The sequence below is a fragment of the Ornithinimicrobium sp. genome, assembly GCF_030537745.1.
Lineage (GTDB): Bacteria > Actinomycetota > Actinomycetes > Actinomycetales > Dermatophilaceae > Ornithinicoccus.
The window spans coordinates 27,345-83,397 of the sequence record NZ_JAUNVI010000001.1 but is presented as its reverse complement, the minus strand read 5'-3'; the positions used below and the strand labels follow the sequence as shown (position 1 = coordinate 83,397).

Sequence of the window (56,053 nt, the reverse complement as noted above, 5' to 3'; positions counted from 1 at the left end):
GTGCCGAGACACAGCGATTCGCGCTACCGTCAGGGCATGACCGCAGACCCGCGCGCCGCCCTGTCCGACCTCGTCGCCGCCCTTGAGCGTCACCTGGAGACTGCTGCGGGGAGCAGGGACGACGACGACCCCCATGTGGCCCAGGCCTACGACCGCATCGCCGAGACGTTCACCGTCTACGCCGACGCACTCGTGGAGGCCTACGACGAGGAGATCCCGTTGGACGTCTATGACGACTCCGACGACGACGACGTTGAGGATGACTCCGATGCCGTAGATGAAGATGACGACGACGAAGTCGACGATGATGACGTCGATGACGGCGAGGCCCGCAGCTATCTAGGCCTCGGCGATGATGAGTTCGACGTCGAGCCGCGGCCGCGGGGCTGACCCTTGCGCCTGGGATTGAGCAGCGGCTTCTTCGGACAGGGTCGGGACGAGGAGAACCTCGCGCTCGTCAGACGGGCCGACCAACTCGGTGTCGACATCGTCTGGGCCTCGGAGGCCTACGGTCCTGACGTCGTGAGCGTGCTGGGCTGGATGGGCGCCCAGACCGAACGCATCGGCCTCGGCGCGGGCGTCATGCAGATCCCCGCCCGCAGCCCAGCCGCGACCGCGATGGCCGCCGCGAGCCTCGACAGCCTGTCCGGCGGGCGCTTCCGGCTCGGACTCGGCGTCAGCGGTCCGCAGGTTTCCGAAGGCTGGCATGGAGTCGGTTTCGCTAAACCCCTTGGACGCACCAGGGAGTATGTCGACATCGTCCGGATGGCGTTGGCGCACCGCCCGGTCAGCTATCACGGCGAGCACTTCACCCTCCCGCTCCCTGACGGGGCTGGCAAACCACTTCGACTTGCCCACGCCCACCGACGCCAGATCCCGCTCTACCTCGCGGCCGTCGGGCCCAAGAACATGGAGCTGGCCGGAGAGATCGCCGACGGTTGGCTGGGCGTCTTCGTGGCGCCTGACTTTTTCGTGGAGCAGCGCGAGCAGCTGGAGGCGGGCTTCGCCAAGCGCGACCAGCCCCCGGCCCACTTCGATACCTGCGCCACCGTCGCGCTCGCCACCGGCGATGACCTCGATGCCTGCGCCCGCACGGTCAGCCCGTATCCGGCGCTGTACGTCGGCGGCATGGGCAGCCGCAAGCAGAATTTCTATCACCAACTCGCTGTCCGCATGGGCTACCAGGCAGAGGCCGACCGGGTCCAGGATCTCTACCTGGAGAAGAAGTGGGGCGAGGCAGCCGCCGCGCTGCCACCGCAGTTCATCGACGACACCTCGCTCCTGGGGGACGTCGATAGGATCACCGCGCGGATGCAGAGGTACGCCGACGTCGGCATCACCACGGTCACCGTCGCGCCGTGGGGCAAGGACCTGGACGCCCGCCTGGAGGCGCTCGAGATCGCTGTCGCCGCCCACTCCCGCCTCATCGACAGCGACGACGACGTCGGCTCCGGTGACACGGATCGCACCGCAGCCGACTACACACCCGAGCACTGATGGCCATCTGCCTCCTGGTCCGCCACGGCCGCACCACGTCCAATGCGACGGGTGTGCTGGCTGGCTGGACCCTTGGCGTCGGCCTGGACGAGTTCGGCCAGGAGCAAGCCGCTGGTCTCGGCGCCCGGCTCGCCACCAGCACCCTCGCCGCTGTGGTCGCCAGCCCGCTCCAGCGGTGCCAGGAGACGGCAACCAGCCTGCTGCACGGCATACCGGAGGGATCCCGGCCCGAGCTGTGCACCGACGACCGTCTGGGGGAGGCGCGCTATGGGGCGTGGACCGGCCAGCCGCTGCGCGAGCTCGCCAAGGACCCGCTCTGGCGTGCCGTGCAAGACCGTCCCTCGACGGTCACCTTCCCCGCTCATCCGGACCACGAGCACGAGGGAATGGCACAGATGCAGGCGCGCGCCGTCGAGGCGATCCTGGAGTGGGACGCCCGCGTCGAGTCGGAGCACGGGGCCGGTGGAGTATGGGTGGCGGTGAGCCACGGCGACGTCATTAAGGCGATCCTCGCCGAAGCGTTGGCGACGCCCCTGGACGAATTTCAGCGGATCGTCGTGGATCCGGCCTCGGTGAGCATCGTGCACCGGACGCAGCGGCGGCCGTTCGTCCTGCGGACGAACGACACCGGCAGCGACCCGATCGACCTGTCGGTCCTGTCCGCAGCTCTGCAGGCCGGTGGGGCTGACGGTGATGCCGACGTGGGTGGCGGCGCGGGCGACGGGGCATCTCGGTCGTAGGCTGAAGCCATGCCAGACCATGTCTACGACCCGCCCGAGCGCTTCGTCGCCGGCAGTGTGGGGCCTCCCGGTCAGCGCACCTTCTTCCTGCAGGCCACCGACGGAGCGCGCCGCACGACGACGGTCTCGTTGGAGAAGGAACAGGTCCGGCTCTTGGGGGCCTCCCTCGTCGAACTCGTCGAGGAGGTGGCCGCGGTGGCCGGCTCGGAGGAGGCAGCCGCGACCTATGTCGACAACGCGCCGCTGGACGCCCCCTTCGACGATGACTTCCGCGTGCAGCGCCTGTCGCTGAGCTGGGATGCGGTCCGCGAACGCGTGGTCGTCGAGGCCTTTGACCGACCAGAGGTCGACGAGTTGCTCGACCTCGACCCCGAAGGTGACTACCCCTGGACCGGCTTGCCGCCGCAATCGATCCGGGTCGCGATCGAGCCGGCGCGCGCCCGCGCCTTCGCCGAGCGCTGCACCGCCTCGCTGGTCGGCGGCCGTCCCTCCTGTCCCTTCTGTGGTCAGGCACTGGACCCTTCTGGACACATCTGCCCGCGGGCCAACGGCTATCGCCGCTGAGCATCGCTCTGTCGTGAATCCGCAGCCGCAGGACCCAGAGCGGGTTCGGGACGAAGACCTGCTTTGCCGCACTTCCCTCGAAGTCATCGGCGTGCTGCGGGAGGCCTCCAACGTCACGGTCCTCGTCGACCTGGTCGAGCCGGACGGAGCCCCGACCGGCCGAAAGGCGGTCTACAAACCGATCCGCGGTGAGCGCCCTCTCGTCGACTTCCCGACCGGCACGCTGGCTGCCAGGGAGGTATCCGCCTACCTGGTCAGTGAGCTGGGCGGGTGGAGGCTGGTGCCACCCACGGTGCTGCGCGACGGGCCGCTCGGGCCGGGGTCGGTGCAACTGTGGATGGAGGTCGAGGACAGCCCGCTGCCTGGCGCCGGGCTGATCGACGTGTTGCGGCCCGAAGAGGTGGCCTCGGGGTGGAAGCGGGTCGTCGACGCCCAGGACGAGACCGGTGCGGCGCTCGTCGTGGTGCACGCCGACGACGCACGGTTGCGCTCCATGGCGGTGCTGGACGCTGTCCTGGACAACGCCGATCGCAAGGCCGCCCACCTCGGCATCACCGGCGAACGGCTGTGGGGCTTCGACCACGGGCTGTGCCTGCACACCGAGCCGAAGTTGCGGACCGTGCTGTGGGGTTGGGCCGGTGAACCGCTGCGGCAGGAAGATCTGGACAGCGTGCGCGCAGTCCGCGACGCCGTCACCGACGGGTCCAGCGGGCTGGAGGCGTTGCTCGCGCCGGGGGAGATCGCGGCGCTGTCCACCCGGCTGGAGGCCTTACGCGCCAGCCAGCAGATGCCGTTGCTGCCGCCGGACCGCTATCCCTTGCCGTGGCCGCTGTGGTGATGTCAGAAAAGCGGACCGAGCCAGATAGCCTTAGGTCGTGAAATCGTGGTCGTCGCCGTCTGTGCCCCAACTGTCCGGATCCGGTGAACCACTGCGGGTGCACGACTCCGCGTCCGGGACCGTGCGCACCGTCCAGCCGCAAAGTCCTGCCCGACTCTACGTGTGTGGCATTACGCCGTATGACGCGACGCACCTAGGGCATGCCGCTACCTACCTGACGTTCGACCTTCTCCAGCGGGTGTGGCTGGACGGGCACCTCGATGTCGTCTACGTGCAAAATGTCACCGACGTGGATGAACCATTGCTCGAACGGGCCGCCCGCGACGGCGTGCACTGGGAGGACCTGGCTGCCCGGGAGATCGACCTTTTTCGGCAGGACATGGAGGCCTTGCGCATCCTGGCGCCGGCCCACTATGTCGGCGCGGTCGAGGGCATCCCGGAGGACGTCGACTCGATCCGCAGCCTGCTGGCCAACGGGGCGGCATACCGGATCCCGGTGAGCGCGGCCGAGGGTGCGGTGCAGGCGCAGGCTCAGGACGTCTATCTCGACCTCTCGGGCCAGCCCACCTTTGGTGAAGTGTCGCACCTCTCGCGTGCGCAGATGCTGGAGGTCTTCGGCGAGCGTGGGGGAGACCCCGACCGGCAAGGCAAGCGGGACGCGCTGGATCCCTTGCTGTGGCGGGCCGCTCGCGAGGATGAGCCCAGCTGGCCGGGAGAGTCTCTGGGCGCCGGCCGTCCGGGCTGGCACATCGAGTGCTCGACGATCGCCCTGACCTACCTGGGGATGCGCTTCGACGTGCAAGGTGGTGGGACGGACCTGATCTTCCCGCACCACGAGATGAGCGCCGTCCAGGCGACCGCGTTGACCGGCGAGCAGCCGTTCGCGCGTGCCTACGTGCACCAGGCGATGGTTGGCTATCAGGGCGAGAAGATGAGCAAGTCCAAGGGCAACCTGGTGCTGGTGTCTGCATTGCTTCGGGACGGCGTGGATCCGATGGTGATCCGCCTGGCGCTCCTGGCGCATCACTACCGCACGCCCTGGGAGTGGACCGATCAGGACCTTGTGGCCGCGGCGCAGCGTTGGTCGGCCTGGCTGGTTGCCGCGAGCCAGGCCGACGAGACCGAGGAGGTCAGCGACCTGGAGACGCGCACGGTGCAGCAGATCCGGGCACGTCTGGCCGACGACCTCGACGCCCCCGGCGCAGTCGCGGCGGTCGATGCCTGGGCAGCGGCCGCGACTGCGGGCTTGCCTGTCTCCCGCGCGGTCCCCAGCGCCGTCGATGCACTCCTGGGCCTGGACCTTTTGTCCTGACCCGGGACCTCGACACGTCAGGTGTCCAGCGCGGTCTCGATCATCCGGTGGCCCTGAGTTTCGACGCTGTTGTCGCGCACCTGGTGAGCCCACACCGCAGTGCCGATCGCCCCCCGGAAGCGCGTGCGGTGCCCGGCTTCGGGTGCCCGCGGGTCAGCCCGGTAGCCATCCCAGGACGGATGAGCAGGGGCTCTGCCAGACTGACAGCCCCACATCTCGAGCAGAGGAACACAACGATGAATTCCGAAGAGATCATCCTGGGCGAGTTGCCCGCCGGTATCGTACGCGCCGATGAAGCGCTCGGAGGTCGCGTTTGGAATGTTCTGGGTCACACGTACACCACCAAGATCGAGAGCGCGTCAACGTATTCTTGGCTCTCGCTCGACCCTGCCGGCACCGGGGTCCCGCCGCATGTGCACCCCACGCAGGACGAGTTCATCTACGTCTTCGAGGGGGTCTACACGCTCTACCTCGATGGGCAGTGGACCACGGCAGGACCAGGCGATCTCGTGCAGATGCCGCGCAATCTGCCCCACGCCTATTACAACAAGCAGGATTCGGTCGCCAAGTCGCTGTTCTGGGTGACTCCGGGCGGCAAGTTGGCCAACCTCTTCAGCCTGCTGCACAACGTCACCGATCCCGTCGAGGTCGTTCGGCTGTCGTCCCTGAACGGGGTGGACTTCCTGCCCGAAGGCGCAGTCGACGGGGCGTGACGGCGTGGGTTGAGGCATGCTGCTGATCCCGATCAGCCGTCTTGGCTGATCGGGTCCGCACTGGGGACGATCTCGTGGAGGCTGCCGCTTCGTGCTGATCGTCGGTGCAAAGCGAGCCAGTCGTGCAGGTGGGCGTCGTCCCGGTTGATGTCCAGCGTGACCTGCGGAGCGTTCGGAGTGCCGCCTACCCAGGCCCTGGCCACGGCCAGGAAGCCTTGGGCGTTCAGTCGGTCGAGCACCCTCAGCAGCCGGGACGACTGGGCACGGGAGAGCTGCCCGACGACCTCGCCGTCCAGTTCCACCTCCACCAACCGTGTCTGCGACCGTGGCTTTTTCTCGACCACGGTCCGGAGCGTGACCAGGACCGGGGTCTGCTTGGACCGTGTGACGAATGCCTGGAGCGCCTCCCGGCTGGCCTCCTCGCCGATGACCTGGACCCGGCGTCCGAGCGGGACGATCGCGTAGGGCTCAGTCGGAGCGGAGTTCCGGGGAAGGAGCTCTCCAGGTTTAGGCAGGTCGAGATGAATCCGCAGCTTGACCCTCTTGTCCTGGGGCGTGACGCGCACGGTCGCGGTGGACTCGACATACCCGCCCTGCTCCGTGGCCTCGGTCACCTCCTCGAAGTAGGCCCGCGCCCGTTTTCGGTCGAGGTAGCCAAGATGGGTCCCGTCGACGAAGACGGCGATCGCCTTTTTGTCCTTGGGCCGGGCTGGGTCACGGACGAGAGCGGCCAGACCCGAGTAGACCTTTGAGCCATCCGCGTGCTCGCTGACGCCAGCCCTGCGCAGCACCTCGCTGACCGCCTCGAGGTCGGCAGCATCCCATCGGATCTGGAAATGCCGCTCGAGTCGGCCCCAGGGCTCCAGCGGCCGTCCCAGCGGCGGGGGCACGCTGCGACGCTGCGGGAGGAGGTCCCTTGACTGGCTCTGCGCATCATCATCGTCGGTGAAGGGATTGGTGATCACCGCCCAGGCGCGCTTCCACCAGGGTCGATCGTCCTTGCGGCGGCTTCCTCGCGTGCCCTCCGAGCCGTGTGCGGGGTTGAGCACCGGCGGCCCCGACACTCCTTCCATCGCTACCGGCCAGAGCTGGTCCGCCGAGAGCTCCGCGAGGGTCCTGACCAGCTTCAGGCCGGGGCGAGGCTCGATCGGCACGATGTGCGGTACGCCGATGGTCGGCACGCCCGCCGCTACTGCCGAGGCCACACCAGTGGGTGAGTCCTCGATCGCCACGCAGCGCCGCGGATCGGCACGCAGCCTCGAGGTCGCGGTCAGGTAGGGCTCAGGGTGCGGCTTGCCCCGGGCCACCTGATCCCCGGTGATGACGTGCGCAAAGGTGCCCTCGGGCAACGCCGCGATCAGCACCCGCGCGAGGACGTCATACGACATCGTCACCAACGCGCAGGGAACTCCGCGAGAGCGCAGGTCAGCCAGCAGCTCACGCGCTCCGGGGCGCCAGGGAAGGCGTTCCTTCATCAGGCTCTCCACCCGCCCCTGGATGAGATCCACTACGGCCGCAGCGGTGCCAGTGACGGGGGTCTGGTCGATGATGGTCTGTGCGGACACGAGCAGTGGATTGCCGACGAGCGCAAGCGCCTGCTCGTGGCTCCAGGTGCCGCCCGCCTCCTCCACCAGCGCACGCTCGGCGGCCATCCAGTAGGGCTCGGTGTCGATGATCGTGCCGTCCATGTCCCACAGCACTGCTGCCGGCAGGGAGGAACGGCGGGCGACAGGCACAGAGGAAGACACCGCTCCATCGTAGGAGGCACGTAGGCTGGCCGTGACCGGTCGTCACCCCGTCGAGGAGGCCCCGCTATATGTTGGAGTTCGCCGACATGCCGCAACTGAACGACCCTGTCGTCATCGCGGCCTTCGAGGGCTGGAACGACGCGGGTGAGTGTGCCTCGGGGGTCATTGAGCACTTGCGGACCGTCTGGCAGGCGCAGCTCGTGGCGACGGTGGACCCAGAGGAGTACTACGACCTGCAGGTCAACCGGCCCAGAGTCATCTCGGTCCAGGGCGAACGCTCCCTGCGATGGCCTTCGACCCGTGTCTATCTCGCGCATAACAGTCCCCTGGGGCGTGATGTCCTGCTGGTCCAGGGCATCGAGCCGTCCGTGCGGTGGCGGACCTTCAGCGGGGAGATCCTCGACTTCTGCTTCGCGCGGGGAGCCACCCAGCTCATCACCCTTGGTGGCCTGCTCGCGGACGTGCCGCACACTCGACCCATGCCGGTCAGCGTGACGACCGAGGATGAGGCTCTGCTCACGAAGGGCCTGGCCGAGAAGAGCACCTACGAAGGACCGACCGGCATCGTCGGGGTCATCGGTGAGCTGGCGCAACGGCGGGGCCTGCCGACCCTGTCGGTGTGGGCGGCCGTGCCTCACTATGCCGGTGGTCCGCCGTCGCCGAAGGCGTCCCTGGCGCTGTTGGGTTGCCTGGAAGAGTTGTTGTCCTGCGTCATCGATGACACGGACGTCATCGAGGCTGCCCGGGCCTGGGAGCGGGGAGTGGACGAGCTGGCCTCTTCGGATGAGGAAGTGGCGGAGTATGTCGCTTCGCTGGAGGAAGCGCAGGATACGGCTGAGCTGCCAGAGGCCAGCGGGGACGCGATCGCTCGGGAGTTTGAGCGCTATCTCCGCAAGCGTGGCGAGGACGGGTCGGCGCGCGGTTGACCCGTGCGGTGGCAGGGGCGACCGTCCGGTCAGTCGGCGTCGATGACGGGATCGGTGTAGCTGGCGCGGCGGGGATCGAGGGCGCGCTCGGTGGCATCCGGAGGCAGTGGCGGAGGCGTGCCACCCCAGGCGGGGCATACGTCTTTGAACGAGCACCAGCTGCACGCATACCCACGACTGGGCCGCCAGTCGCCGGTGGTGGCGGCAAGCTCGATGGCCTTCCACAGCGCCACGATCTTGCGCTCGGTCGCTAGCAGCTCGTGCTCGGTCGGGTCGATCCACAAGACCTGGCCGTCACGCAGATAGACCAGCTGCAACCGTGAAGGCAGCACGCCGCGCAGCCGCCAGAGCGCGAGCCCGTAGAACTTGAGCTGAAACAGTGCCCGCCCTTCGAAAGTTTCCGAGGGAGCTCGTCCAGTCTTGTAGTCCACCACCCGCAGCCGGCCGTCCGGTGCTTCGTCCAAGCGATCCACGATGCCGCGGATGGTGAGCTCGCCGACCTGGGCCTCGAGATAGAGCTCTCGCTCGGCGGGCTCAAGCAGCGTCGGATCCTCCAGCCCGAACCAACGGTCGATGAGGCCGGCAGCCTCGGCATACCACTGCTCCGGTGTGCGTGGTTGCACCGCCTCCGCGGTGATCAGCGCCGCGAGCTCGGGCTCCTCCTCGATCATCCGGGCCCACTCCCCAGGCACCAAGTCGGTCGCTGCCTCCAGCGTGCGCTCCTCGGCAGGCAGATCAAAGATGCGCTCCAGCACGGCATGCACCAGGGTGCCGCGCGCAGCGGGCGCGCTGGGCACTTCGGGCAGGCGGTCGATGACCCGGAAGCGGTAGAGCAACGGGCACTGCATGAAGTCAGCCGCCCTCGATGGTGACAGTGCAGGCGCCATGTCGAGCACTGTACGTACCCCTGCCGACAGAGCCGATCGTCAGGTTGCCCGTCCACGTCCAGGATCGTGGGTGGCGTCGCCTAGATTGAGCCCATGGCGACAGCGACCGCAGGGCATGGCTGGAGGATCGGCTCGCTGTCTGGCATCCCGATCTACCTCGGGCGCAGCTGGGTGCTGGTGGCCGGTGTGATCGTGGTCCTCTTTGGCCCAACCGTGCAGAACCTCATGCCCGGCCTGGGGATCGGCGCGTATGCCGTGGCGCTGGCATTCGCGGTGCTGCTCCTGATGTCAGTGCTCGCCCACGAGGCCGCTCACGGCCTGGTCGCCCAGCGGGTCGGCTTCACCGTGTCCCGGATCGTCGCGGACTTCTGGGGCGGCCACACCGCGCATGACGGCGCCGGCGGCACGCCCGGCACCAGCGCAGCGGTGGCGGTGGTCGGGCCGCTGGCCAACGGTGTCCTGGCGGTGATCGGCTGGGGTCTGCTGCAGACCGGCGACTGGCGCGGGGTGCCCTTCCTGCTGGTCTATGCGTTCACCGCGGCCAACGCCTTCGTGGCCATCTTCAACCTCGTGCCGGGGCTGCCGCTGGACGGAGGCTTCCTGCTCGAGTCGCTGGTTTGGAAGTTCACCGGCAACCGCCATCGTGGGACCTTGGCCGCCGGATGGGCCGGGCGCATCGTCGTCCTGCTGCTCCTGGTCTGGGTCATGCGACCCGTCGTGCTCCAGGGCCAGCGCGTCGACCTCTCTTCTTTCCTGTGGGTCGCCCTCATCGGCGGCTTCCTCTGGCAGGGCGCCTCCCGCGCGGTCCGGGCAGGACGGCTGGGGCTCACCACCTCCCGCCAGCAGCTGCGTGACGTGGCCCGAGAGATCGGGGTCGTGGACACTGACACGCTGCTGTCCGGCATCGCCTGGGACTCCCGCCCGCTGTGGATCGTCCTCGATCACGCTGGTGCGCCGGAGGGGATCGTCGACCCGGCCTCCCTCCACTCCGTGCCCGCGCACGCCTGGTCCTCCACGTCAGCCTCGTCGGTCGCCGTGCGGCTCGCACCGGGGTGGGCCACCACCCTGCCTCCCGAGGCCTCGGTCGACCAGGGGCTGGAGGTCATGCGAAGGACCGGCTCGGGGATCATCGGCCTCCTCGACGTGGACGGCCGACCCTGGGGAGCCTTGCTCATCGACGACGTGACCACGCGCCGGGGCACACCCACCCGCTCGTAGACTGGTGCGGTGACTGACGTTCTGCCTGCCCCCGTGCCGACCCCCACCTCCGGGGCCGACCTGCGACGAGGGCCGTTCCGCGTCGGTGACCGCGTGCAGCTGACCGACCCGAAGGGTCGCCTGCACACCGTGACGCTGGAGCCTGGCAAGACTTTCCACACGCACCGAGGTCATCTGCAGCACGACGATCTCATCGGCGCCCCCGACGGGACGGTCGTCCAGCACACCTCCGGCGTGGAGTATCTCGCGCTCCGTCCGCTGCTGTCCGACTACGTGCTCTCGATGCCGCGAGGGGCCCAGGTGATCTATCCCAAGGACGCCGGACAGATAGTGACCTATGCCGACATCTTCCCCGGCGCCACCGTCGTGGAGGCTGGCGTGGGGTCGGGTGCGTTGTCGCTTTCGCTGCTGCGCGCCGTCGGTGACCAGGGCCGGCTCTACAGTTTCGAGCGCCGCGAGGACTTCGCGCAGATCGCGCAAGCCAACGCCCGAGCCTTCTTCGGCCAAGACCACCCGGCGTGGACGGTGACCGTCGGCGACCTTGTCGACGTGCTGCCGCAGACCTTGGCGCCCGGCACGGTCGACCGGGTCGTCCTGGACATGCTCGCCCCCTGGGAGTGCCTCGACGTGGTGTATGACGTGCTCGCACCCGGCGGCGTTCTCATCTGTTACGTAGCCACCGCCACCCAGCTCTCACGGGTCGCCGAGACTGCGCGCACCCAGAGTCGCTGGACCGAGCCCAGGGCCTGGGAGTCGTTGGTCCGCGACTGGCACCTCGAGGGACTGTCGGTGCGGCCGGAGCACCGGATGCACGGGCACACCGGCTTCCTGATCACCATGCGCCGACTCGCTGACGGGGTCGCGCCCCCACAGGTCGCCCGCCGGCCCGCCAAAGGCGCCTACGGCGAGGACTATGTGCCTCACGACGAGGGGGAGTGGAGCGCGGAGGACCTGGGCGAGCGGCCCGTCTCTGACAAGCGTCTGCGCCGCACCGTCCGGGACGCCGAGGCGACCGCAGAGGCACGCCGACCGGCACCTGGCGTTGCCCCGCCCGACGATCCCGACGAGCAGCAGCACGTCATACCCTCGACATTGGAGACCCAGTGAGCACGCCGGCCACCCCTTCCCGCGAGCGCCACCTCGAGGAGCAGGTGCGCACGCTCACCGGCCGCCTCACCGAGCTCAAAGCGCACAACGACCAGCTCGCCACGACCCTGACGTCGGCGCGTGGGCAGATCAACGGGCTGCGCGAGGATTTGGACGCCATGGCCAGTCCTCCACTCACCCACGGCTACGTGGTCGGACTGACCGGGGACGGCACCGTCGACGTGTCCGTAGGCGGGCGGCGTCTGCGCACCCATGTGTCCTCCGAGGTGCCGACCGACGATCTGCGGCCGGGCCGGGACGTGCTCCTGAACGAGGCGCAGTCGGTGGTCGCGGTCTCCGGCTACGAGCGCTCCGGCGAGATCGTGACCTGCAAGGAGGTTCTGGGAGCCGACCGTGTCGTGGTGATCGTGCGCGGCGAGGACGAGCGGGTATGCCGTCGCGCCGGTTCCTTGCGCGACGAACGGGTGCGGCTGGGGGACGCCCTGCTCATGGACGCCCGGAGCGGGTTCGTGCTGGAAAAGATCCCGCGCCCTGAAGTGGCCGAGCTGGTGCTGGAGGAGATCCCGGACATCTCCTACGACGACATCGGCGGGCTCTCCGGGCAGATCGAGCAGATCCGTGACGCGGTGGAGATGCCCTTCTTGCACCAGGACCTCTACCTGTCCCACCAGCTTCGTCCGCCCAAGGGTGTGCTGCTCTACGGGCCGCCCGGCTGCGGCAAGACCCTGATCGCCAAGGCGGTCGCGGCGTCCCTGGCCAGACAGACGGCGCAGTTGCGCGGCGAGGAGCCGACGCCGAGCTACTTCCTCAACATCAAGGGGCCGGAGCTGCTCAACAAGTACGTCGGGGAGACCGAGCGGCACATCCGGCTGATCTTCCAGCGCGCGCGGGAGAAGTCGGCCGAGGGCAGTCCCGTAGTCGTCTTCTTCGACGAGATGGAGTCGCTCTTTCGCACCCGCGGCTCGGGGGTGTCCTCCGACGTCGAAACCACGATCGTGCCGCAGTTGCTGGCCGAGATCGACGGGGTCGAGCGGCTGGACAACGTCATCGTCATCGGTGCCTCCAACCGTGAGGACATGATCGACCCGGCCATCCTGCGGCCGGGCCGGCTCGACGTCAAGATCAAGATCGAGCGGCCGGACGCCGCGGGGGCGCGAGACATCTTCACCAAGTACCTCACCACCGAGGTGCCGCTTCATACCTCCGCCGTCGAGGCCCACGGCGGGGATCGTGAGGCCACCGTCTCTGCCTTCATCGATGCGACCGTAGGCCAGATGTATGCCCTGTCACCGAAGAACGCCTTCCTGGAGGTGACCTACGCCGGCGGTGACAAGGAGGTCCTCTACTTCAAGGACTTCTCCTCTGGCGCGATGATCCACAACATCGTGGACCGGGCCAAGAAGCTGGCTATCAAGGACCTGTTGCTTAACGGTGAGGAGGGGCTGCGCCAGGGGCACCTGGACCAGGCCTACCGCGACGAGTTCAAGGAGAACGAAGACCTGCCCAACACCACCAACCCCGACGACTGGGCTCGCGTGTCGGGCCGCAAGGGGGAGCGGATCACCTACATCCGCACCCTGGTCGGCGACGCCTCCGGCACGCACCCGGGCCGGTCCGTCGAGCAGGGTGTGCAGGGGCACTACCAGTAGGTCGAGCCCGTCGCCCGGTCCCCAACGTGCACGAGCCACTCAGCCGAGTGCGTTGTGCGCCGGTGGTGCGCTGCGGACGTGCACGAGCCACTCAGGAGAGTGGGCTGTATCCGGGAAAGTGACGACGCCACTCCTCGGTGCGCGCAGGGACACGCACGCCCGCCCTCCGCAGGGCAGCGGTGATCCGGTCGAGGGTCTGGCCGGGAACCTTGAAGATGTCCTTAGCGAGCAGCGTCAGGATGCGCCAGTCCGCCTCGTCGAACTCCTCTCGGCGGGTGACGTCCGACTCCCACTGAGCCTGTGACTCCGCATGCTGACGGCCGTCGTACTCGATCGCCAGGCGGTGCTTGCGGTAGGCGAGGTCCAGCCGCCGTCTCACCTGCCCGAATTGGTCGTAGAAGCACACGTTCACCTCCGGCTCGGGCAGTCCCGCCAGCACCACGAGCATCCGTGAACGGGTTTCCATCGCCGAATCCACACCAGCGCGCACCAACGCTGCTGCCCTTCCCGCGCGCCGCCGCGCGCTCCCGGGCGCCCGCAGACTGGCCTCGACCAGCCGCCCGGGAGTGGTCCGCTTCTTCCTGACGAGTGAGTCGCCGAGGACCACCAGGTCGACGAGCGTCAGGTGGCTCGCCAGGTCGACGAAGGTGTCCTCAGGCGTGGTGACCGGAAGGCCGCGGAACGTGGTGGGTGTCTGGGACGAGAGATGCACGACCACCTCCGCGCGGCGGGACCGGTGGACGTTGCCGGTCACGCTCGCGTGCAGGACGTCGACGTCGGGGACGATCGCCCCATAGAGCCGAGCAGCCTGGAAGTGCGACAAGAACGCCCTCGGTCCAGCCAGCAGGAGCGCGGTCCTCCCGTCCACGACCGCGTCCTTGGGGGCGTCGGCAGCGATGTAGACGCCACGCACGAGCCGCCGGTATGACGCGGAGCCCAGTTGGCTGCGCGAGATGCCGGCTTCGATGCCCTGGCGGTAGCCGAACGGCTCGTCGACCCTGATCCCCACCTGAGGAAGGCTGCTTGATTCGTGCAGGACGGCGCCGAAGTTGTCCACAGGGAGGTGCACGGGTCACTCAGGTGAGTGACTTGTGCCAGCCAGGAGGGGTATGACGTGCACGGGGCACTCAGGTGAGTGACTTGTGCTGGCGTGCGGCGAAGGCGGCGGCGACGGCACGCCAGCCGACCAGACCCGCCACCAGGACGCCGCTGGCGACCAGCACGAAGGCCAGTGCCGTGCCTTCCCCCGTGGCCAGGCGCAGAAGCATCCCGACCACGATGGTCGACATCGCGATCAGGACCCCGTCCAGCCACCACACGTGCCGGTCCTGACGCAGCACCGCAACCCATCCGACAAGCACGCCGATCAGGAAGGGCCAAGCGGTCTCGAGCACCCCGAGGACGCTGTCCGACAAACTGTGCGAAGCCCGTCCGGCGGCCGCGAAGACGAGGACGACGAACAGGTCGAGATAGTAGGCATGCTTGTTCACGTCAGCATCCTGCCATGAGGGCCTTAGACTGGTGAACATGCGTTCACCCGAGTCTGCCGCGGAACGGCGGACGCCGTCGACCACCCTCATCATCCTCGTCCTCGCCCTCTGCGGCACTCTCGTCTCGCTCCAGCAAACCCTGGTCCTGCCCCTGCTCCCAGACTTCCCGGAGATCCTGAACACCACGAGCGACAACGCCTCGTGGCTGGTGACGATCACGCTATTGACCGCGGCCGTCGGCACTCCCATCGTCAGCCGGCTCGCGGACATGTTCGGCAAGCGGCTGATGCTCATCGTCTGCATGTGGGCGGTGATCGTCGGTTCGGTCGTCGCCGCCCTGTCGACCAGCCTGGCCATCGTCGTCTTAGGTCGCGGGCTGGCGGGCTTCGGGGCCTGCCTGGTGCCCGTGGGGATCAGCATCATGCGCGACCACCTGCCGGCGGACAAGGTGGGCTCTGGAGTGGCATTGATGTCGGCGACGCTGGGCATCGGGGGAGCGGTCGGCATGCCGTTGGCCGGAGTGATCTACGACCGGCTCGACTGGCACGCGCTCTTCTACGTCAGCGGCAGCTTTGCAGTCGTGATGCTGATCGCCGTCCACGTCGTCGTGCCGGAGTCGACCGTCAAGACGCGCGGCCGGTTCGACTATCTCGGCGCCGTGATGCTCTCGATCGCGCTCACTTCCTTCCTGCTGGCGGTGAGCAAGGCGGGGACGTGGGGCTGGGGCTCTCCCAAGACCCTGAGCCTGCTGGTCTTCGCGGCCCTGGTGCTTGCGGCCTGGGTGCCGTGGGAGTTGCGCACGGGGCAGCCGCTCGTGGACATCCGCACCTCGATGCGCCGCACGGTCCTGCTCACCAATGCGGCTTCGGTCCTGGTCGGTTTTGCGATGTTCGCCAACTTCCTCACCGCCGCCCAGCAGGTGCAGATGCCCACCGACACTGGCTATGGCTTCGGTCTCTCGGTGACCGCGACCGGCCTGGTGATGCTGCCCAGCGGCGTGCTCATGGTGGCGATGTCTCCGGTGTCCGCGGCGCTGATCAGCCGCTGGGGACCCCGAGCGGCGCTCATCGGTGGCGCGCTCGTCATGGCGGTCGGCTTCGTCGGGCGTTCCCTGTTGCACGGCTCGGTGGTCGAGGTGATGGTCACCTCGGGCATCGCGTCCTTGGGCACTGCCCTCGCCTTCGCCGCCATGCCGACCCTGATCATGAGGGCCGTCCCCATTACCGAGACCGCGTCAGCCAACGGGCTCAACACGCTGCTCCGCTCGATCGGCACTTCGTCGGCCTCCGCCATGGTCGCGGCCGTCTTCGCTGCCACCATGACCGCGACCGCGACCGGCGTGCTCGCCCCGACGCTCGCCGCCTACCAGCTCGTCTTCTGGGCTGGGGCCGGAGCTGCACTCGGTGGCGCGCTGATCGCGAGCTTCATCCGTCGTCCTGTCCGCCAGGGCGTCGGCATGCAACCTGCCGGCTCCAGCGGCACCCCTGCGCCGACAGGGGAACGGACGCACGTCAAGGCTCACGGCGAGTTGCCCGAGGTCCTCGTCCGTGGCCGCGTCACGGGCCCGGAGGGAAGGCGGCTCAAGCAGGCGGTCGCCACGGTGCTGCACCCCGACGGCCGCCACGTCGACTGGGGCCGCACGGACAATGACGGCCGGTTCGCGCTGGCGCTGCCGGAGGCGGGGCGTTATCTGCTCGTGGTCTCCGCCGAGGGGTGGGCGCCGCAGTCCAGCCTGTGCACCCTCGAGGCGGGGGAGACCGAGCCGATCACGATGCACCGTCGACTGCTCCTGACCGGCCACATCACCGACGACGGCGAGCCGCTGGGCTCGGTGATGCTCTCCCTCATCAGGCATTCCGGGGAGTATGTCGCGACCGCGACCGCCGACCCGTTCGGTGCCTACGAGATCGGCCTGCCGCCGGCCGGTCGCTATGTCCTGACGGTGGTGGACCATCCCACCGGTCGCACTCGCTCGCGGGCGCTGACCGTGCTCACTGCCTCGACCTCGCTCGATATCGACATCGTCACCGGACCCCCCCGCCGGGTCGAGCGCGTCGCCAGCGGAGTTGGCGCGGAGACGCAGCGGTGACGGGACAGGCGGCCGGTTCCCACGACCGCGTGCTGCAGGTCGCCCGACGACTTTTCGGGGAGTGCGGGTATGCCGCGGTGACGATCCGGGAAGTCGCCGCCCAGGCCGGAGTGTCCCCGGCGATGGTGATGAAGATCGCGGGGTCCAAGGAGCAGCTCTATGGCTTGGCCACCCCCGCCGAGCCCGCGCCGCTGCTGGCAGACACCCCGATCGAGGGGCTGGGCGAGCTCCTGGTCAGACGAATGCTGGAGCGGCGTGACCAGGACGCAGCCGAGCCATGGCTGCGCGCGATGTACCTGCGCGCCGACGCACCGGACCAAGAGGTCGCGCTGGCAGAGTTCCGGGAGCGCTTCCTTGGCCGGTTTCCCCACGAGGGCGAGGATGCCCGCCATACCGACCAGCTCGCCTGCCTGATGCTGGGGCTGGCCGCGGGGGTGCGATCGTTCCGGTTGTTGGGAGCCGATCGGGCCTCGCAGGAGGCAGTGGTCAGGGAGTATGGCGAGCTCGTCCAACGGGTGCTCGACCGGCTCACGGGGCAGACGCCGCAGCACCCGTTGCCACAGGGTGACGGCAGAGGTGAGGGCACGGGGGAGGCTCGTAGGGTGGGGTCATGAGCGTGCGTCGGATCATGGGCATCGAGACTGAGCTGGGCATCACGAGCACCCAGGTGGATGCCCACGGTCAGCCGATGAGCCCGATGGTGCTTTCCGGCCAGGTGGTCCGGGCGTATGCCGCGGGCGCGGGCGCAGGAGCGGCGCTCCAGCGGGGCGCCGGCTGGGACTACGCCGACGAGACGCCGCTGCGGGACGCGCGTGGGTATGACGTCGCGCGGGCACTGGCCGACATCTCCCAGCTCACCGACGTCGAGGATCCGACGATCGCCAACTCGGTGCTCTCCAACGGGGCACGTTTCTACGTCGACCACGCCCACCCTGAGTACTCCTCACCCGAAGTCACCTCACCGCTGGAGGCGGTGCGCTATGACCGCGCTGGCGAGCTCGTCGGCCAATTGGCGACGCGGACGCTGGCTCAGGACGGGCTGTCGGTGAGCCTTTACAAGAACAACGTCGACGGCAAGGGCGCGTCCTACGGCACGCACGAAAACTACCTGGTGCCCCGGACAGTGCCTTTCGACCGGTTGGCCGCCCTGCTGATCCCCTTCCTCGTGGCCCGACCCGTCATCGCCGGCGCGGGACGGGTCGGGATCGGGCAGGCCAGCGAGCGACCGGGCTTCCAGCTGAGCCAGCGGGCGGACTATCTCGAGGCAGAGGTCGGGCTCGAGACGACCCTGCGTCGCCCGATCGTCAACACCCGCGACGAGCCGCACGCGACGCCGCACCTGCACCGCCGGCTGCACGTCATCGTCGGGGACGCGACCATGGCCGACGTCACGACCTACCTGGCAGTCGGGTCTCTCTCCGCGGCGCTGCGGGTGATCCAGACCCATCCCGAACTGCTCGAGGGGCTACGGCTGGCGCGCCCCGTCGCGGCCGCACAGACGATCTCCCACGACCCGACCCTGAAGGCCACGGTGCCGCTGGTCGACGGACGGTCCCTGACGGGGATCGACCTGCTCGAGCTGCACCTCGAGGCGGCCGAGCAGGCGCGCGCGTCCGGGCACGAGCTGTGGCCCCCCGACACGGAGACGGCCGATGTCCTCGTGCGCTGGCGCAGCGTCCTGGACGGCTTACGCGCTGACCCCCGCTCGTGTGCGGCACAGGTGGAGTGGGTCGCCAAGCTCTCCCTGCTGCAACGCTTCCGCGACCGCGCGGGCGTCGGCTGGGACGACGCGCGGGTGGCCGCGATGGACATCCAGTGGCATGACCTGGACCCCGCACGGGGGCTGGCGCAGAAGTTGCGTGCCGCGGGCCAGCTCGAGCGTCTGGTCCCTGACGAAGCCATCGCCAGCGCCATGACCGACCCGCCGGAGGACACCCGCGCCTGGTTCCGAGGTGAGGTCGTGCGCCGCTTCGGCGACGATGTCCGCGCGGCCTCCTGGGACTCGGTCGTCGTCCTCGACGAGCGCAACCGGCTGCGCCGGGTGCAACTGCCCGAGCCAACCGACGCCACGCGGGCCCAGACCGCCGCGCTGCTGGCACGGCATACCCGCACCGCCTCGCTGCTGACTGAGCTAGCCAGCGACGACGTCTGAGAGGATCGATCCATGGCAGAACAGCAGCACGTCCAGCGGCGCCGCGATGACGGCCCCGAGCCCGAGGCGCCGACGCCACCGCCACCCGCACCGGCTGTCCAGGACACCCAGCGCGACGCCGCCCTCGACTCGCTCCTGGACGAGATCGACGGAGTCCTGGAGCGCAATGCGACCGACTTCGTGCACGGCTTCGTGCAGAAGGGCGGACAGTAGTCCGTGGACCGTCGGGTCATGGGGATCGAGACCGAGTTCGGGGTCAACGCGACCTTCCGAGGCACGTCTCGACTCTCTCCGGAGGAGGTCGCGCGCTATCTCTTCCGCAAGGTTGTCGCCTGGGGGCGGTCGAGCAACGTCTTTCTCGGCAACGGCTCTCGGCTCTACCTCGATGTCGGCTCACACCCGGAGTACGCCACCGCCGAGTGCACGGACCTGCTGGACCTCCTGGCTCAGGACAAGGCAGGTGAGTTGATCGTCCAGGACCTCGCCGACGACGCGGAGACGCGGCTCGCCGAGGAGGGCATGGACGCGACCGTCTACGTCCTGAAGAACAATGTCGATTCCCGCGGCAACTCCTACGGATCGCACGAGAACTACCTGATCCGCCGCGACGGTCGCCTCGACCGAGTGACCGACACGCTCGTGCCCTTGCTGGTGACGCGCCAACTGATCTCCGGAGCCGGCCGGCTGCACGTGGTGGGGGAACGGGCCACCTACCTCGTCTCCCAGCGTGCCGACCACATGTGGGAGGACCTGTCCTCCTCCACCACCCGCTCCCGACCGATCATCAATACCCGCGACGAGCCGCACGCGGACCCAGAGCGCTATCGCCGCCTGCACGTCATCGTCGGCGACTCCACGATGAGCCAGTCGACCACCCTCATGCGCGTCGGGACGACCGATCTGGTGCTGCGGATGCTGGAGGCGGGCCGGATCATGCCCGACTTCGAGCTGGCCACGCCGATCCCCTCGATCCGTGAGATCAGCCGTGACCGGACCGGGCGGACTCCGCTGCCGCTGAAGGCAGGCGGCACCATCACGGCCTTGGAGATGCAACGCGAGCTCCTGGGCATGGCCAAGACCTATGCGCAGGGCTCGGGCCTGGCGCAGGTCTGGCCCTACTCCTACGTGCTGGAGCTGTGGGAGCGCACCCTGGATGCGATCGAGGGCGACCAGCTGCACCTGGTCGACACCGAGATCGAATGGGTGATGAAGAAGAAACTGCTCGACTCGTATGCTGCCAAGCACGACCTCGCGCCGCACGATGACCGGTTGCAGCAGCTGGACCTGGCCTGGCACGACGTCCATCCCACCCGTGGGTTGATGTCGATCCTGCAGCGCTCGGGGGCGGCCAAGATCCTCGTCGACGAAGCCCAGATCCGGCACGCGATGGTGACACCGCCAGCAACCCGAGCCAAGCTGCGGGGCGACTTCATCCGGGCGGCGCAGGAGCACCGACGGGACTTCACCTGCGACTGGGTGCACCTCAAGCTCAATGACGTGGCCCAGCGCACCGTGGTGTGCAAGGACCCCTTCGCCAGCGTGGACTCCCGCGTCGACGACCTGATCGAGCACATCCGCTCCACCGGCACGACGGACCCGTCGCACCTCGTGCGGGGCGTCTGAGGCTGCCTCGACGTCGACCACGCTCGCCTCCCACCGAACGCCCAGGTTCGGTTGGTTACGCTGTATCGGTTTGACCCTTCCCCTCCACGTAAGGATTGCGCGCGTGCGCTCACCCCGACTTCGGCTGGTCGCCCTGGCCGCCGCCCCACTGCTCCTGCTCGCCGGCTGCTCAGGCGACGGCGACGCCGCCGCGCAGAGCGACGACGCTGCGGTGACCTCGTCCGTGCCCGATTCCGACCCGGCGGCCCTTGGTCTGAAGGTCACGGACAGCAAGCCTGCGATCACTCTGGACGGTGCACCCTTCGCCGAGGGCCAACTGCCTTTCCGGGTCTCGAAGACCCACGCCGAGACGGTGAAGAAGGGCGACGGCAAGGAGATCGCCCCCGGCGCGGAGGTTGCCGCCCGCTACCTTGCGGTCAACGGCACCACGGGCGAGCAGATCCTGTCGACCTTTGACGCGGACGAGACGGTGACCCTGGAGCTGGGCAACGAGAATCTCTTCCCGGCCTTCCTGGAGGAGCTGCCGGGCCGCAAGGCGGGGGAAACCTTGCTCCTGGCGGTGCCCGCCAAGGACGCCTTCGGCGAGCCGGGCCGGGCTGACCTGGGCGTCGGGCCTCAGGACACCTTGGTCTTCTACCTCGAGCTGGTCTCCAGCTCCAAGCCGCTGACGGAGGCGACCGGCGAGGCCGTAGCCCCCAAGAAGGGGCTGCCGACAGTCGTCGCCGACGGCAAGTCCGCCGCGAAGATCACCATCCCCAAGGACGCCAAGGCACCGACCAAGCTCATCGTCCAGCCGCTGATCAAGGGCGAGGGCCCGAAGGTCAAGGCGGGTCAGACGATCCGCGCGCACTACACCGGCGTGAAGTGGTCGGACGGCTCGATCTTCGACGATTCCTACCAGCGCGGCGAGCCGGCCGACTTCCCCATCGGTGTGGGCCAGGTCATCACGGGCTGGGACGAGGGTCTGGTCGGCCAGACCGTCGGCTCCCGAGTGCTGCTGGTGATCCCTGCCGCTGAAGCGTATGGCGAGAAGCCGGCTGAGGACGCCGGTTCGACGGCCGCCCCGCAGGGCAACCCGCTGCTCGGCGAGGACCTCGTCTTCGTCGTGGACATCCTGGCCGCCTACTGACTCAGTAGCGCGAATCACTCGAGCCCCGCACCACGTCATTGAAGACCCGCACGCCACCGCGCACCACGCCATACCAAGGAGAGAGTCATGAGCCAGTCCCCGTTCGGTGAGGTCAACAAGGCCAAGCCCGAGATCGAGTTCCCCGGCGACACGCCGCCCAGCGAGCTCGTCATGGAGGATCTCGAGGTCGGCACGGGCCCCGAGGCGACCGCCGGCGCCACGGTGTCGACCCACTACGTCGGCGTCGCCTGGTCGAGTGGCGAGCAGTTCGACGCGTCCTGGGACCGTGGTCAGCCGCTGACCTTCACGGTAGGTGTCGGGCAAGTCATCCAGGGCTGGGACCAGGGGCTGCTCGGCATGAAGGTGGGAGGCCGTCGCAAGATCGTCATCCCGCCGCACCTCGGCTATGGCGACCGGGGCGCTGGTGCCGCCATCAAGGGTGGCGAGACCCTGATCTTCGTCGTCGACCTGGTCGACGTGCGCTGACCCACCACGCACCACGCACCACGACGTCCCCGTCGAGCCCAGCTCGGCGGGGACGCTCTGCGCCCGGACCCGGTGACCTAGGCTCGCGGGGTGATCCAGTGGCGCGAGGGAGTGGTGTCGGCGAGGCGGCCCGGCTGGGACGGCGTCGTCGAGCTGGATGTCGAGGTCGCGGACCTGGGCCAGGTGCGCGCGCTGGCCTATCCGGGCGTGGTCGGGACCCCTGTCCCTGGCGATCGCGTCCTGCTCAACACGACGGCTCTGGAGCGCGCGCTGGGGACCGGCGGCTATGCCCTGGTCGTGGCCATCCCCGACCGGCCGCAGGCCTGGCCACGCGTCGAGCTGGGCGCGCCCGGTCACCTGGTCAAGGCTCGCTACGCGCCGCTGCAGACCATGGTCCTGGGTGTCGACGACCCCGAGGGCGAGCATTATGCCGAGCTGGCGGACGCGGACAACCTCTTCGGGCTGCCCGTGGTCGCGGCCGATCTGCACTCGGCCCTGCCGGCAATCGTCGTGGGCGTCCAGGACACCTGGCCCGCCGCCCGAATCGCGTATGTGATGACCGACGGGGGAGCGCTGCCGGCAGCCTTCTCCCGGACCTGCGCCCAGCTGCGCGCCTCGGGCAGCCTCACCTGCGTGATCACCGCCGGCCAGTCCTATGGCGGAGACCTGGAGGCCGTGACAGTGCACAGCGCGCTGCTCGCGGCCCAGCACGTCGTCGGCGCAGACCTCGTGGTCGTGAGCCAGGGCCCGGGCAACCTCGGCACCGGCACGAGGTGGGGGTTCTCGGGAGTCTCAGCGGGGGAGGCGCTCAACGCGGCTGCCGTGCTGGGCGGTGTCCCGATCGCCTCGTTGCGGGTCTCCGAGGCCGACCAGAGACGCCGGCACCGGGGACTGTCGCACCACAGCGTCACGGCCTACGGTCGCGTCCTGGCCCACGGTGCCCAGATCCCTGTCCCGATCGGTCAGACCGGCAACGAGTCCACCGACGACTGTCTGGTCGCCGTCGCAACGCAGGTGAACGCGCTGATCGGGTCGGCCCATCACCTGCAGCGTGTCGACGTCGAGGTCGACGGTCTGCTCGAGGCACTGAGCAGCTCTGCGGTCCGGCTGACGACGATGGGCCGAAGCCTGGATCAGGACGCCGCATCCTTCGTCGCAGCCGCGGCGGCCGGTCGGCACGCGGCCCGGCTCGCGGGGCAAGCGCGACGCGATGATCGCACAGGTGTCTAGTAGCGTGGGGGGCATGGCTCCTTCCGCATCTGCTCCCAAGGGCCCGACCCCCGCAGCGGCCAAGACGGAGCGGCTGCTCAACCTCGTCATCGCGCTGCTCTCGACGCGTCAGCCCCTGTCCAAGGCCCGCATCCGCGCGGTGGTGCCCGACTATCTGGCCGGCAACGACGAAGCCTTCGAGCGGATGTTTGAGCGCGACAAGGACGAGCTTCGGGGCCTGGGCATCCCGCTGCGGACCGAGCCGATCGACCCCTTCTTCGACGACGAGCAGGGCTACCGGATCGACCAGCGGGAGTATGCGCTGCCTCAGCTCGACTTCGAGCCTGACGAAATCGCGGTCCTGGGCCTGGCGAGCCGGGCCTGGTCGCAAGCCAGCCTCGCCGGACCAGCCGCCCAGGCGCTGCGCAAGCTCGACGCGGCGGGCCTGGTCCGGGACGAAGCATCGGTCTCGGGGATCGAGCCGTTGCTGCATACCACCGAGCCCGCCTTCGAGCCGGTCCGTGACGCCGTGCTCTCCCGCACCCTGCTGGGCTTCGACTACCGCGGTGGCGGGGGAGCAGGTCTGACCACCCGTCGGGTGCAGCCGTGGGGGCTGACCAACTGGCACGGCCGGTGGTATCTCACCGCGCACGACCTCGACCGGGACGCCCCGCGCGTCTTCCGGCTGGACCGGATCGTCGGCAAGCCGACCAGTGGCCACTCTGATGCTTTCCAGGTGCCCGCCGACCACGACGCGATCGCGATGATCCGCCGGAGCTATGGCGAGGACGCCGGCACGACGACGACCGTGCGGGTCCAGGTCCGAGAGGGCGCAGCCTCCTCCGTGCGACGCCGCGCCACCATCATCGACGGCGCCTCCCAGGACGGCTGGGACACGCTCGACCTGGAGGTCACCCGGATCCGCAGCACCGTCCAGGAGCTGTGTGCCGCGGGACCAGACGTGCGCGTGGTCGACCCTCCGGAGGTCCGGGACGCGGTCGTCGCCGCACTCCGATCCGTTGTCGAGGCGCACGGAGGCGGGCGCTGATGGTGACCTACGAGAGCGCGACGTCCCGGCTAGGGCGGTTGCTGACCATGGTGCCGTGGCTGCTCAACCGGCAAGGGATCGACCTGGCCAGTGCTGCGCAGGAGCTCGGGGTCAGCCAGGAGCAGGTCATCGACGACCTTCAGCTCCTCTTCGTCTGCGGGCTGCCCGGTCACTATCCTGACGACCTCATCGAGGCGTCCTGGGAGGGCGGCCGGGTCTTCGTCTCCAACGCCGACACCATCGCCCGACCCCTCCGCCTAGGCCGCGACGAGGCACTCGCGCTCATCGTCGCCCTGCGTGCTCTCGCCGACACCCCCGGCTTGGCGCAGCACGAGGCGATCGACCGTGCCCTCGCCAAGCTGGAGGCCGCCGCGGGTGACGCGGCCGCCACTGCGGCGCAGGTCCGCGTCGACCTCGAGCAGCCGATTGCGCCGGAGTTTGCCACCCGGATCCGGCAAGGACTCACCGAGCACCGTCGACTGCACCTGCGCTACACCGTTGCCAGTCGCGACGAGACGACGGAGCGCGACGTCGACCCGGTCCGCGCGGTCAGCGTCGATGGGCGCTGGTATCTGGAAGCGTGGTGCCATCGCGCGCAAGGTGTGCGGCTCTTCCGCTTCGATCGGATCGAGGACGTGACCGTGCTGGAGGAGGACGGCACCCCACCAGTCGACCTACCGCCCCGCGACCTCGGCGCTGGCGTCTATCGCGCCGCACCTGAAGATCTCACGGTTACCCTCCACCTCGACCCTGCCGCCGCGTGGATCGCCGAGAACCTGCCGACGGAGCAGGTCGACGCCGGCGAGGACGGCTCGCTGGAGGTGATCCTGCGGGTGGCCGACCCCGGGTGGCTTCAGCGCCTGGTCTGGCGCCAGGGCGGGCAGGTGCGCGTGCTCGCCCCTGCGGGCCTAGTCGAGTCGGTAGCGTCGGGAGCGGCGGCGGCGTTGCTCGGGCACACCCAGGCGGCCCGGTTAGACTGAGGTGACGGCTGCGCTTCTTGGTGCGTCCGTGACTTGAGAGAAGGAAATCCGCATGCGCCTCCAGGCCTGGCACGTCATCGTCCTCATCGTCGCCTTCATCCTGCTCTTCGGGTGGAAGAACCTGCCTAACGCTGCCCGCAGCCTGGGTGAGTCGATGCGGGTCTTCAAGACCGAGGTGGACCAGATGAAGGACGACAGCGCCGCCCGCAAGGACCACGACGTTGCCGCGCCGTCGCCGTCCGAGCGCCACGGCGCAGTCGACGACCAACGCCACGACAGCTCCAGCGAGAAGCGCACTGGCAACCGTTATCGCGACACGGCCGACGATGAGTATCGCAAGCTGTCGGACCGACGTGGCGACGACGTGGATCCCCGCGCCTGACCGGCACGCGGATCTAGCGACCCCGAACTGCGTCATACCCTCACGTGCCACGCCTGCGCCGAGCCAAGGACCCCGAAGGGCGCATGCCCCTCGGGGCGCACTTTCGCGAACTGCGCAACCGGGTGCTGATCGCCACCGTGGCGATCACCGTCGCGGCCATCGTCGGCTGGTATCTCTACGACCCGGTCATCGCCTTTCTCACCGCCCCTATCGAGGCGGTTAAGAACGAGCGCGGCGACGACCTTGTCTCGCTCAACTTCAACAGCATCACCGGCCCCTTCGCGATGCGGCTCAAGGTCGCGGTGTTCGTCGGCATCCTCATGGCGAGCCCCGTCTGGTTGTGGCAGGCCTGGGGATTTCTGCTGCCTGGCCTGTTGCCTAAAGAGCGGAAGATCGCGCTGGTCTACTTCTTCATCAGCATCCCGCTGTTCTTCCTCGGTGCCGCGATGGCCGCTTACACCTTCCCTCGCCTGGTGGGGATTCTCCTGTCTTTCACGCCGAAGGGCCTGGCCAACATCCAGACGGCCAACGACTATTTTTCGACCGCGCTCTTCTTCTGCCTGGCCTTCGGGCTCGCTTTTTTGCTGCCCGTGCTCCTCGTGGCGCTCAACCAGATCGGCATCCTCCCGGCGCACCTCATGCGCAAGTCGTGGCGGATCACGCTGTTCGGCATCCTCATCTTCTCGGCGTTCATGACACCCGACCCGTCGGCCGTCTCCATGCTCGCGATGGCGGCGCCGGTCTTCGCCCTCTTCTGGTGCGCTGTCGCCGTCGCATTCTTCATGGAGAGACTGCGGCGCAAACGTGGAGTCGACCCCCGCAACCGCTACGCCCGCCTCTCGCCCGACGAGGCGACTCCACTGTCATGAGGTATGCCGTCGCGCACGGGCGACGATCCGGGCGGGGGCGCGCCGCCGAGCTGGGGCAGGAGGCGGTCCGTCGGCTGCGCGCCGCCGGTCACGACGTCGTCGAGGTGACCGCGGACAGCCTGGACCACGCCCGGAGCGCCTGTGGGCAGCTGGTGGCCGAAGGGCTCGACGTGCTCGTGGTCGCCGGTGGTGACGGGGGCGTGAGCCTGGCCACCGACCTGTGTGCCGGCACCAGCACCGCGGTCGCCATCTTGCCGTCCGGGACCGGCAACGACAACGCTCGCTCCTTGCGCATCCCGCTCGGGCCCGAGGGTGCGCTGGAGACCTTGCTGGCCGATCATCGCCGGACCGTGGACACCCTCTACCTACCTGACCTTGATCGCCATGTCCTTGGCTCCGTACCCGCCGCTCTGGACGCGCGGATCTCGGTGCGGGCCAGTGGATCAGCCAGGCACCTGGGCTCCTTCTCCTACACCATGGCTGCGTTGATCGAGATCGCGCTGCTGCGACGCCAGCCGCCCCTGCACTACACCCTGACCGTCGACGGCTGCACCGAGGAGCTCGACGCTCTCGTCGTCGCCCCGGTCAACATGCCGGTCTTCGGAGGTGGCCTGCGGATCGCGCCGCAGGCCGACCCCTCAGACGGCTGGCTCGACCTGGTCGTCATCCGTCCGGTCACCCCGCTCCAGGCCCTGGGGCTGTTACGACAGGTGAGGGCGGCTCGCCATACCTCCCACAGTGCGGTGCGCATCACGCCCGCCCACGAGGTCCGCATCGCCGGGCCGGCGGACATCGTGGCGCAGGCCGACGGGGAGGAAGTCGGACCGCTGCCGTTGACGGTCCGACTGTCCCCGGCAGACCTGCAGATGATCGCCCCGCCCCTGACATAGCCTGGAGCGCATGTCCACCCCCGCCGAGCAGTACGCCCTGGCGCGTGAGCGAGCAGCTTTCGCCGCGACCCCGGCCGGGCGCTTCGCCCAGAGCCTCGACTTCGAGCTCGACCCCTTCCAGCTCGCGGGCATCCAGGCAGTGCAGGACGGCTCAGGCGTCCTGGTCGCGGCGCCGACCGGGGCGGGCAAGACGGTGGTGGGAGAGTTTGCTGTCGCCCTCGCCCTGGAGACCGGGCGCAAGGCGTTCTACACCACGCCCATCAAGGCGCTGTCCAACCAGAAATATCACGATCTGGTCGACCGTTACGGAGTCAGCCGCGTCGGCCTGCTGACCGGGGACGCCTCGATCAACGGCGAGGCGCCGATCGTCGTCATGACCACCGAAGTGCTGCGCAACATGATGTATGCCGCCTCCCGCACGCTGACCGGGCTCGGCTTCGTGGTCATGGACGAGGTGCACTACCTGGCCGACCGCTGGCGTGGGGCCGTGTGGGAAGAGGTCATCATCCACCTGCCTGCCTCAGTGCAGGTGATCTCGCTGTCCGCCACGGTCAGCAACGCCGAGGAGTTCGGCGACTGGCTGTCCACGGTGCGCGGCAACACCGAGGTGATCGTCTCCGAGCACCGACCGGTCCCGCTGTGGCAGCACATGCTCGTGGGCACCCAGCTCTTCGATCTCTTCGTCAGCGACGGGCAGGGGCCGGGGACGGCGCGGGTCAACCCGGAGATGTTGCAGAAGATCAGCCAGGCGGAGCGCAGCTCGGTGGGCCACTGGTCGCGGGAGGACGCCGGGGGGCCGCGTGGCCGCCGCGGCCAGCCGCGCGGCGGGAGTCGGGACTCCGGAGGCGGACGTCAGGGCGGTGGCCATGGTCGGGGAGGTCAGGGCGGTCGTGGCGGAGCCCGCGACGAGCGGGGCAGACAGGGGCAACGTGGTCAGCACGACCAACGCTCGGATCGAGGACGTGCGTATGGCGATGCCGTGCCGGCCCTCGAGCGTGGCGCGCTGCCCGGCGGCGTCGCGAGCCGAGCCCAGGTGATCGAGCAGTTGGACCGGGGCGGCCTGCTGCCCGCGATCACCTTCATCTTCAGCCGTGCCGGCTGCGATGCTGCGGTCGGGCAGCTCCTGGGCAGGAACACCCGGCTGGTCACCGAGGCGGAGGGAGCGGCGATCCGCGAGCTCGTGCAAACTCGCGTGGCCGACGTGGACCTCACCGATCTCGCGGTGCTCGGCTATCACGACTTTGTGGAAGGCCTGGCACGAGGCTATGCCGCCCACCATGCCGGGATGCTGCCGCTCTTCCGGGAGGTCGTGGAGGAGCTCTTCACCGCGGGGCGGGTCAAGGCTGTCTTCGCCACGGAGACGTTGGCGCTGGGCATCAACATGCCGGCACGGACGGTGGTGCTGGAGAAGTTGGTGAAGTTCAACGGCGAGGCGCACGTGCAAGTCACGCCCGCGGAGTACACCCAGCTCACCGGCCGCGCAGGTCGGCGTGGGATCGACATCGAAGGCCATGCAGTGGTGCTGTGGCGACGAGGAGTCGACCCCATGGACGTCGCGGGTCTGGCCTCAACGCGCACCTACCAGCTCCGCAGCTCCTTCCGGCCGAGCTCCAACATGGCCGTCAACCTCGTCGCGCAATATGGCCGGGAACGGGCTCGTGAGCTCTTGCAGAGCAGCTTCGCGCAGTTCCAGGCCGACCGGTCCGTGGTCGGGCTGACTACGACGGTCCGCGACAACGTCGCCGGGCTGGCCGGCTATGCGGAGGCGATGCAGTGCCACCTGGGCGACTTCGGGGAGTACGGCAAGATGCGCCACGAGCTGGCGACTCTGGAGAAGAAGCAGGCCAAACGCCGTCAGTCCTACCGCCGCGAGGCCATCGCACAGTCCCTGGAGGAGCTGACACCGGGCCAGGTGATCCAGCTCGACGGCGGACGTAAGGGCACGATGGCCGTCGTCCTGCGCGGGCAACGTGGCCCGGCCGCCTCGCCGGAGCCGACGGTGCTCACGTCCAACGGCAGCCTTCAGAAGCTGGGCGTCGCCGGACTGAAGGACGCTCCTGAGGTGATCGGCGCGCTGCGCATCCCGCCCCACTTCAATCCCCGATCGCCCAAGGCGCGCAAGGATCTCGCGTCGGCATTGCGCGACACCGTGCGTGAGCCGTTGCCACCCGCTCTGCGTAAGCGTCAGGGCGGGGCTGACGCGGGCGGTGACGACGTCGCCGTCTTGGCGGGCACGTCATACCTCGATGAGCGGGAGCAGCGCGTCGACGATGTGCGCGCACTGCTGCGGGCGCACCCCTGCCACGGCTGCCCAGATCGCGAGGAGCACGCGCGGTGGGCGGCCCGGTGGTGGCAGTTGCTCAAGGAGACTGACGACCTGCAGCGGCGGGTGTCCGAGCGCACCAACACGGTGGCTAAGACGTTCGAGCGGATTTGCGACCTGCTCTCCGGGATGGGCTATCTGACGGAGGACGGGCAGCAGGTGACCGACGCCGGTGAGCGGCTGCGCCGGATCTATACCGAGCTCGACCTGGTGGTCGCTGAGGCGTTGCGCCGCGGCACCTGGAAGCGACTCACTCCCGCCGACTTGGCCGCGGTCGTCTCGACGCTGATCTACGAAGCGCGCGGCGATGACGTGGGTGAGGATCGAATGCCGTCGGTGGAGGTGGCTGAGGCGCTGGGGGAGATGGGGGCCAGCTGGCGGGAGATCATGACCTTGAAGTCCGAGCACGGCCTCGACGGTGACCGCGAGCTCGACGCCGGCATCGCCTGGGTCGTGCACCGGTGGACCTCGGGCCGCCAGCTCGAGGAGATCCTGCGCGACGGCGACCTCGCGGCCGGCGACTTCGTGCGTCGCTGCAAGCAGATCGTCGACCTGCTCGGCCAGATCGCGCGCGCTGCGGAGCCTGAGTTGGCCAAGACTGCCCGCCGCGCCAGCGATGCCATCCTGCGCGGTGTGGTCGCCGCCGACCGCCTCGACTGACCCACCGGCCCGCCCGGTGTGGCAGAGACGACCGCCCGGTGGGGCAGGGGAGGGGTGGCGGAAGCGGGTCGGGGCTAGGGTGCTGGTGTGTCTGAGATCGTGATCTGCTCGCCGCTGCGTACACCTGTCGGCAGTTTCCTTGGCAGCCTCGCCACCCTGTCCGCAGCTGACCTGGGCACGGCGCTGCTCACCGTGCTGCTCGAGCGGACCGGCCTGGAGGACGGTGACGTCGACGACGTGATCGTCGGCAACAGCAATCCCAGCGGCGAGATCCCGGCGCTGGGGCGCATCCTCGCGCTCAACGCTGGCCTGGATCGTTCTCCAGGCATGCAGCTGGACCGGCGCTGCGGATCTGGCCTGCAGGCGATCCTCACGGCTGCCGGCCAGGTGGCCACCGGCGCCTCCCGGTTGGTCATCGCCGGGGGATCGGAGTCGATGAGCCAGGTCGAGCACTACGCGATGCTCCGCCAGGGGGTCAGAGGAGAGGGGGTCCAGCTCGCCGACCGGCTGGCGCGGGCCCGCTCGACCGCGGGCGGCCGGCACCATGACATTCCCGGCGGCATGATCGAGACGGCCGAGAACCTGCGTCGCGACTACGGGATCTCCCGGCAGGCCCAGGACGAGCTGGCCGCTCGCTCGCACCACGTGGCAGCCACCGCGGCGGCGGAGGGTCGCTTCGCCGACGAGCTGGTCCCGGTGGAGGTCAAGGGCCGCAAGGGCACGACTCTCGTCGACGCGGACGAGCACATCCGCCCCGGCACCACGGTCGAGGTCCTCGCCGGGCTGCGACCGATCATGGGGCGTGCGGACTCCGAGGCGACGGTGACGGCGGGCAACGCCAGCGGCCAGAACGACGCCGCCGCGCTCTGCGTCGTCACGACCCTCGACGTCGCGCACCAGCACGGGTTGACCCCGCTGCTGGCGCTCCGCTCCTGGGCAGTCTGCGCCGTGCCGCCCCAGACCATGGGGATCGGCCCGGTCCCCTCCTCGGCCGCCGCCCTCGAGCGCGCTGGCCTGACCCTGGACGACATGGACCTCATCGAGCTCAACGAAGCCTTTGCCGCACAGTCGCTGGCGGTCATGACCGAGTGGGGCATGACCGACCCGTCGCGCTGGGGCCGCCTCAACGTCAACGGCTCGGGCATCTCACTAGGCCACCCCGTCGGCGCGACCGGCGCCCGCATCCTCGCAACGCTCGCTTACGAACTGCACCGACGCCAGGGCCGCTACGCTCTGGAGACGATGTGCATCGGCGGCGGGCAAGGGCTCGCGGCCGTCTTCGAGAGAGTGGTGTGAGATGGGGCTAAGCGCCAACCAGCTGACCGATGGCGAGCGCGTCATCATGAGCCTGCGGACGCACGTGAAGGCACTGATCCTGGCGGTGCTGTGGGCACTGGTGCTGATCGCGGCACTCGTCGTGCTCTGGTGGTTCCTGCGTGGCGAGAGTTACTACACGCTCTCGATGTGGATCGCTGGCGCGGTGGCGCTAGCCCTGGCCGGGTGGCTCGTGCTGATGCCCTTCCTGCGGTGGATGAGCGAGCGCTACACCGTCACCAACCGGCGGATCAGCCATCGTTACGGGATCATCACCCGAAGCGGACGCGACATCCCCTTGCACCGGATCAACGACATCTCGATGGAAAAGGGCCTGCTGGACCGGGTCCTGGGCTGTGGCACGCTCGTCGTCTCTGACGCCACGCAGCAGCACGGGATGGTCCTGCACGACGTGCCTAACGTCGAGCGCGTCCAGGTGCAGCTCCAGGAGCTGCTCTACTCCTACGACGACGGCTCCGACGATGGCGAGTGGCCACCGAACGAGCCGGACCGTGCCCGCGGTCGCCGAAGCTGACCGCGCCTCAGGGCTGCAGGTCGAGGGCCTGCAGCAACCGACCGACGGGACTGCCCAGGTCGTAGGCCGCCACGAGTTGCGCGAGCGTCTCGGGATCAGCCAACTCGCGAGGCACCGTCAACGGCACGTCGGGCAGGGGCGCATCGTGCGCGACGTGCACCACGAGCGGAGCGACGTCCAGGTAGGCCGAGGCCGCGTCGAGGTTGGTCCGTCGCGTCCCCTTGATGGCCGGGTCACCGGCAGCCAGCGCCTCGCGTAGACCGGCCAGTGACCCGTAGGTCGTGATGAGCTGGGCTGCGGTCTTGTCTCCGATGCCCTTGACCCCGGGGAGGCCATCGCTGGAATCCCCCCGCAGCATCGCCATGTCCGCATACGCCGCACCGGTCGACACCCCATACCTCGACGCCAGGTCCTCCTGCCGGATCACCTCTGCATCCCGCACCCCGGCGCGGGCGGTGTAGACCACGGCGATGTCGGCCTCGTCGTCGACGAGCTGGAATAGGTCCCGGTCGCCGGTGACGACGGAGACGGGCATCCGGCCGTGGTGCTGCGCGGTGAGGGTGCCGATCACGTCGTCTGCCTCATACCCGTCCGACCCGAGCACGGGGATGCCGAAAGACTCCAGCGCGCGCCGGATGATCGGCACCTGGACCTCAAGTCCAGGTGGAGCTTCTTCCTTGTCTTGGGTGCCCTTGACCAGCCGATGAGACTTGTAGGAGGGGATCGCCTGCACTCGGAAGTCAGGCCGCCAACTGTTGTCCCAGCACGCCACCAGGTGGCTGGGGTTGAAGCGGGTGGACAAGGTCGCGACCATGTCGAGAAAGCCGCGGACCGCATTGGTGGGCGTGCCCTCTGGCGTCTCGCGTGGATCCTTGACGCCGAAGTAGGCGCGGAAGTAGAGGCTGGCTGTGTCCAGCAGGAGAAGTCGCTGGACCGACGGTGCGGAGCTCATGAGGTCCCAGGGTAGGCCCTGCTAGCGTGACGCCGTGCTCCGCGTGGTCATGGTCAAGCTGCCCTGGATCGCCGTGCTCGCGACGTTGGCCGCGGCGGTGGTCCTGCTCTTCGGGCCGCTGTGGACGACGTCGGTGGGGGAGAACCCGCTGGATCGGCCGCGCGGCGTCGACTACGGGCTCGTGTTGCGCCTGGGGTTGCCCACGGTCATGGTGCTGGCGTCTCTGGGCGCGGCGATCGCTGGCCGGCGACACCCGGTGATAGGTGCCGCCGCCCTGCTGATCTTCGGGTATGCCGTGTGGTCGGCGCCGCCGCCGCTGCCAGGCTGGTTCGTCCCGGGCCTGGTGCTGAGCGTGCTCGGCTACGGGTGGGTGTGCTGGGGCGATCAGGCCCCGGGGCGGCCGATGCGCACGCGCCAGACCTCAGGGCCGCTCTCGAGGTAGTCCCAGGTGAACTGGCCCGGATACTCCGCGTCGAACTGGTAGAACAGCGGCTTCGGGTCGTGGTCGTTGACCAACTCGAACCCGGTCCCGGGGGTCAGCTCGTGATAGGTGCTCAGGATGAGTTCGTGTCGACGAGCGGGTGGGTCGGACCGGACGTCGAGCTTGGGATCTGTGCTCATGCTTCCTCCTGGGTTGTCGAGGTGAGGCCTGCCCCGCTGGCGGGTGCGCCGATGGTGGGGGCGTCCGGCTCGGGGTCGAGCCGAGCCAGGAAATGCATCGCGCCGTTGACACGTTCGGCGTCTCGCGGGCTGACGTCCTTCAGGGCCCACCAAGCCTTGGCGGCCAACCGGCTCGCCGCGTCGGGCTGACCGTTCTGGCCCAACGCACGCAGGCACTTGATCAGGACCTCGGTGGTCGTGGACAGTGCCGCCACGACGGGCTGCTCGGACACCACTGCTCCCTTCCCGTTAATTAACGCAACACTTCCTGTACTTATCATCGTAGCCGGTGCCTCTCCGGTCGCGTGGCCCGGCACCCACCACATTGCTAGCGTGAGGGCTATGCACCGTGTCCGCCCCGCTACCCGTGGCCTGGTCATCGCTGGCGACCAGATCCTGGTCACCGTGCTGACGGGCACCACGGGGGAATATTGGCTGACGCCCGGCGGTGGGCAGGACTTCGGCGAGGCCAAGGTCGACAACGTCGCGCGGGAGGTCTACGAGGAGACGGGTTTTCGCGTCACGGTGGGGGACCTGGCTTGCGGGCGGGACTACATCGGCGCCACCCACTTCCCGGCATGGGACTCCGGCTTCCACCAGACCGAGCTCTTCTTCTGGTGCACTCTGCAGCAGGATTCGAGGCAGGACCCCGTGCCCCTGCCCGACACCGCGCAGACCGATATCCGGTGGGTGCGTGTCCCGGAGCTGATCGGCTCCCCCCTCTATCCGCGCCGTCTCGCGGCCTGGCTCAACGAGGACAGTCGGACCCGCCCGCTCTGGTTGGGCGACGTCAACTGAGCCGCGGCCCGGCGACCCGGAGCGCGGGTCACGCCGGCAACTAGGCTGTCGCCATGGAGCCTCTCGATCGCCACATCGTCTCGGTCCTGGCCCATGACGGCCGGATCTCCTTCGCCGATCTCGGGCGCCAGGTAGGCCTGTCCACGTCTGCCGTGCACCAACGGGTCAAGCGGCTCGAGGAGCGGGGAATCATCAAGGGCTATCGCGCCGTCGTGGACTACACGGCGGTCGGGCTGCCGCTGACCGCCCTGATGTCCGTGACGCCGTTCGATCCGGCGGCCGACGACGACATCCCGGAGCGGCTCAACCACATCGAAGAGATCGTCGCCTGCTGGTCTGTCGCCGGGGACGAGAATTACATCCTGCTGATCCGCGTCAGCCGTCCGCAAGATCTAGAAGAGCTTTTGGGCCGGATCCGCCAGCAGGGTTCGTGCTCGACCAACACCACGATCGTGTTGTCCACCCCGTGGGAGGACCGTCTCGGCGCACTGCCGCTCACTGACGTCGGCGCCGGGATCTGAGCCGCCCGCTCAGGAGCGCCGGGCGATGTCGGCGTAGGAGGCCGCGAGCAGAGCGAGCAGCGCGTCCGGAGCGAGTTCGAGGTCCAGACCACGTCTGCCGCCGCTGACCAGAATAGTCGGCCGGCCCTGGGCGGAGACGTCCACGACGGTCGGGAGCCGCTTGCGCTGGCCCAGCGGGCTGATGCCTCCGACGACATACCCAGTGGTCCTCTCGGCGAGGTGCGGGTCGGCCATCGTGGCCCTCTTGGCGCCGAGCGCTGCGGCGGCCGCCTTGAGATCGAGCAGGGCGCCAACGGGCACGACTGCGACTCCGAGGCCATGGTCGGTCTCGATCAGCAGGGTCTTAAAGACCTGCCCAGGCTCGGCAGCCAGCGCTTGGGCGGCCTCGGTCCCGTAGTTGGTCGCTCGCGGGTCGTGCGCGTAGGCGCGGACCGAGTAGGCGACCCCGGCCTTGTCCAGCAGCACCGTGGCCGGGGTGCCGCCAGACTGCCGGGGTTGCTTCCTCTTCTTCGCCACGCCCTCAGGGTAGGGCGAAGGCACCACAACCGACGGCCATGAGCCGGCCGAGGTCAGTCGACCAACTGGGCCACGGACGCCTCGCGGGAGGCGGCCGCCTTCGCGGAGGCAGCCTCGTGCGCGTCGGGGGCGACCTGCGCGGCGTGCTGGGTCCACCACTCCTGTCCCGAAGCCGGCAGGGTGTCGATCGGGTCGTAGTAGACATACTCGGCGCTGGTCACGTCCACGTCCTCGCTCTCGATCGAGGTGCGGTAGTTCTTGCGCCAGTAGGAGATGCCACGCTCGGTGTCGTAGGTGTCGACCTGGTGCACCCAACGCTTGCCGACGAAGGGCACGTCACAGACGATCCTGGGGGTGGAGAAGCCCGGCAGATAGCCCATGATCGAGTGCTGCAGATGCTGCGCATCGGCGAGGGACATCCGCCAGTGCTCGGCGAACGGGATCATGTCGCACATGTAGAAGTAGTACGGCGTGATCATCGCGTCATCGGCGAGCGCGAAGCACAGGTCGAGCAGCTGCTGGCTGGAGTCGTTGACTCCCCGCATCAGCACGCCCTGATTGCGGACGTCACGGATGCCAGCCTCCAGCATCGTCCGGGAAGCCTTGGACACCAGGGGGGTGATGGACTCCGCAGAGTTGACGTGAGTGTGGATGGCCAGACCGACGCCGCGAGCGCGCGCCTTGGCCGCGACCCGGGCGACCCCCTCGACCACGTCGGGAGCGAGCCAGTGCTGCGGCATCCCCATGAGGGCCTTGGTCGCCAGGCGGACGTCGCGGACATTATCGATGTCGAGCAGCTTGTCCAGCCACGCCTCCAGGTTCTTCCACGGCATGTTGGCCACGTCCCCACCGGAGACGACCACGTCACGCACCGAGGGGGTGGTGCGCAGGTAGTCGAGGATGGCGGTGTGCCGGTCGACCGGCTTGCCGGCCAGCTTGAGCTTGGTCACCTGCGGCGTCGAGTTGCCGACCAGGTCCATGCGGGTGCAGTGGCCGCAGTACTGCGGGCACGTCGGCAGCATCTCGGCCAGCACTTTGGTCGGGTAGCGGTGGGTCAGCCCTTCCGCGACCCACATCGCGTGCTCGTGCAGGGAGTCGCGGGTGGCGTAGGGGTGGGAGGGCCAGTCGGTGCGACGGTCGGAGAACACCGGCAGCATGTAGCGGCGCACCGGGTCGGCGTAGAACGCGCGGGTGAACTCCTCGCCCGCCAACGGCATCCGGCCGTCGAGCCAGGACTGCTCACTGACCATGGTGTTGATCATCTGCGGCGGCAGGAGCATCGACATCGTCGCCCGCTCCTGCTGATCACGCTCGAGGTCGGCGTAGAAATCCTCGGTGAGAAGGTCGCCCATGAGGGCCTTGAGCTGCTTGATGTTGCGGATGCAATGGACCCGCTGCCACTGGACGTCTTCCCACTGCTGGACGGTCACATCCTTCCACCCGACGAACCGGGTCCAGTCCGGTTCGACAAGCTCACGGTGAAGGTAGGCATACGGCTGCTCGATCTGGGCGCTCATGCATGCCATGATAAGGACATCTTCCTGTAAAAGCGAAGCTTCACGGGAAGATGTCTTGTTTAAGCGTGTCTAGGGAGGACAGATGACGGGTATGACGTCCTATTCGCCGTTTGGCGTACACCGGGTTCTCGACCCCTGCGGGGACGCGGTCACCCTGCCGCAGGCGGCCCGTCGGCTCGACCCATCGCCTCAGCTCGCACCGGATGAGGTGCGCATCGACGTCGAGGTGCTCAACCTGGATGCGGCGTCCTACCGTCAGCTCCGGCACAAGCACACCGATGACGGGAGTGAGCCCGGCGCGGTGGACGGGCAGGCCATCCGGGCCGAGGTCCTCGACATCGTCCGCACCCGCGGCAAAATGCAGAACCCGGTCACCGGCTCCGGAGGCATGCTCATCGGCACCGTCGCCGAGGTCGGCCCGGAAAGCGAGCTGGGGCTGCGGGTGGGCGACCGGGTCGCCACCCTCGTGTCTCTCTCCCTGACTCCGCTATCGATCACGGACGGGCTGGCGCGCTGGGACGGCCTCTCCGAGCAGGTCCCGGCCACCGGCCACGCGATCCTCTTCGGTCGCTCGATCGCAGCGGTGCTGCCCTCAGATCTGGCCCCCGAGCTCGCCCTCATGGTGATGGACGTCTGCGGCGCTCCAGCCTTGGTCGCACGCGTGGTGCGTGGGTATCTGCAGAAGGGGCTCACCCCGAGCGTGGCCGTGCTTGGGGGAGCGGGCAAGTCGGGTTCTTTGTCGCTGGCCGCCGCCAAGGAGGCCGGGGCGGGCCGTCGCATCGCGGTCGTGCCCTTCGAGCGAGAAGCGGCCCTGCTGCGCGGCACGGGACTGGCGGAGGACGTGGTCATCGCTGACGCTCGGGCGCCGTTGGCGCTGGAAGAAGCAGTGCGCGAGGCGGGTGGACCGGTCGACCTGACCGTCGTGTGCGTCGACGTGCCTGGCTGCGAGCAGCCCGCCCTCATGATCACCGCCCAGGGCGGGACGGTCATCTACTTCTCGATGGCGACCAACTTCGCGGCCGCTGCCCTGGGCGCCGAGGGGCTTGCCGCAGACGTGACGATGCTGGTGGGCAATGGCTACACCCCTGGTCATGCCGACTATGCCCTGAGCCTGCTGCGTAGTGACTCCAACGTGCGCGCCCTCTTCGCGTCGCGACTCGCGGCAGAGGACACTGGGCAGTCGTGAGCACCTCGACCCCCAGCGCCGTCACCACCCCTGTCACGGACGGTGCCTGTCGCGTGCTCCTGCGCAATGGGCTGATCTACGCGCCGCGGGTCGGGCCCGCCAACGCGCTGCTGGTGCAGGGCAAGCAGATCGAGTGGATCGGGGAGTTGGCCGAGGGTGAGGAGCCCACCGCGCCGATCGACGAGGTCATCGACCTGGCCGGCGCCCTAGTTACGCCCGGCTTTTGCGATGCCCACGTCCACCTGACGATGACCGGCCAGGGGCTGGACGGTGTCGACCTATCCGGCACCACCTCGATCGCGCAGGCGCTGCGCCTAGTGGAGGACGCGGCGCGCCGTGGCCGTGGGCGGCCGATCTATGCCCACTCCTGGGACGAGACCCGTTGGGTCGAGCAGCGGCCGGTCACCTCTGCCGAGCTAGACCGCGCGACCTACGGGGGGGTGGTCTACATGCCGCGCGTCGACGCACACTCGGCCAGCGTGTCCACCGCCATGGCCACCGTCGCGCGGGTCCGTGACCTCGACGGGTGGGACGGCACCGGGGTCGCGCGTCGCGAGGCCTTCGCTGCGGTCACCCACGCGTTCACCTCGACGGTCACTGCGGCGATGCATGCGCGCTATCTCGACCTGGCGCTGGAGGCCGCTGCCCGACACGGCATCACGCTGCTGCACGAGACGGGCGCCGATCACCTGACCAGCCACGACGACCTCAAGGCCGTGCTCGGGGCGGGCCAGGTCGATGGGGTCCCTGACGTCGTCGCCTACTGGGGTGAGCTCGTGGCAGACGTGGAGACCGCGAGGGCGCAGGCGGACTACCTCGGGGTGCTCGGCCTGGCCGGTGACCTGTGCGCCGATGGCTCCTTCGGCTCGTTCACCGCCCATGTGACGCAGCCCTACCTTGCAGCGCCGGCTTCGGGGGATGGGCAGCACGTCCCTTCGGTGGGGCAGGACTGCGGCTATGGCTATCTCACGGTCGAGGAGGTGCGCGACCACGCGGTCGCGTGCACGCAGGCTGGGTTGCAGGCCGGCGGCCACGTCATCGGTGACGCCGCGCTGCGCACGATGGCAGAGGGCTTCGCGGCTGCCGCCGAGATCGTCGGCGTCGAGGCGATCCGTGCTGCACGGCACCGCTGGGAGCACGTCGAGCTGCCCGACTCGAAGGTGCTGGCCACCATGGCCGACCTGGGGATCTGGGCGAGCGTCCAGCCGATGTTCGACGCCTTGTGGGGAGGGCGTGAGGGGATGTATGCGGTCCGGCTGGGGCAGGAGCGGGCCCTGGCCGCCATACCTCTGCGGGACATGGTGGATGCAGGGGTGCGGATTGTGCTCGGATCGGACAGCCCCATCACGCCGTTCGGACCGTGGGCGGCAGTGCGGGCCGCCGCCTGGCACCACAACCCCGACCAACGCCTCACCGTCGCTGAAGCCGTGGAGGCGCACACCGGCGCCGGCTATGCGCTGGCGGGGCGCGAGGGTGGCGTGCTGCACGCCGGAGCTCCCGCCACCTTCGTCGTCTGGGACGACGGCACAGGTCTGCCTGTGCCGACCGATCCCAGGACCAGCCTGCCGGTCCTCGAGTCTGCCCACCACCGGTTGCCTGTCGCCCGGCACACGATGATCGCCGGCATCACGGCCTACCGACGCTCCTCCACCACCGCCCACACCACGAGGAAGACCCATCTGTGAGTCCCACCACCGTCGCCCCGCCCCCCAAACTCGATCTCGACCCCGCGGTCGTGCGTAAGGCGCGCACCCTCGCCCAACGCCTGGGCAAGCCGGTCGTGGAGATCGCGCGCACCCACACCACTGTCTCCGTCGAGCGTGCGACCTTGCGACTGGCCGGCCTGGCCGGCGCCGACCACGAGCGCGTGCCCTGGGTCAACCACCTCGTCGACTCGGTGCGCAGCCAGGTCGGGCTCGAGCACGGCGTGACCACGCCCGTGTGGGACGCGCTACGCCGCGACGAAGCGCCGGACCTCCTGACGCTCGCGCAGAAGGCAGCGACGGGAGCGGTCTCCTTCCGGATCCCCGAGCGCAAGGGGGAAGCGACCGCAGCCCGACGCTCCGCCCGCGCCGCGGTGCGGCCCGGCATCCAGCGCATCGACCGGCAGCACGCGGCACGCGACCGGCTCATCGGCCGCCTCGGGGACCCCGAGCGTCGGCCCTGGATCTACCTCATCGTCGCGACCGGCGACATCTACGAGGACATCCCGCAGGCCCAGGCCGCCGCACGTGAAGGCGCCGACGTCATCGCGGTCATCCGTTCCACCGGACAGTCCCTGCTGGACTACGTGCCGGAGGGGGCCACCCGGGAAGGCTTCGCGGGCACCTACGCCACCCAGGAGAACTTCCGGCTCATGCGCGCCGCACTCGATGAGGTGAGCAAGGAGCTGGGTCGCTACGTCCGGCTGACCAACTATGCCTCCGGCCTGTGCATGCCTGAGATCGCTGCACTAGCGGGGCTGGAACGGCTCGACATGATGCTCAACGACTCGATGTACGGCATCCTCTTTCGCGACATCAACCCGATCCGCACGTTCGTCGACCAGCGCTTCTCGCGCCAGGTCCATGCCCGGGCCGGGATCATCATCAACACCGGTGAAGACAACTACCTGACCACGGCCGACGCGGTCGAGGCAGCCCACACGGTCACGGTGAGCCAGCTGATGAACGAATACTTCGGCAAGGAGGCCGGGCTGGCGGACTGGCAGCTCGGCCTTGGCCACGCCTTCGAGATCAATCCGCAGGTGGAGGAGTCCTTCCGGCTCGAGCTGGCCCACGCGCTGCTGGCGCGCCAGTTGTTCCCGAACGCGCCACTGAAGTGGATGCCGCCGACCAAGCACATGACCGGCGACATCTTCGGCGGCTACCTGCTCGACGGCTTCTTCAACCTCGTCGGTGCCATGACCGGACAGTCGATCCTGCTCGTCGGCATGATGACCGAGGCCGTGGTGACCCCCTTCTTGTCCGACCGCGACCTGGCGCTGCAAAACGTCCGCTACGTCCAGCGGGCCGCCGGAGGGCTGACCGAGGACTTCCACCCGCCCCGGGACGGCTTCATCCAGACCCGGGCCAGGCAGGTCCTCTCCGAAGCCATCGACCTGCTGGAGCGCATCACCGGCGACGGTGACCGAACCGGCCGCAGCGCCTCCGGGAGCGTCCCGCTGCTGGACGCGATCGCGGACGGCACTTTCGGCTTGATGAAGCGGCCCGCAGACCGGGGCAAGGGCCTGGACGGGGTCGCCCCCAAGGCTGACGACTACGACAACCCGGCCACCAACCTGCTCGAGGAGGGCCTGAAGTGAGCGCACGTCATACCCAGGACGCGTCAGCGGCGGACAAGCCGGCGCCCACGATCATCCGGCCCTACGGAGACATGACCGGCGACGGCATGGTCCAGACGTCCTTCACGTTGCCGATCCCGCACGACAAGCGGGCCGAGGGCGCCGCGCTGCAGTTGGCCAGCAAGATGGGCCTGTCCCCAGCGCTGCTCGTGCACGCCAAGGCGATCGGGTCCGGCCACACCTTCTTCGTCGTGTATGGCAGCGTCACCCACCTGGTCGACCTCGCCCAGGTCACCGTCATCGAGCGGGACTTCCCGTTGCTCTCTGCCAAGGAGGTCAACAGCACCGTCAAGAAGACCCTGCACCGTCCCCTCGTCGTCGTCGGAGCCTGCATCGGGACGGACGCGCACACGGTCGGTATCGACGCCATCCTCAACATCAAGGGCTTCGCCGGTGAGAAGGGGTTGGAGTACTACTCCGAGATCAACGTCGTCAACCTCGGCGCCCAGGTCCTCGTCCCCGAGCTCGTCGAGCAGGCACGCGAGCACCACGCCGACGCCGTGCTGGTGTCCCAGGTCGTCACCCAGCGTGACGCCCACATCCACAACACCACCCAGATGTCGGCCGCCTTCCGGGAGGCCTACCCGGCAGGAGAGGTGCCCCTCCTGATCGTCGGCGGTCCCCGCTTTGAGGAGGGCTCGGCGGGCGCCCTGGGCGTCGACCGCATCTTTGGCAAGGGCACCACGCCCGGGGAGGTCGCCTCCTACCTGGTCCACGCCCTGTCCGGACCAGACCGTCAAACCCCCGCCCCCAAGCGCAAGGCCCGCAAGGGCACCCGCCAGAGAACAACGTGAGGAAGAGCACATGAGTGACCGACCGACCCCGACCACGGGCGATCACCTGCCCGCCAACCACCCCGCCACCGTCGGCATGGGAGTTACCCATGCCCGCTACGTCCCCTACTCCCATGCGCACTATGCCGGCAATCTCGTCGACGGCGCCTACAGCCTGGCTCTGTTCGGCGACGTGGCGACCGAGCTGTGCATCCGGACCGATGGTGACGAGGGGCTCTTCGCGTCCTACAGCGAGGTGCAGTTCCTGGCGCCGGTGCGCGCCGGGGACTGCCTGGAGATCACCGCCACGCTGGTGCGGGTGGGCTCCCGCAGCCGCGAGATGGACTTCGAGGTGAGGGTCGTCGCGCGCGGCGAGGAAGGCACCGAGGGTTCCTCGGCCTCGACCGCTGCGGTGCTGGAGCCGCCGACCGTCGCCACCCGGGCGCGTGGCACCGTAGTGGTCCCACCGGGAGCCTGATCGGTTCGCTCGCCCTCCTCACCAAGGCTCGGCGTGTCGGTGCAAACACGCCGGGGAACGCAAGCCTGCTGCCCGCGGACTCACCGACCCTGACCTGCAGCTTTGCGCATCGTCGCAGGTCAGCGGGCGGTTGACAGCGCAGGAGCCCGACCCTACATTCGAACGGTCCCCGACACCGCGATGAAGATCGTCACCAGGGGCAGTCAGGACCCCGCACCGAGTAGACAACGTGCCTGCCGTGGCCTCCAGCCGCGACAGGTTCGGCCCCAAAGGTGGCGGGGTCCGGCTATGCCCGGAGCCCGTAGGGTTGCCTTCGTGCTTCCCCTGCGTCTCTTGCTCGCCACGCTCGGTGGCCTCGCGCTCTGGCTGGCCTTCCCCGGCTATGACGTGTGGCCGCTGGCGATCGTGGGGTGCGGTGCGCTGGCGGTCGCCACCGCGGGCGCCTCGGTCCGGAGCGGCCTGGCCAGCGGACTGCTGCTCGGTCTGATGTGGTTCGGGCCAATGTTCACCTGGGCTAGCACCTATGCCGGGACCGGTCCCTGGGTCGCGATGACCGTGGCGTCAGCGCTCTACCCCGCTGCCCTCGGCGGGCTGCTCGCCTGGCTGCAACGAGACGGCATGGTGCGCCCGGTCGTGGGGGCGGCGGCCTGGGTGCTGATGGAATGGGGGCGTTCGGTCAGCCCGTTCGGCGGTTTCCCGTGGAGCCGGCTGGGCTTCAGCCAGGCCGACTCGCCCATGCTCGGGGCGGTCAGCCTGGTGGCGGTGCCCGGCCTGGGCTTCCTCGTCGCGCTGGTCGGAGGTCTGTTGGCAGTGGCGGCTCAGCGGATGCTGGCCCGCGGGCACGGCAGCCCCCTCACGCACCGGCTCCAGGCCTTCGGTGCCGTCCTCGCTGCCGCCACCTTCATGCTCGGCCCGCTCCTCATCCCGCGCCCCGTCGATGGCGACCCGGTCACGGTCGCGGCGGTCCAGGGTGACATCCCGCCGGACTTCACGCGCACGCTGACCGCCGAGCCGGGCACCATGCTGCAGCGCTACACCGACCTGACGCACGAGTTGGCCACGGACCTGTCCAGCGGCGCCTTGCCGTCCCCGGATCTCGTGCTCTGGCCCGAAGGCGCCAGCGACCTGGACCCGCTCCGGCCGGACGGCAGCCCCGTAGCGACCGGCCGGATCATGGACGCCGTGGACGACATCGGGGCTCCAGTGGTGCTGGGGGCGGTGTCTCGTCGCGGTGGCGAGGCGCCCCACAACATGGCGCTGAGCTATCTGCCCGGCACCGGCCTAGACCAGACCTACACCAAGATCTACCTCGCGCCGTTCGGTGAGGTGATGCCGCTGCGGTCGATCATGCGACACCTTTCGCCGTGGGTGGACCGGATCACCGATTTCGTGCCCGGCACGCGTCCGGGCGTGATGCCGGTGCCGCTGCGGGACGGAAGGGTGGTGCACCTCGGCCTCAGCATCTGCTTCGAGATCGTCGTCGACCCGGCCGTCCGCGACGTCGTGACCGGGGGAGCAGACCTCCTGGTCGTGCCCACGAGCAACGCGTGGTTCGGCCCTGGTGACCAGTCCGCCCAGCACATCGCGGCCTCCCGCGTCCGCGCCGTCGAATACGGCCGCTCGGTGGTGCACATCAGCAACGTCGGCATCTCCGGCCTGATCACGCCAGCTGGCACCGTGCACCAGCGCACGGAGCTGTTCTCCCAGGCGCTGCTGGAGGGGGAGTTGCCGCTGCGGACCGACCTCACCCTCGCCGTGCGGACCGGTCCGTGGGTGCCGCTGGCGGCCGTGCTCATCGTCCTCCTAGGGCTGCTGCCCCGTCGGCCAAGGGCTGCGGCAGGCGCCGCCACGGTTAGGCTCGCCCGGTGACCGAGCCGAAACGAGCCCCCCTGCAGCGGGTGTGCGTCTGCATCCCGACCTACAACGAGGTGGAGAGCCTCGCGCTCATCGTCAGCCGTATCCGCGCTGCCGTTCCCGACGCGGACCTGCTCGTCCTGGACGACAACAGCCCCGACGGCACCGGCGCTCTCGCCGACCGGTTGGCCGCAGCCGACGCCAGCGTCCACGTGCTGCACCGTCCACGCAAGGAAGGACTGGGGCCGGCCTACCTGGCCGGTTTCCGTTGGGCGCAGGAGCGCGGCTATGACGCCGTCGTGGAGATCGATGCCGACGGGTCGCACCAGCCTGAGCAGTTGCCGTCGCTGCTCGCGGCCGCGGCCGACGCTGACCTGGTGATCGGCTCGCGCTGGGTGCCGGGCGGCTCCGTGCGCAACTGGCCGCTGCACCGCCGCCTGCTCTCCGTCGGTGCCAACACCTATGCCCGCTATGCGCTCGGCATCCCGGTGCGTGACTCGACCGCCGGCTTCCGGGTCTACCGGCTCAGCGCACTGCGAGCCATGGACACCCATGAGGTTGCCTCTCAGGGCTATTGTTTCCAGGTCGACCTCACGCTGAGGGCGCTGGACCATGGGTTGACCGTGGTCGAGGTCCCCATCGCGTTCGTCGAGCGCGAGGTGGGGGTCTCCAAGATGAGCGACTCCATCGTGCGCGAGGCGGCCGTCAAGGTCGGGGTATGGGGTGTGCAGCGGCGGGCGCGCGCGCTGCGGGAACGTCTGGGCAGGTCACGGCGTTCCTCCGGATGGCACCACCTGGAGGAGAACACATGACCGCTGGACCCCGCCCACCCCGACGGCGCAGCCATCTGCTCCGCTGGCTGCTGGCCCTACTTGTGCTGCTGCCGATCCTGGAGATCATCGTCCTCATCGTCGTCGGCAAGAGCATCGGCGTGCTGTGGACGATCGCGCTCCTGGTGGCGATGGCGGTGCTGGGTGCGTGGCTCTCTCGCCGCGAGTCAGGGCGGACCTTCCGCGCGCTCCAGGCCGCACTCAGCTCGGGGAAGATGCCCACTGATGAGGTCAGCGACGCGATTCTGGTCACTTTCGGTGGCTTCCTGCTGATTCTGCCCGGTTTCCTCACCGACATTGTGGGGTTACTGCTCGTCCTACCCTTTACCCGCCCGGTCGCACGTCGGCTCCTGCAGACGATCGTCGCAGCCAAGGCGCTCGCCGCCACCAGGGGTAGCAGCGCGGTGGGTGGCACGCGTCCTGACGCACCTGGGCGCGGTCAGGTCATCGAGGGCGAGGTCCTTTCCGAGGAGCCGGCGCCGGGCACCTGGGACACCGACCACAGACCGCCCGCCGTGGGTCAATAAGCCGCTGACCAGCGCCAGGGCGGTCGACTGGCCCTCCCGGCCAGACCTCGCTACCATGAAATGTCCACCCCACGATGACGCCGAGGCCTTTGCGGGCCTGCTGTGGAAGCAGTGGGGATAGCACAACCGGGAACATCGTGACCTTGGGGTGCGTTGTCCACCAAGAGTCACATCATTCTGACCGTCTTTCGATTTCACCGTGTCCTGGACACGAGGGGAGTTTACCCATGGCTGAAAGGTCCCTCCGCGGCACCAACCTGAGCTGGCTTTCGTTTGAGAGCGACGAGGGCGTGACGTTCAGTGAGCGCACCATCACCAAGTATGTCTGCCCGGACGGGCACATCAGCGAGTTGCCCTTCTCTGTCGAGGCGGACATCCCCTCGCTCTGGGAGTGCCGCTGCGGCTTGGACGCCAAGCTGGTCGACGGCCCAGAGCCGGAGCTGAAGGCGACCAAGCCGGTCCGTACTCACTGGGACATGCTGCTGGAGCGTCGTTCGATCCACGAGCTCGAGGAGCTTCTCGAGGAGCGCTTGGGGCTGCTGCGCACCGTGCGCGGCGAGAAGCCGTCGCGCAAGCGCACCGCCTGAGCCCACGCCATACCAACAGACCGGCCCCGGACCCCACGGTCCAGGGCCGGTTTTTTGATCGCCTTCGCAGTACGTCGACGAGCGTGGGCGCCTAGACGATCCGCGGTTGCTCGTTGCCCGCCGCCGCGATCCCCTCGCGGACCCGGACCCGGGTCAGGATCAGGCCACCGACGACGAAGAAGAAGATCGTCACCAGGATCGCCGGACGGTAGGAACCGGTGAACTGGTAGGTGAGCCCGAAGGCCAGCGTGCCGAACCAGCTCGTGCCTCGCTCCATGGCCTGATAGAAGCTGAAGAATTCCGACTCGCGTCCTCGCGGCACCAGCTGGGAGTAGAGCGAGCGGGACAGGGCCTGGGTGCCACCCAGCACGGTGCCAATGAAGACCGCACAGATGAGCCAGATGACGAAGGCTCCCCGTGGCACGAAGTAGGCAAACGCGACGACGAAGGTCCACATCACGATGCCTCCCAGCACCGTGCGTTTGGCGCCAAACTTCGAAGCGAGGCCACCGAAGGCGAGCGCGCCACCGAACGCGACGAACTGGACCAGCAGGATCGTGATGATCATCTGGCTGGTCTCAAACCCCAGAGCTTCGGTGCCGTAGAGACTGGCTGAGGAGATGACGGTCTGGATGCCGTCGTTGAAAAACAGGTAGGCCAGCAGGAAGGTCAGGGTCTGAGGGTAGTTCCGCAGCTCACCGAGGGTGTGGCGCAGCTGAGTGAAGCTGCCGCCGATGATGCCCTCGCCTCGATCGATCGGGGTGGCGGTGGTGCCACGGATGGCTCGGAGGCCGAGCACGGGGATCAGGGTGAAGATCGCCCACCACAGCCCCGCAGAGAGCAGGGACAGCCGGATGGCCATCCCGTAGCTCAGGCCGAGGCTCTCGTGCAGCTGCATCAGGGCCAGGTTGAGGGCGAGCAGGATCCCGCCACCCAGATAACCCAGAGCCCAGCCACGGGAAGACACCTTGTCACGGTCATCGGGATGCGCCACCCGTGTCAGGAGCGCGTCGTAGACGACGGTCGAAGCGCCCAAACAGAGGTTGGCGATGACGACCAGCAGGACGCCGAGCTCCCAGTTGTCGCCCTGCAGGAAGAACATGGCCGACGCGGCCGCGGCGCCGACCCAGGCCAGGCCACCCATCAGCTGGGTCGGGCGCGGGTGGCGGTCGGCGATCGCGCCGACGAAAAGCAGGAAGATCGCCGAGACGAGGGTAGCGACGGTGATCGTGTAAGGAGCCAGCGACCCCACGGCGATCGGGACGCCCAGCACCGACAGGTCGATGGTGCAGACCCCGCCCGTCGGCAGGTCCGGGCACGCGTCCGCCCTGGCCAGCGCGGTCAGATAGGGGCTGATCAGGACGGTGCCGGTCGTCGTGACATAGGCGGAGTTGGCCCAGTCGTACCATCCCCAGGCGCGTTGGTGGGCCCGCGTCCGCTCCACCTTCGGGTCTGCCCGGACGATGCCCGTCTCCGCACTCATGAGAGGACTTTCGCACATCGAAGGGCGGTTGGAGTTGCGACTCGTGGGGGGTGCGCCGAGAGTAGAGGTACATCAACCCTCAATGAAGGAGCGACACCATGGGTATGGGCGACAAGATCTCGAACGCTGCCGAAGAGGCGAAGGGCAAGGCCAAGGAGCACATCGGCGACGCGACCGACAACGCCAGCCTGGAGGCCGAGGGACACATGGACCAGGCCGAGGCGAACGTGAAGCAGTCCGTGGAAAAGGGTAAGGACGCGTTCAAGGACGCCACCGACCGCTGACCTCTGACGCTGCCGACACGGCAGCAGCAGTGCACCGAGCGGGCATCTCAGCGTTGTGCTGAGGTGCCCGCTCTGCGTGGGCTGGGCGCGTTGGGATGATGTCCCCCTCAGCGCCCTCAGGCGCGTGGGGGAAGTGTGCCCGGGGGATGGCCGTCCGGTTCTGCGGTGAGGTCAACTTCGGCGAGATCAGCAGCCCTAGCATCTTCGTTGGCCACCGGAACATCGCGGCCTTCTCCCCGCCGCAGGAGGGGGGTCAGGAAACGGTCACGGAAGGCTCCGGTCCGCTCCGAGCGGCTGTCACTGGTGACCACCTGCCGCGCCTCTCCGCGCTCGCCTTCGGCCTGTTCGAAGGCCTGCTTTGCCCGGAGCTGAAAGACCGGCGCGATCTGCTCGGCAAGCTCGGCTGCAGCGCGACCCTCCGGGGTGCGCTGGGACAGGTCGGTGGCCCGAACTCTGCCGGTCCTCAGGTCGAGGTGCTCGCTTCCATAGCGGATCACGGTGACGACGGCCGCGGCCATCGGCACGGCCAGGAACGCTCCGACGATGCCCCAGCGGGCACCGCCGGCCACGACGACCAGGATGACGATGGCTGGATGCAACTCCATCGTCCGCCCCTGGATCGCGGGGGAGAGGACGTTGCCTTCGAGTTGCTGCACTACCAGGACGAGGACCAGCACCCACAGTGCGGTGTTCCAGCCGAGGGAGACCAGGGCCACCAAGATCGCGAGCGACCCGGCCGTCACGGCGCCGACGATCGGGATGAAGCCAGCGATAAAGGTGATGAGCGCCAGGACGAAGGCCATCGGGATATTTAGCCACCACAGGCCCAGACCGATGAAGAACGCGTCCACCAGCGACACCAGCGCCTGTGCCTTGATGAAGCCACCGAGCGTTCGCCACACCCTGGCAGACGCCTCGGTCAAGTGCATCCCGGCAGTTGGGCCGACGAAGCGCCGCATCCAGGGCGAGAACCGCTCCCCGTCCTTGAGGAAGAAGAAAGTGAGGACGACCGTCAGCGCGAATGTGACCAGGATCGAGCCAACCGTAGAGACACCCGTCAGCACGCCGGCTGCGATACGCGTCGCCTGTTCCTGGAGCCACGCGGTCGCCTTGTCGACATACGCTGTGACCTGATCGTTCTGCACGTTGAAGGGCGGACCGGCGAGCCGGTCCGTCAACAGTTGGAGTCCGTCAGCGGCCTGGTGGACGATGAGCTCGCCCTGGTCGACGACGGTGGGCGCGATCGCGGCGAGGATGCCGAGCAGTCCCAGGACGGAGAACAACAGGACCAGGCCGGCGGCGAGCGCGGACGGCACGCGATGCGCTTTGAGCCAGCGGACGATCGGCCAGAGCACCGTGGAGACCAGCAGCGCCAGCAGGAGCGGAAGGACCCCTACCCAGACCTTGCCGATCAGATAGAAGATGGCGAAGAGCGCACCAGCGACCAGCAGGAACCGCCATGACCAGGCCGCCGCCCCACGCAACCCCTGAAGGATGAGCATGCCGCGGTCGACGCCGGGGCCGTCGTACGCCTCTGGGCTATATGCCTTTGGGTCGTCCGGTTCCATGGGTCTGCTGGTCTCATCCATCGGGGTTCAGCGTGTCACACGTGCGGTGATCTGGCCTGCAGAACGCACCCGATCTCACGGCGCTGCCCTGGGGTGATGGTGAGCCCGAGCTCACCAGTGGCCGCGGTCTCAATGCAGACGAAGGAACGCCAGCCGTCGCCGACGTCCGCCATATGCGCGGCTTTGTCCGCGCCGGGGTTCCAGACCACGGTCTGGGTCGCCCCCTCCGGGTGGACGTGGACTTCGCGGTCCCCGCCCGAGTCCAGCACTCGGACCACTCCTGACCGGTCATAGACCCGGTCGGTCTCGCCGTCGATCCGCAAGGTCCCCCTCTGCACCGCACGACCGCCCGTCACCTTGTCCAGATAGCCTGCCTCCTCCAGCCCCAGCACCTGGACCTGCCGCACGTCCGAGACGCCCAGATAGGTATGGAGAGCAGCCTCCACCTCGAGTGGCTCCGATCCTGGGTTGCTGATCGACAGGGCTACGTGCAGGGCCGGCTCGTCCACCTCCGTGAGGGACACGGCATACCTGAGCTCGAACGGCGTCTCGTGCGGTGCCATGGGACCGTCTGCGACGTCGTCTGAGGTGAGCACCCAGGCCCACACCTCGCCGTCGCGCGGGTCCGCCGATCGCCACGTCGCGGTCCGTACGAGCCCGTGGCTGGGGGAGCGGTCGGCGGTGCGGCCTGCCGCGAACCACGGGAAGCAGATCGGGACGCCGCCCCGCATGGCCGACGAACCGTCGAGCACGGCCGCGGGGCTGCACCAGATCACCGGCTTGCCGTCGACGCGCCACTGGGTCAGGTGGGCGCCGAAGTCGTAGGCCACCAGGACGGAGCGGTCGGTCTGGTGGGTGCGTGGTGTCAGGGCGGCCATGGTGCAAGGGTAGGTCGCCGGCGTGACAGGGTTGTGCCGTGAGTGCACAGACCTCGACGTCGACCGCGTCCCTGGCCTGGGTGACCTGGTTGCGGATCATCGCGATCTACGGGGTCGTCGCGATCCACTCCGCCGGTGCCACCGCGTCGTCGGCGCGGTCGATGACCTCCGTCGACGGCTGGGTAGCGCGTGCGCTCGACCTGCCCTTCATCTGGGCCGTGCCCGTCTTCGTGATGATCTCCGGTGCGCTGTCCCTGGATCCGGCGAAGTTTCGGGGAAGCGGCCCCTATCTGCGCAAACGCGTGTGGCGGCTGCTCCCGGCGCTGGTGGTGTGGCACCTGGTCTATCTGACCTACATGGCCCAGACCCGCGAGGGCTGGTTGGACGGCTGGCGGGACGGCCTGGCCAAGGTCGTCCAGGGTCAGGTGGCGCCACATCTGTACTTCCTGTGGATCGTGCTCGGCCTGTCCGTGCTCACGCCGGTGCTGGTGCCCTGGATCGGCCGAGCGGGGCGGCGCGAATGGGTCGCCGGGGCGGTGATCGCCTATGCCGTCCCGATCTTGTCCACGTGGCCGCTGGGCACTGACGGAGCACGGATCGGCGTGACTCATAGCGCGTGGACCTGGTGGCTGCCTTACCTGGGTGCCTACCTGATGGGCTGGGCACTGCGGGGTGTGGTGCTGCCGCGCCGCTGGGTGTGGCCGACTCTCCTGGTCGTCATTTCGCTGATGACGCTGCTGACCTGGCAGTGGAAGAATCCTGCGGCAGCGTGGCTGGAATCTTGGTCTGGGGCGCACTACTACAGCCCGACGGTCGCGGTGCTGTCCGTGCTGATCATCCTGCTCGCCCAGACCATGATCCGTCCCGGCGGAGCGCTGGACGTGCTCACCTCGGCGTCCGTGCTGAGGTATGCCGAGCCGGTGGCCCTGGCGACGATGGGCATCTTCACCTTGCACTTCCTCGTGCTGATCGTCGGGACGGACACCGGGTTGCTCGGCCCTCCGGTCACGAGCTGGCCGTTGCTGCTGGTCCGCATCGTGGTGGTGAGTCTGGTGACGACGCTGCTGGTGCTGCCTCTGCGCAAGGTGCCCTGGGTGCGGGCCGTGCTCTAACTCTGCTCTAGCTCGGCTCTAGTTCGAGTCTTTCATCTTTCCTCGTGGGTCAGCGGGTCGCCGTCGAAGAGGCGACCATCGGGGCGGCCGAGCGCGGTGATCGCGGTCAGTTCTTTAGGCAGCAGCTCAAGGTCCTGCGCCGCAAGATTCTCGCGCTGCCTCGAGGGCGTGGCGGACTTGGGCAGCGGCATCACGCCCCGGCCGAGGTGCCAGGCGAGGATCACCTGCGCCGGAGTGGCCCCGAGACGCTCCGCCGGCTCGAGGACGGCGGGGGAGTCGTACTGTGGCGCGCCCTTGCCCAGAGGGCTCCATCCCTGCGTCAAAATTCCCCGTTGCGCGTTGGAGGCGACCATCTCGGCCTGCGGGAAAAGCGGGTGGACCTCGATCTGGTTCACAGCCGGCGTGACGCCGGTGGCAGCGATCACCTCGTCCAGGTGGCTGGCAGTGAAGTTGCTGACGCCGACCGACCTGGTGAGGCCACGCTCGCGGCAGTGCACGAGCGCGTCGAACGCCTCGACATACCTGCCCTCGGATGGGTTCGGCCAGTGCACCAGGACCAGATCGACGTGGTCCACTCCCAACGCGCGCAGCGACTCCTCCACCGCGGCCACGGCGCGGCTGTGCTCGTGCGCGCGCCCGGGGATCTTGGTGGTGATCCACACGTCCTCGCGGGGGACGACGCTGCGCCGGAGAGCCTCACCCAGCTCTCGTTCGTTCTCGTAGTTGACCGCCGTGTCGAGCACGCGGTAACCGGCGTCCAAGGCAGTGACGATCGCCCCCACCCCGTCCTGTCCGCGAAGCGGATAAGTGCCGAAGCCGATGGACGGAAGGTGGCGGCCGTCGTTGAGGGTGAACATGGCTTCGAGGCTACCCACGCTCAGGTGAGGCCGACCCGGCGCAGCCTGGTGGCCTCCACCTCATACCTCGAGGATCGGGTGGCGCCTGAGGCGAAGAACCGTCGCCGCAAGCTGCCGAGGATCTCGACCCCTTGCCCGTCGGGCAGCTTCTTCGCGCTCGTCCGCACCCTAGCTGCCCAGCACGCGACGTCGATGGTGTCCACCTGTCGTTTCCCTCCGTCACCTGCGCGGGGTGGGCGTGGCACGACCACGCGAAAGTGGACGAGCTCGTCGCCGCTGGGCAGCGTTCGAGCGGTCGGATCGCCGCTCACCCGCCCGATCAGGCGGACCTCGTTGGTCGGTGCCGCAGGCTGCTTCTTCGTCATCTGCCCATGCTCAAGGGTGGGGGAGCGGCGCGGTAGGGGAGCATGGCGGCCTGTGGATAGTCCTGCGTGTTCCCTGGAGGATGTGGAACGTCGCTTGCCAGGCAGGACGGTCAGCGGGCCAGTAGGTGCTGCCCCAGGAACGAGACGGCGCGGTCCAGGTGCGGCTCGATGGGGGTGCCCAGAAAGCAGTGGTCGGCGCCCGGCGTCACCTCCAGCGTCGCGTGGACGCCGGCTGCCTGCAAGGCCTGGTGCAGCCTCCGGCTGTGCTCCACACCGACGACGCCGTCGGCGTCGCCGTGCATGAGGAGTACGGGTGGGATATCGCCGTGGACCTGCTCGATCGGTGCCATCTGGCGCACGAGCTCGCGTTCGCCGTCGAAGGCTCCAAGCCCGTGCAGGCCGTTCTCCTCTTCAGCGATCGTCTCCATCTGGTCCGGTCCGTAGAACAGGACGGCCGCGGAGGTGCCCAGGGAGCCCGCGCCGACGCCGAGGGAGCCGACCAGCGAGGCCTCGACATACCTTCGGCTGCCGAGGAAGGCGATCATTGCCGCCAGCTGTGCGCCCGCAGACTCTCCCCAGACACCGACGCGCTCGGGGTTCAGGCCGAGCTCGGGGGAGTGATGCCGTAGGTAGCGCAGCGCTGCCGCGCAGTCGTGGACGCACGCCGGAAACGGCGCCTCGGCGAGAAGCCGGTAGTCGACTGTGGCTACTGCCATCCCGGCGGCGACGACCTTGTCGAACAGCGTCTGCTGACCCCACTGCAGCGGGACGTAGCGACGATCGCCCTCGATCCATCCACCGCCGTGAATCCATATCACCAGGGGCACTGGCCCGTTGGCGTGGATCGGGCGATGCAGGTCGAGGGTGAGCGGTCGGTAGCCGGGCACGAACGCGTAAGTCAGACCTGTCCAACTCCGGGCTCCCCGCACCCCGTTGTCCAGGAGCGGGGGAAGGAAACGTGGGGGAGGAAAAACGCCGCTCCCAAGGGGCGGCGCCAGGTCTCGTAGGTCCATGGGGGTAAGGGTCGCACGTGGCACGGTGGGGTCTGTGCGCCTGTGCCGGGAGACAACAAGACCGGTGTCGGGCAGCGAGCAGCTGCCGACACCGGTCCTGGTGAGGTGGGCTGGGCTCAGACCTCGACAGCCTCGCGGTCGTGCGGGTTGAGCAGGTTAAAGGCCAGTGCGGCCAGCGCGCCACCGAGCAGCGCCGCGCCGAAGTACAGCCACTGGCTTCCCCAGGTGAAGACGCCGTCCACTGCCAGACCCAGCGCGACTGCCGGGTTGAACGCACCGCCGGAGATGCCGCCGCCAGCGGCGACGCCCACGACGACTGCGAAGCCGATGGCCAGGCCGTAGAAGGCGTTGTCCGGGTGGTCCTTGGAGGTGGCCACATTGAGGACGGTGAAGCAGAGAATAAAGGTGAAGATCAGCTCGATCAGGAAGGCGCTGGAGGTGCTCTCAAAGTTGAGGCCCTCGGCCGCGGACGGCCAGATCGCCATGCTCACGAGTGCTGCCAGCGCGCCGCCGACGAGCTGGGCGACGACGTAACCACCCAGGTCAACGGCGGAGAGTCGGCCGCGGATGAAGACGGCCAGGGACACGGCCGGGTTGAGGTGGCCTCCGGAGATATGACCGACGGCATAGACGAGGACCATCAGCGCAGAGCCGATGGCGAGCGCGCTGACGCTGCCGACTCCGGCGTTGATGATGCCGATGATGGTGAAGACGAAGAGGAAGGTCGCGAGGAACTCAGCGACGTACTTGCGGATCGGATCGGCCACGAGGGCGACCCCTTTCATGAGACGGGACGGCAAACCACTCGATGATCTCATCACCCCTGGGCGATCACCTATTTGTCAGGCAACCGCAATCCCGGTCCCACGGCTCTTAGGAGGTCTGTTGCGCCTTCTGTTCCTCGACGAAGCGGGCGAGGTCCGGCAGGTGCTGGGGACACAGCGTCGGTATCGCGACGGCGATCTGGCCTGCGCCTAGCTCACGCTCTGCGGGGTCCTTGATCTTCTGCGCGGCGAGCGCCATGTCCTCGATCGTCTTGCCGTTGTCCAGGTGAGTGCAGATTTCGTTGCCGATCTTGAGCAGTTCCTCGTCCGTCTTGCCCTTGGCCCCAGCCAGGGTCCGCAGGGCGGTGACGTAGCGGGACTCAGGGGTGGCTGCTGCCGTCGTCGTGGCCACCTCGTCGGCGTTCGTGCTCGTCACGACGCTGTCCGCTGTGCTGCTGGCTGATGAAGTGTCACCGTCGCCGGCGTCGGTGCAGCCGGTTAGGAAGAGGACGAGCGCGCCAACTGCCACATACCTGATGGGTTGTTTCCCCCGAGAAGTCATGGGCCATGCATACCGCACGATCCGCCCCCGTCCAAGCTTTCGCTCGACGCGCCGGTTGTGGAGTATGTCACGCACGTCCAGCAGATGGCGGGCGACCGAAGCGGCTGAGGCCCGGCATCTTCGTGTCGGGAGCGGTTGAACGGCTCACGTCTCAGGTGAGGTGGGGGGGGCCGGGGGGCCCCCCCCGCCCGCCCCCCACCACCCCCCCCCCCCCCCGGGCGTACCCCCCAGGGCCGCGGGGGCGCCG

Annotated in this window: 59 protein-coding genes; 41 read left to right on the top strand and 18 right to left on the bottom strand. The window is 68.8% G+C overall.

Annotation, left to right across the window (positions count from 1 at the left end; genetic code table 11):
* The first annotated feature begins 36 nt into the window (after positions 1-36).
* The 6 genes from Q4P07_RS00440 to mshC are packed head-to-tail and all read left to right on the top strand — an operon-like array spanning position 37 to position 4,951.
* Entirely contained in the window at positions 37-390 is a 354-nt protein-coding gene (locus Q4P07_RS00440) for a hypothetical protein (RefSeq protein WP_303372910.1), read from the top strand.
* Positions 391-393: 3 nt separating this feature from the next.
* A complete protein-coding gene (locus tag Q4P07_RS00435) occupies positions 394-1,497 on the top strand; it encodes an LLM class F420-dependent oxidoreductase (RefSeq protein WP_303372909.1) in 1,104 nt (367 codons plus the stop codon).
* Positions 1,497-2,237: an MSMEG_4193 family putative phosphomutase gene (locus Q4P07_RS00430; RefSeq protein ID WP_303372908.1), complete on the top strand. Its 741-nt coding sequence runs from the start codon at positions 1,497-1,499 to the stop codon at positions 2,235-2,237. The genes Q4P07_RS00435 and Q4P07_RS00430 overlap by 1 nt, the downstream gene beginning before the upstream one ends.
* A gap of 9 nt (positions 2,238-2,246) precedes the next feature.
* The gene (locus Q4P07_RS00425) at positions 2,247-2,801 is read left to right on the top strand and encodes a DUF3090 family protein (RefSeq protein ID WP_303372907.1); all 555 of its coding nucleotides are present in this window, start codon (positions 2,247-2,249) and stop codon (positions 2,799-2,801) included.
* A 13-nt stretch (positions 2,802-2,814) separates the two neighbouring features.
* Entirely contained in the window at positions 2,815-3,639 is an 825-nt protein-coding gene (locus Q4P07_RS00420) for an SCO1664 family protein (RefSeq protein ID WP_303372906.1), read from the top strand.
* Positions 3,640-3,676: 37 nt separating this feature from the next.
* Complete coding sequence (gene mshC, locus Q4P07_RS00415) at positions 3,677-4,951, top strand: cysteine--1-D-myo-inosityl 2-amino-2-deoxy-alpha-D-glucopyranoside ligase (protein WP_303372905.1); 1,275 nt, start codon at positions 3,677-3,679, stop codon at positions 4,949-4,951.
* A gap of 17 nt (positions 4,952-4,968) precedes the next feature.
* On the opposite strand, the gene Q4P07_RS00410 is transcribed toward mshC, so the two are convergent.
* Entirely contained in the window at positions 4,969-5,283 is a 315-nt protein-coding gene (locus tag Q4P07_RS00410; RefSeq protein ID WP_303372949.1) for a hypothetical protein, read from the bottom strand.
* Here Q4P07_RS00410 and Q4P07_RS00405 point away from each other — a divergent pair.
* Positions 5,188-5,664 (top strand): cupin domain-containing protein, encoded by a 477-nt coding sequence (locus Q4P07_RS00405; protein WP_303372904.1) that lies wholly within the window; start codon positions 5,188-5,190, stop codon positions 5,662-5,664. The two genes, Q4P07_RS00410 and Q4P07_RS00405, sit on opposite strands and share 96 nt — an antisense overlap.
* A 32-nt stretch (positions 5,665-5,696) precedes the next feature.
* Here Q4P07_RS00405 and Q4P07_RS14325 read toward each other — a convergent pair whose 3' ends face one another.
* The gene (locus Q4P07_RS14325; RefSeq protein WP_368660231.1) at positions 5,697-7,412 is read right to left on the bottom strand and encodes an HAD-IA family hydrolase; all 1,716 of its coding nucleotides are present in this window, start codon (positions 7,410-7,412) and stop codon (positions 5,697-5,699) included.
* A 68-nt stretch (positions 7,413-7,480) separates the two neighbouring features.
* On the opposite strand from Q4P07_RS14325, the gene Q4P07_RS00395 reads away from it, so the two are divergent.
* Positions 7,481-8,338: a PAC2 family protein gene (locus tag Q4P07_RS00395; protein WP_303372903.1), complete on the top strand. Its 858-nt coding sequence runs from the start codon at positions 7,481-7,483 to the stop codon at positions 8,336-8,338.
* Between the two features lie 29 nt (positions 8,339-8,367).
* Here Q4P07_RS00395 and Q4P07_RS00390 read toward each other — a convergent pair whose 3' ends face one another.
* A complete protein-coding gene (locus Q4P07_RS00390; RefSeq protein ID WP_303372902.1) occupies positions 8,368-9,225 on the bottom strand; it encodes a PD-(D/E)XK nuclease family protein in 858 nt (285 codons plus the stop codon).
* Positions 9,226-9,318: 93 nt separating this feature from the next.
* Here Q4P07_RS00390 and Q4P07_RS00385 point away from each other — a divergent pair, with 93 nt between their 5' ends.
* From Q4P07_RS00385 to arc, 3 genes are read left to right on the top strand one after another with little or no spacing between them, the layout of a single operon-like run.
* Complete coding sequence (locus Q4P07_RS00385; RefSeq protein ID WP_303372901.1) at positions 9,319-10,443, top strand: site-2 protease family protein; 1,125 nt, start codon at positions 9,319-9,321, stop codon at positions 10,441-10,443.
* A gap of 9 nt (positions 10,444-10,452) precedes the next feature.
* Entirely contained in the window at positions 10,453-11,550 is a 1,098-nt protein-coding gene (locus Q4P07_RS00380; RefSeq protein ID WP_303372900.1) for a tRNA (adenine-N1)-methyltransferase, read from the top strand.
* A gap of 44 nt (positions 11,551-11,594) precedes the next feature.
* The gene (gene arc / locus Q4P07_RS00375) at positions 11,595-13,199 is read left to right on the top strand and encodes a proteasome ATPase (RefSeq protein ID WP_303372944.1); all 1,605 of its coding nucleotides are present in this window, start codon (positions 11,595-11,597) and stop codon (positions 13,197-13,199) included.
* 91 nt (positions 13,200-13,290) lie between these two features.
* Here arc and Q4P07_RS00370 read toward each other — a convergent pair whose 3' ends face one another.
* Together Q4P07_RS00370 and Q4P07_RS00365 are read right to left on the bottom strand one after the other, a co-directional pair.
* Positions 13,291-14,268 (bottom strand): DUF559 domain-containing protein, encoded by a 978-nt coding sequence (locus Q4P07_RS00370; protein ID WP_303372899.1) that lies wholly within the window; start codon positions 14,266-14,268, stop codon positions 13,291-13,293.
* Between the two features lie 58 nt (positions 14,269-14,326).
* Positions 14,327-14,689: a DUF3054 domain-containing protein gene (locus Q4P07_RS00365; RefSeq protein WP_303372898.1), complete on the bottom strand. Its 363-nt coding sequence runs from the start codon at positions 14,687-14,689 to the stop codon at positions 14,327-14,329.
* A 37-nt stretch (positions 14,690-14,726) separates the two neighbouring features.
* Between Q4P07_RS00365 and Q4P07_RS00360 the strand changes: the two genes are divergently transcribed.
* The 16 genes from Q4P07_RS00360 (at position 14,727) to Q4P07_RS00285 (ending at position 32,378) form a co-directional block, all read left to right on the top strand.
* Positions 14,727-16,778: an MFS transporter gene (locus Q4P07_RS00360; protein ID WP_303372897.1), complete on the top strand. Its 2,052-nt coding sequence runs from the start codon at positions 14,727-14,729 to the stop codon at positions 16,776-16,778.
* Positions 16,775-17,392, top strand: a complete 618-nt coding sequence (locus Q4P07_RS00355; RefSeq protein ID WP_303372896.1) for a TetR/AcrR family transcriptional regulator — start codon at positions 16,775-16,777, stop codon at positions 17,390-17,392. Before Q4P07_RS00360 ends, Q4P07_RS00355 begins: the two co-directional genes overlap by 4 nt.
* Entirely contained in the window at positions 17,389-18,930 is a 1,542-nt protein-coding gene (gene dop, locus Q4P07_RS00350; RefSeq protein WP_303372895.1) for a depupylase/deamidase Dop, read from the top strand. Before Q4P07_RS00355 ends, dop begins: the two co-directional genes overlap by 4 nt.
* A gap of 12 nt (positions 18,931-18,942) precedes the next feature.
* Positions 18,943-19,143 carry a ubiquitin-like protein Pup gene (locus tag Q4P07_RS00345; RefSeq protein WP_303372894.1) on the top strand — a complete coding sequence of 67 codons (201 nt, stop codon included), beginning with the start codon at positions 18,943-18,945 and terminating at the stop codon, positions 19,141-19,143.
* A gap of 3 nt (positions 19,144-19,146) precedes the next feature.
* Entirely contained in the window at positions 19,147-20,553 is a 1,407-nt protein-coding gene (gene pafA / locus Q4P07_RS00340; protein ID WP_303372893.1) for a Pup--protein ligase, read from the top strand.
* A gap of 103 nt (positions 20,554-20,656) precedes the next feature.
* Positions 20,657-21,682 (top strand): FKBP-type peptidyl-prolyl cis-trans isomerase, encoded by a 1,026-nt coding sequence (locus tag Q4P07_RS00335; RefSeq protein ID WP_303372892.1) that lies wholly within the window; start codon positions 20,657-20,659, stop codon positions 21,680-21,682.
* Between the two features lie 87 nt (positions 21,683-21,769).
* Complete coding sequence (locus Q4P07_RS00330; protein WP_303372891.1) at positions 21,770-22,168, top strand: FKBP-type peptidyl-prolyl cis-trans isomerase; 399 nt, start codon at positions 21,770-21,772, stop codon at positions 22,166-22,168.
* Positions 22,169-22,258: 90 nt separating this feature from the next.
* Complete coding sequence (locus Q4P07_RS00325) at positions 22,259-23,398, top strand: DUF3866 family protein (RefSeq protein ID WP_303372890.1); 1,140 nt, start codon at positions 22,259-22,261, stop codon at positions 23,396-23,398.
* 13 nt (positions 23,399-23,411) lie between these two features.
* Complete coding sequence (locus Q4P07_RS00320; RefSeq protein WP_303372889.1) at positions 23,412-24,425, top strand: YafY family protein; 1,014 nt, start codon at positions 23,412-23,414, stop codon at positions 24,423-24,425.
* Positions 24,425-25,405 (top strand): YafY family protein, encoded by a 981-nt coding sequence (locus Q4P07_RS00315; protein WP_303372888.1) that lies wholly within the window; start codon positions 24,425-24,427, stop codon positions 25,403-25,405. The genes Q4P07_RS00320 and Q4P07_RS00315 overlap by 1 nt, the downstream gene beginning before the upstream one ends.
* Before the next feature lie 52 nt (positions 25,406-25,457).
* Complete coding sequence (gene tatA / locus Q4P07_RS00310) at positions 25,458-25,787, top strand: Sec-independent protein translocase subunit TatA (protein WP_303372887.1); 330 nt, start codon at positions 25,458-25,460, stop codon at positions 25,785-25,787.
* Positions 25,788-25,831: 44 nt separating this feature from the next.
* Positions 25,832-26,656 carry a twin-arginine translocase subunit TatC gene (gene tatC, locus Q4P07_RS00305; protein ID WP_303372886.1) on the top strand — a complete coding sequence of 275 codons (825 nt, stop codon included), beginning with the start codon at positions 25,832-25,834 and terminating at the stop codon, positions 26,654-26,656.
* Positions 26,653-27,546: a diacylglycerol kinase family protein gene (locus Q4P07_RS00300; protein WP_303372885.1), complete on the top strand. Its 894-nt coding sequence runs from the start codon at positions 26,653-26,655 to the stop codon at positions 27,544-27,546. The genes tatC and Q4P07_RS00300 overlap by 4 nt, the downstream gene beginning before the upstream one ends.
* 10 nt (positions 27,547-27,556) lie before the next feature.
* The gene (locus Q4P07_RS00295; RefSeq protein ID WP_303372884.1) at positions 27,557-30,529 is read left to right on the top strand and encodes an RNA helicase; all 2,973 of its coding nucleotides are present in this window, start codon (positions 27,557-27,559) and stop codon (positions 30,527-30,529) included.
* A gap of 87 nt (positions 30,530-30,616) precedes the next feature.
* Positions 30,617-31,825 carry an acetyl-CoA C-acetyltransferase gene (locus Q4P07_RS00290; protein WP_303372883.1) on the top strand — a complete coding sequence of 403 codons (1,209 nt, stop codon included), beginning with the start codon at positions 30,617-30,619 and terminating at the stop codon, positions 31,823-31,825.
* Between the two features lies 1 nt (position 31,826).
* Positions 31,827-32,378: a PH domain-containing protein gene (locus Q4P07_RS00285; RefSeq protein WP_303372882.1), complete on the top strand. Its 552-nt coding sequence runs from the start codon at positions 31,827-31,829 to the stop codon at positions 32,376-32,378.
* A gap of 7 nt (positions 32,379-32,385) precedes the next feature.
* On the opposite strand, the gene Q4P07_RS00280 is transcribed toward Q4P07_RS00285, so the two are convergent.
* Positions 32,386-33,330: a 5'-3' exonuclease H3TH domain-containing protein gene (locus Q4P07_RS00280; protein WP_303372881.1), complete on the bottom strand. Its 945-nt coding sequence runs from the start codon at positions 33,328-33,330 to the stop codon at positions 32,386-32,388.
* Between the two features lie 34 nt (positions 33,331-33,364).
* On the opposite strand from Q4P07_RS00280, the gene Q4P07_RS00275 reads away from it, so the two are divergent.
* Positions 33,365-33,772 carry a hypothetical protein gene (locus Q4P07_RS00275; protein ID WP_303372880.1) on the top strand — a complete coding sequence of 136 codons (408 nt, stop codon included), beginning with the start codon at positions 33,365-33,367 and terminating at the stop codon, positions 33,770-33,772.
* Here the strand turns inward: Q4P07_RS00275 and Q4P07_RS00270 are convergent.
* Positions 33,715-33,951 carry a DUF2249 domain-containing protein gene (locus Q4P07_RS00270; RefSeq protein ID WP_303372879.1) on the bottom strand — a complete coding sequence of 79 codons (237 nt, stop codon included), beginning with the start codon at positions 33,949-33,951 and terminating at the stop codon, positions 33,715-33,717. The genes Q4P07_RS00275 and Q4P07_RS00270 overlap by 58 nt on opposite strands.
* A complete protein-coding gene (locus Q4P07_RS00265; RefSeq protein ID WP_303372878.1) occupies positions 33,948-34,223 on the bottom strand; it encodes a hypothetical protein in 276 nt (91 codons plus the stop codon). The genes Q4P07_RS00270 and Q4P07_RS00265 overlap by 4 nt, the downstream gene beginning before the upstream one ends.
* A 109-nt stretch (positions 34,224-34,332) precedes the next feature.
* Between Q4P07_RS00265 and Q4P07_RS00260 the strand changes: the two genes are divergently transcribed.
* Positions 34,333-34,788, top strand: a complete 456-nt coding sequence (locus Q4P07_RS00260) for an NUDIX domain-containing protein (protein WP_303372877.1) — start codon at positions 34,333-34,335, stop codon at positions 34,786-34,788.
* A gap of 53 nt (positions 34,789-34,841) precedes the next feature.
* On the top strand, positions 34,842-35,309 hold the full coding sequence (locus Q4P07_RS00255; RefSeq protein WP_303372876.1) for an Lrp/AsnC family transcriptional regulator: 468 nt from the start codon (positions 34,842-34,844) through the stop codon (positions 35,307-35,309).
* A gap of 9 nt (positions 35,310-35,318) precedes the next feature.
* Here the strand turns inward: Q4P07_RS00255 and ybaK are convergent, their stop codons facing one another.
* Positions 35,319-35,825, bottom strand: coding sequence for a Cys-tRNA(Pro) deacylase (gene ybaK, locus Q4P07_RS00250; protein ID WP_303372875.1), 507 nt, complete (start codon positions 35,823-35,825; stop codon positions 35,319-35,321).
* A gap of 53 nt (positions 35,826-35,878) precedes the next feature.
* Positions 35,879-37,342, bottom strand: a complete 1,464-nt coding sequence (locus Q4P07_RS00245; RefSeq protein WP_303372874.1) for a KamA family radical SAM protein — start codon at positions 37,340-37,342, stop codon at positions 35,879-35,881.
* Positions 37,343-37,424: 82 nt separating this feature from the next.
* Between Q4P07_RS00245 and Q4P07_RS00240 the strand changes: the two genes are divergently transcribed.
* From Q4P07_RS00240 to Q4P07_RS00200, 9 genes are all read left to right on the top strand, one after another.
* Positions 37,425-38,528 (top strand): L-erythro-3,5-diaminohexanoate dehydrogenase, encoded by a 1,104-nt coding sequence (locus Q4P07_RS00240; RefSeq protein ID WP_303372873.1) that lies wholly within the window; start codon positions 37,425-37,427, stop codon positions 38,526-38,528.
* Entirely contained in the window at positions 38,525-40,213 is a 1,689-nt protein-coding gene (locus Q4P07_RS00235; RefSeq protein ID WP_303372872.1) for an amidohydrolase, read from the top strand. Before Q4P07_RS00240 ends, Q4P07_RS00235 begins: the two co-directional genes overlap by 4 nt.
* Positions 40,210-41,832: a lysine 5,6-aminomutase subunit alpha gene (locus Q4P07_RS00230; protein WP_303372871.1), complete on the top strand. Its 1,623-nt coding sequence runs from the start codon at positions 40,210-40,212 to the stop codon at positions 41,830-41,832. The genes Q4P07_RS00235 and Q4P07_RS00230 overlap by 4 nt, the downstream gene beginning before the upstream one ends.
* Positions 41,829-42,665, top strand: coding sequence for an OAM dimerization domain-containing protein (locus Q4P07_RS00225; RefSeq protein WP_303372870.1), 837 nt, complete (start codon positions 41,829-41,831; stop codon positions 42,663-42,665). The genes Q4P07_RS00230 and Q4P07_RS00225 overlap by 4 nt, the downstream gene beginning before the upstream one ends.
* Before the next feature lie 10 nt (positions 42,666-42,675).
* Positions 42,676-43,122, top strand: coding sequence for a hotdog domain-containing protein (locus Q4P07_RS00220; RefSeq protein ID WP_303372869.1), 447 nt, complete (start codon positions 42,676-42,678; stop codon positions 43,120-43,122).
* 315 nt (positions 43,123-43,437) lie between these two features.
* Positions 43,438-44,991, top strand: coding sequence for an apolipoprotein N-acyltransferase (gene lnt / locus Q4P07_RS00215; protein WP_303372868.1), 1,554 nt, complete (start codon positions 43,438-43,440; stop codon positions 44,989-44,991).
* Positions 44,988-45,788, top strand: coding sequence for a polyprenol monophosphomannose synthase (locus Q4P07_RS00210; protein ID WP_303372867.1), 801 nt, complete (start codon positions 44,988-44,990; stop codon positions 45,786-45,788). The genes lnt and Q4P07_RS00210 overlap by 4 nt, the downstream gene beginning before the upstream one ends.
* A complete protein-coding gene (locus Q4P07_RS00205) occupies positions 45,785-46,333 on the top strand; it encodes an FxsA family protein (RefSeq protein WP_303372866.1) in 549 nt (182 codons plus the stop codon). The genes Q4P07_RS00210 and Q4P07_RS00205 overlap by 4 nt, the downstream gene beginning before the upstream one ends.
* Before the next feature lie 227 nt (positions 46,334-46,560).
* Positions 46,561-46,920, top strand: a complete 360-nt coding sequence (locus tag Q4P07_RS00200) for an RNA polymerase-binding protein RbpA (protein WP_303372865.1) — start codon at positions 46,561-46,563, stop codon at positions 46,918-46,920.
* Positions 46,921-47,011: 91 nt separating this feature from the next.
* Here Q4P07_RS00200 and Q4P07_RS00195 read toward each other — a convergent pair whose 3' ends face one another.
* Positions 47,012-48,403: an MFS transporter gene (locus Q4P07_RS00195; protein ID WP_303372864.1), complete on the bottom strand. Its 1,392-nt coding sequence runs from the start codon at positions 48,401-48,403 to the stop codon at positions 47,012-47,014.
* Between the two features lie 98 nt (positions 48,404-48,501).
* Between Q4P07_RS00195 and Q4P07_RS00190 the strand changes: the two genes are divergently transcribed.
* The gene (locus tag Q4P07_RS00190; RefSeq protein ID WP_303372863.1) at positions 48,502-48,687 is read left to right on the top strand and encodes a CsbD family protein; all 186 of its coding nucleotides are present in this window, start codon (positions 48,502-48,504) and stop codon (positions 48,685-48,687) included.
* Positions 48,688-48,803: 116 nt separating this feature from the next.
* Here Q4P07_RS00190 and Q4P07_RS00185 read toward each other — a convergent pair whose 3' ends face one another.
* Both Q4P07_RS00185 and Q4P07_RS00180 read right to left on the bottom strand, forming a co-directional pair.
* Positions 48,804-50,276 (bottom strand): AI-2E family transporter, encoded by a 1,473-nt coding sequence (locus Q4P07_RS00185; RefSeq protein ID WP_303372862.1) that lies wholly within the window; start codon positions 50,274-50,276, stop codon positions 48,804-48,806.
* Positions 50,277-50,290: 14 nt separating this feature from the next.
* Positions 50,291-51,133, bottom strand: coding sequence for a D-hexose-6-phosphate mutarotase (locus tag Q4P07_RS00180; RefSeq protein ID WP_303372861.1), 843 nt, complete (start codon positions 51,131-51,133; stop codon positions 50,291-50,293).
* Between the two features lie 38 nt (positions 51,134-51,171).
* Between Q4P07_RS00180 and Q4P07_RS00175 the strand changes: the two genes are divergently transcribed.
* Complete coding sequence (locus Q4P07_RS00175) at positions 51,172-52,245, top strand: acyltransferase (protein WP_303372860.1); 1,074 nt, start codon at positions 51,172-51,174, stop codon at positions 52,243-52,245.
* A 32-nt stretch (positions 52,246-52,277) separates the two neighbouring features.
* Here the strand turns inward: Q4P07_RS00175 and Q4P07_RS00170 are convergent, their stop codons facing one another.
* The 5 genes from Q4P07_RS00170 to Q4P07_RS00150 all read right to left on the bottom strand — a co-directional run bounded on the left by Q4P07_RS00170 (position 52,278) and on the right by Q4P07_RS00150 (position 55,680).
* Positions 52,278-53,102, bottom strand: a complete 825-nt coding sequence (locus Q4P07_RS00170; RefSeq protein WP_303372859.1) for an aldo/keto reductase — start codon at positions 53,100-53,102, stop codon at positions 52,278-52,280.
* 20 nt (positions 53,103-53,122) lie between these two features.
* On the bottom strand, positions 53,123-53,467 hold the full coding sequence (locus Q4P07_RS00165) for a single-stranded DNA-binding protein (protein WP_303372858.1): 345 nt from the start codon (positions 53,465-53,467) through the stop codon (positions 53,123-53,125).
* A gap of 110 nt (positions 53,468-53,577) precedes the next feature.
* Positions 53,578-54,480: an alpha/beta hydrolase gene (locus Q4P07_RS00160; RefSeq protein WP_303372857.1), complete on the bottom strand. Its 903-nt coding sequence runs from the start codon at positions 54,478-54,480 to the stop codon at positions 53,578-53,580.
* Between the two features lie 116 nt (positions 54,481-54,596).
* Positions 54,597-55,247 carry an MIP/aquaporin family protein gene (locus tag Q4P07_RS00155; RefSeq protein WP_303372856.1) on the bottom strand — a complete coding sequence of 217 codons (651 nt, stop codon included), beginning with the start codon at positions 55,245-55,247 and terminating at the stop codon, positions 54,597-54,599.
* A 106-nt stretch (positions 55,248-55,353) separates the two neighbouring features.
* Positions 55,354-55,680 (bottom strand): DUF732 domain-containing protein, encoded by a 327-nt coding sequence (locus tag Q4P07_RS00150; RefSeq protein ID WP_303372855.1) that lies wholly within the window; start codon positions 55,678-55,680, stop codon positions 55,354-55,356.
* Between the last annotated feature and the right edge of the window lie 373 nt (positions 55,681-56,053).

Excerpts from the sequence above, each read along its gene's own strand:
- Q4P07_RS00440 (WP_303372910.1), top strand. The coding sequence starts at position 37 with ATGACCGCAGACCCGCGCGCCGCCCTGTCCGACCTCGTCGCCGCCCTT.
- Q4P07_RS00430 (WP_303372908.1), top strand. The coding sequence starts at position 1,497 with ATGGCCATCTGCCTCCTGGTCCGCCACGGCCGCACCACGTCCAATGCG.
- Q4P07_RS00425 (WP_303372907.1), top strand. The coding sequence starts at position 2,247 with ATGCCAGACCATGTCTACGACCCGCCCGAGCGCTTCGTCGCCGGCAGT.
- Q4P07_RS00405 (WP_303372904.1), top strand. The coding sequence starts at position 5,188 with ATGAATTCCGAAGAGATCATCCTGGGCGAGTTGCCCGCCGGTATCGTA.
- Q4P07_RS00395 (WP_303372903.1), top strand. The coding sequence starts at position 7,481 with ATGTTGGAGTTCGCCGACATGCCGCAACTGAACGACCCTGTCGTCATC.
- Q4P07_RS00390 (WP_303372902.1), bottom strand. The coding sequence starts at position 9,225 with ATGGCGCCTGCACTGTCACCATCGAGGGCGGCTGACTTCATGCAGTGC.
- Q4P07_RS00385 (WP_303372901.1), top strand. The coding sequence starts at position 9,319 with ATGGCGACAGCGACCGCAGGGCATGGCTGGAGGATCGGCTCGCTGTCT.
- Q4P07_RS00360 (WP_303372897.1), top strand. The coding sequence starts at position 14,727 with ATGCGTTCACCCGAGTCTGCCGCGGAACGGCGGACGCCGTCGACCACC.
- dop (WP_303372895.1), top strand. The coding sequence starts at position 17,389 with ATGAGCGTGCGTCGGATCATGGGCATCGAGACTGAGCTGGGCATCACG.
- Q4P07_RS00345 (WP_303372894.1), top strand. The coding sequence starts at position 18,943 with ATGGCAGAACAGCAGCACGTCCAGCGGCGCCGCGATGACGGCCCCGAG.
- Q4P07_RS00330 (WP_303372891.1), top strand. The coding sequence starts at position 21,770 with ATGAGCCAGTCCCCGTTCGGTGAGGTCAACAAGGCCAAGCCCGAGATC.
- Q4P07_RS00320 (WP_303372889.1), top strand. The coding sequence starts at position 23,412 with ATGGCTCCTTCCGCATCTGCTCCCAAGGGCCCGACCCCCGCAGCGGCC.
- Q4P07_RS00315 (WP_303372888.1), top strand. The coding sequence starts at position 24,425 with ATGGTGACCTACGAGAGCGCGACGTCCCGGCTAGGGCGGTTGCTGACC.
- tatA (WP_303372887.1), top strand. The coding sequence starts at position 25,458 with ATGCGCCTCCAGGCCTGGCACGTCATCGTCCTCATCGTCGCCTTCATC.
- Q4P07_RS00300 (WP_303372885.1), top strand. The coding sequence starts at position 26,653 with ATGAGGTATGCCGTCGCGCACGGGCGACGATCCGGGCGGGGGCGCGCC.
- Q4P07_RS00295 (WP_303372884.1), top strand. The coding sequence starts at position 27,557 with ATGTCCACCCCCGCCGAGCAGTACGCCCTGGCGCGTGAGCGAGCAGCT.
- Q4P07_RS00285 (WP_303372882.1), top strand. The coding sequence starts at position 31,827 with ATGGGGCTAAGCGCCAACCAGCTGACCGATGGCGAGCGCGTCATCATG.
- Q4P07_RS00280 (WP_303372881.1), bottom strand. The coding sequence starts at position 33,330 with ATGAGCTCCGCACCGTCGGTCCAGCGACTTCTCCTGCTGGACACAGCC.
- Q4P07_RS00270 (WP_303372879.1), bottom strand. The coding sequence starts at position 33,951 with ATGAGCACAGATCCCAAGCTCGACGTCCGGTCCGACCCACCCGCTCGT.
- Q4P07_RS00260 (WP_303372877.1), top strand. The coding sequence starts at position 34,333 with ATGCACCGTGTCCGCCCCGCTACCCGTGGCCTGGTCATCGCTGGCGAC.
- Q4P07_RS00255 (WP_303372876.1), top strand. The coding sequence starts at position 34,842 with ATGGAGCCTCTCGATCGCCACATCGTCTCGGTCCTGGCCCATGACGGC.
- Q4P07_RS00245 (WP_303372874.1), bottom strand. The coding sequence starts at position 37,342 with ATGAGCGCCCAGATCGAGCAGCCGTATGCCTACCTTCACCGTGAGCTT.
- Q4P07_RS00240 (WP_303372873.1), top strand. The coding sequence starts at position 37,425 with ATGACGGGTATGACGTCCTATTCGCCGTTTGGCGTACACCGGGTTCTC.
- Q4P07_RS00220 (WP_303372869.1), top strand. The coding sequence starts at position 42,676 with ATGAGTGACCGACCGACCCCGACCACGGGCGATCACCTGCCCGCCAAC.
- Q4P07_RS00205 (WP_303372866.1), top strand. The coding sequence starts at position 45,785 with ATGACCGCTGGACCCCGCCCACCCCGACGGCGCAGCCATCTGCTCCGC.
- Q4P07_RS00200 (WP_303372865.1), top strand. The coding sequence starts at position 46,561 with ATGGCTGAAAGGTCCCTCCGCGGCACCAACCTGAGCTGGCTTTCGTTT.
- Q4P07_RS00195 (WP_303372864.1), bottom strand. The coding sequence starts at position 48,403 with ATGAGTGCGGAGACGGGCATCGTCCGGGCAGACCCGAAGGTGGAGCGG.
- Q4P07_RS00190 (WP_303372863.1), top strand. The coding sequence starts at position 48,502 with ATGGGTATGGGCGACAAGATCTCGAACGCTGCCGAAGAGGCGAAGGGC.
- Q4P07_RS00185 (WP_303372862.1), bottom strand. The coding sequence starts at position 50,276 with ATGGATGAGACCAGCAGACCCATGGAACCGGACGACCCAAAGGCATAT.
- Q4P07_RS00180 (WP_303372861.1), bottom strand. The coding sequence starts at position 51,133 with ATGGCCGCCCTGACACCACGCACCCACCAGACCGACCGCTCCGTCCTG.
- Q4P07_RS00170 (WP_303372859.1), bottom strand. The coding sequence starts at position 53,102 with ATGTTCACCCTCAACGACGGCCGCCACCTTCCGTCCATCGGCTTCGGC.
- Q4P07_RS00165 (WP_303372858.1), bottom strand. The coding sequence starts at position 53,467 with ATGACGAAGAAGCAGCCTGCGGCACCGACCAACGAGGTCCGCCTGATC.
- Q4P07_RS00160 (WP_303372857.1), bottom strand. The coding sequence starts at position 54,480 with ATGGACCTACGAGACCTGGCGCCGCCCCTTGGGAGCGGCGTTTTTCCT.